Origin of the sequence: Neorhizobium sp. BETTINA12A, assembly GCF_023006485.1 — a bacterium.
GTDB lineage: Bacteria > Pseudomonadota > Alphaproteobacteria > Rhizobiales > Rhizobiaceae > Neorhizobium.
The window spans coordinates 1-46,202 of the sequence record NZ_JALBGW010000032.1 but is presented as its reverse complement, the minus strand read 5'-3'; the positions used below and the strand labels follow the sequence as shown (position 1 = coordinate 46,202).

The following is a 46,202-nucleotide window of genomic DNA, read 5'->3' as shown; positions in this document are numbered from 1 at the left end:
CGCCGTGCCGTCCGTCTGGCTGCGCGTGGTTGCTCCCCCGGCCCGGCCAGCGAGACGGCCGCGAGCGAGCGGGCTCCAAGGAACAACACCGACGCCTTCGCTTAAGCAGAGTGGCAACATTTCGCGCTCCTCCTCCCTGTAGATGAGGTTGTAATGAGGCTGCATCGATACGAACCGCGCCCAGCCATTTTGCCGTTGCAACCCGATTGCCTTCATGAATTGCCAGGCATGCATGGAAGACGCGCCGAGATATCGCACCTTGCCGGCCCGCACCACATCGTTCAGCGCGTCCAGTGTTTCTTCGATCGGTGTGCCGTAGTCGAAGCGATGCAGTTGATAGAGGTCGATATAGTCAGTCCCAAGACGCCTGAGGCTGCCGTCGACTGCATCGAGGATATGCTTGCGCGACAGGCTGCGGTCGTTGATGTCGCTGCTCATAGGATGGAAGAGTTTTGTCGCGATCACCAGCTTGTGGCGCGGAACAAGGCCTAGCAGCACCTTGCCGGTAATTTCCTCGCTCTTGCCGAGCGAATACATGTCGGCCGTGTCGAAGAAGTTGATGCCGAGCTCAACCGCTTGCTTCAGAATCTTGGCACTGTCCTCAAAATCCAGGACCCATGGCGTCCATTCGCTCGAACCGAAGGTCATGCAGCCGAGGGCAAGGCGAGAGACTTTGAGGCCGGTTCGACCTAGGTTGATATATTCCATTGATACACCTCGTGCAGTTTAAGCGGCGACACACTGCATTTTCTGCGTCTGCGAATGATATAATTGGAAATTATCGAGGCACTCAATGGGCTTGCTGCTAAATTATGCAAAAAATTGCAGAAGGGATTGTCAAATTGGAATCTCCTGTTACGGTCAGTGTATCAATCGAGAAATACACGCATGTTCACTATCGACGCGTCCAGCATTGACCGCTCCCTGCCCGTTCCGGTGGGCAAGCAGCTTTACGGACTACTGAGCTACGTGCTGTCCTTCGGCGACATGCCGAAGGGTGTGAAGCTGCAGTCCGTGCGCCAGCTCGCTGCCGAGCTCGACATCGCGCCGATGACGGTGGCGGAAGTCTACAAGCGGCTTCGCGCGGACGGCCTTGTCGAAATCCGCCCCGGCCTCGGCGCCTTCACAGTTTACGAACCGCGCCGCCGGGATGGCGTGATCGCGCCGGCGAGCGTGCTTGGCCCCGATATCGACAGCCTGTTGGAGAAAGCCGAAGCGCTCGGCATTTCACCGATCACTCTCGCCTCAATGGTGCAGGCGCAGGCGAGGCTGCGCAAACCGCGCGTCCATCTCGACATCGTCTTCGTCGGCATATTCGAGGCGCCGGCACGCGACTATGTCGAACAGATCCGTCCGACACTTGCTGCCAACGACCTGATATCGCTCCTAACCTTTGACCATATCCGCGACAACGAGGAAGCGCGCGAAAAATGTCGCAACGCCGACCTGGTGCTGACCTTTGTGCATCGCGAAGTCGAAATGCGCAGCCTCGTACCGGATGCCAATATCCTGTCGCTCCGGTTCATTCCGTCGGAACGCACACGGCAGGCGCTGGCGCTGCTCGACCCGCGCACCCGCGTCGCAGCCGTCACGCAGCTCAAGGATTACATCGCCATCATGCGTCCCAGCGTGCGCGAATTCGCGCCGCATATTTCCGATATCACGGTCGCATGGTCCTATGCGGATGATCTTGCGGACATCGTCGCCCGCTGCGACGTCGTGATCTACGCTTCCGGCGCCGACCATGTCGCGGATCTGGCCGGCCCGAACAAGCGCTGTTTCGAATACCGCCACTCGCCGGATCCCGGCGTGCTCGAAAACCTCCTCGCGCCGGCGCTCGCCGAGCTGCGCCACAATAAGATCGCCGATGCCGAAGCTCCGGCAAAGGTCGCCGACATTACGTCGCGGAGGACCAAGACCCGCTGACGACCCATGCCAAGCTTTGAATGAACCAAAACCAATAAGGGAACAGACATGAGCAAAGCACTCTCGATCACAGCAGCCGCCCTTCTCGCAGGGCTTTCCTTCACCGCTCTGAACTCGGCGCAGGCCGCGACCATCACGATCGGCACCGACGTCGATGCCGGTACTCTCGATCCGCGGCTCGCGCGGGACACGACCGCCTATCGCGTTGCCGACCTCATCTATTCCGGCCTGGTTCATCTGACGCCGAGCCTCGAATCCAAGCCCGATCTCGCCGAAAGCTGGGAAAACCCGAACCCTACCACCTGGGTCTTCAAGCTTCGGCCCAACCTGAAATTCTCCGACGGAAGCCCGCTGACGTCGGCCGACGTGGTCTTTACCTTCAGCACCATTCTCAACAAGGATTTCAATGCGCCGCAGCGGGCGCTCTACACACCAATCTCGGCCGTGGAAGCGATCGACGCGCAGACGGTGAAGTTCACGCTTTCGGCTCCCTATGCACCGTTGCTCAGCTATCTCGACATCGGCATCGTGCCTAAAGCGCTGGTGGAAGGCGGCACTGACATCGCGCTGAAGCCGGTCGGCGCCGGACCGATGAAGTTCACCTCCTGGACGCGCGGCAGTGCCATCGAACTTGCGCCGAACCCCGGTTACTGGGGGGAAAAGTCAAAGGCCGACAAGGTGGTCGTGAAGATTATCGGCGACGGTTCAGCCCGTGCTCAGGCATTCGAAGCGGGTGACCTGGACGTCATCCAATCGCCGCTCGCGCCACAGGACATCAAGCGCCTACAGGCGGACAAGCGCTTCGGCGCGGTGGTCCAGCCCGGCCTCGGCGTAACCTACATCAACTTCAACACCAAGGACCCGCTGCTTTCGAGCCCGAAGATGCGTCAGGCCTTCTCGATGCTGATCGATCAGAAGACCATCGTCAACGATATCTTCCAGGGCGTCGATGCTGTCGCCTCCTCGATCATCCTGCCCTCCTCCTGGGCCTATTCGAAGGATATCAAACAGCCCAGCTTCGATATCGACGGCGCCAAGAAACTGTTCAAGGAGGAAGGCTGGGCGGACACCAATGGCGACGGCATCCTCGACAAGGGCGGCAAGCCGCTGACGATTGTTTTGTCCACCCATAGCGAAGACAGCAACCGCGTCCAGACGATCGAATTCATGCAGGCGAATTTCCAGGCCGCCGGCGTCGAGGCCAAAACGCAGATCAGCGACTGGCCGTCCTTCTCCACCAACTACGTGCAAAAGAGCCAGCACCAGATCGCTTTGCTTGGCTGGCTGAACATCGTCGATCCGGATCGCCTCCTGTTCGCACAGTTGACCACCGGCGGTTCGACCAACTGGGGTGGCTATTCCAACCCGGCGGTTGACGATCTGCTGAAGCAGGGTCGTTCAGCGACCAGCCAGCCCGACCGTGCCGCCGCCTATCAGAAGGCCGCGACGATCCTCGCAAGTGACCTGCCCTACTACATCGTCTCCTATCAGGGTTATCAGCTCTTCTATTCCAAGAAGCTGCCCTTCCAGGTGCAGGCGACCTCGCGCGGCAACATGCGCGGCCTGATCGGTCTCAAGGACTGAGACAGCTCGCGCGGGCCGGCTCATCCGGTCCGCGCCTGAAGACCCAATTGCAGTTCCAGGATAGATCGATGGCTTTCTCACAGCGTCTCGGCGCGGGCTTCTATGCGAAAATTCAGGCCGAAATCCGCAAACGGATGGCGATTGAGGGCATCGATCTGTTGCTTCTCGATTCCAATGACGACGTCATCTATACGACCGGCTTTTCGCATTATACGACAGAGCGGCCGGTGGTTTTCGCGATCACCGCGACCGATGCCTTCCTTCTGCTTCCCGAGTTGGAACGTACCCATGCGGAACACCAGCATATTGCGGCTGAGCCGATCATTTATTTCGAGTTTCCTGGCATCAATCCATGGAATGCAGTGCTCGGCCGCAAGTTTGCTGACTTCAAGGGAACGGTCGCTTATGGCCATGCGATCTCGCTTGCCCGGATAAAGCCGATCGAGGGCGCCTTTCCGAATGCGGAACGGGTGATCCCGAGCAACATCGTCCAGCAGATGCGGCTTCGTAAACATCCGGAAGAGATCGTACTGCATCGCGAGGCCGCCAGGCTTTCCGACCGCATGGTCGAGGTCGGCGTCGAGATGATCCGCGATGCGATGCGCAAGGGCGGCACGCTTCCGAGCGAGGTCGAGATCGAATCCTACGTGTCGCGCCACGCCATGCGCACCATGCACGAAGAGCATGAGGACGTGATGCTCGTTCAGGGGCTTGCGAGCGGGCTCGTCTATTCCGGGCCGAGATCCGCCTTCCCGCACGGCATGCCGACCGGCCATCCGGTGAAGATCGGCGAAAGCATCATCCTGTCGCTCGGCTGCCGGGTTGGTGCCCGCGCTTCGGAAAGCGAGCGCACCTTCTTCATCGGCGAGCCGTCCAAGGTGCAGGAGCAGCATTATGCCGTCGCCTACGAGGCGCAGCGAATGGCAACCGCAGCGCTGATCGCCGGGCATACCTGCGCTTCTGCCGACAATCTGGCGCTTGCCTATATCCGCGACAGCGGCATGGGCGAATACCTGCTGCATCGTGTCGGCCACGGCATGGGCATCATGTTCCATGAAGCGCCGTGGGTGGAAGGCGGCGACCAGACCATTCTGGAACCCGGCATGATCACCTCCAGCGAACCGGCGATCTTCGTGCCGGGCTTTGCCGGCTATCGCATCGCAGACACCGTGCTGATCGCCGCCGAAGCGCCCGATAGCATGACTGTCTATCCCCGCAAACTTGACGACATCGTCATCTCCTGAGGTCGGAAAGATGGGTTTCAGCCTCGCCGAAACAGTTCTCGTGACCGAGCAGGGTCCGGATTCGCTGACCAAATTCCCCCGCCGCTTCGAGGAGATCGTGCTGTCATGACCTTTGCTTCGGCACATATCAGGGGAGCAGCCTCGTGTTAGCCTATATCGTCCGTCGAATCCTGCTGTTGATCCCGATGGCCGCAGGCATGGTCATCGTCACTTTCGGCCTGCTGTTGCTGATCCCCGGCGACCCTGCCTCAGTGCTGCTCGGCCAAGAGGCCTCGGCGGAAGCGATCAACAACCTGCGCAACGCGCTCGGCCTCAATGATCCCTGGTATATCCGTCTCGGCGTCTATTTCGCGCAATTGCTGCGCGGCGACATGGGCCGTTCGATCTTCCAGAACCAGGCCGTGTCGGAGATCATAGCCGGCAGGCTCGGTGCGACTATCGAGTTGGCCGTCCTGGCGCTGATCCTTGCCTGTCTCGTCGGCATCTCGCTCGGGGTGCTGGCTGCCACGCGACAGGGTTCGATCGTCGATACCGTATCGATGATTTTCGCCCAGCTTGGCGTTTCGATGCCGGTCTACTGGCTCGGCCTGCTATTGATGTTGCTGTTTGCCGTGACTCTCGGCTGGCTTCCGGCGATCGGCCGCGGGGCCCCCTTCCCCGAAGCGGTCTGGGCGGCGCTGACCGGTCGTCCGCAGGTGCTGCTCGACAGCTTAGCCCACATCCTCCTGCCGGCGCTGGCGCTCGCCGCGAACTCGGCGGCGATCATCTCCCGCCTGGTGCGCACCGCCATGCTCGAAGTGCTGCGGGAGGATTTCGTCCGCACCGCTTATTCCAAGGGGCTGCGCCGCAATCGCGTCATCATCCGCCACGCATTGCGCAATGCGCTGCTGCCGGTGCTAAGTGTGATCGGACTGCGCTTCGGCGCCCTGCTCGGCGGCGCGGTGCTGACCGAGACCATCTTCGCCTGGCCGGGCCTCGGCCAACTGACCATCACGGCGATCTCGCAGCGCGACTTGCCGCTCATCCAGGGCATCGTGCTCACCTTCGCGATCATCTTTGCACTGGTGAACCTGGTCGTCGACCTTCTCTATGCGGTCGTCGACCCGCGCATCCGTTTGGGCTGAGGCTCATGAGATTATCCAGGCGTTTCCGCAATATTTCACTCATCCTCGGCTCGATCATCGTGCTGGCGATCGTCGTCTGTGCTGTCTTCGCTCCCTATCTATCTACGCATGGCGTCGAGCAGATGGACATGCGCAACCGCTTCTCCGGCCCGACGCTCACCCACTGGCTCGGCACCGACAATTTCGGACGGGACCTCTGGTCGCGGCTTATATACGGCGCACGCATCTCGCTGACGATCGCCTGCATCTCCGTTTCGGTCTCCACCGTCATCGGCACGGCGGTCGGACTCGCGGCTGGCTATTTCGGCGGCTGGACGGATCTGATCCTGATGCGGATCACGGACATATTCCTGGGCTTCCCGGCGATCGTACTGGCGCTTGCGATCGTCGCGGTGCTTGGCCCCGGCATGATCAACGTGGCAATCGCCATCATCGTCGTCGCCTGGACGGAATATGCCCGCGTGGTTCGGGCGACTACCTTGATGCTGCGCGAGCAGAATTACGTACAGGCCGCGAGGGCGCTCGGCGCTCATCCGGTCCGCATCCTGGTCAAGGAAATCCTGCCGAATGCGATGGGGCCGATCATCGTGCTCGCCTCGCTCGGCTTCGGCACCGCGATCATCTCGGAATCGGCGCTCAGCTTTCTCGGTTTCGGCCTGCCACCGCCGACGCCGACCTGGGGCTGGACGCTTGCCTACGGCACCCGCTTCATGCGCGACGAACCGTGGCTGGCAATCATTGCCGGCGCCACGATCATGGTGACCGTGCTCGGCTTCAATCTGCTCGGTGACGGCCTGCGCGATGCGTTCGACCCCCGCCATCTCTCCCGCTCGGCGGGCAAGAAGAAATAGGCAACTCCTCGGATCAATACGACAAGACGCTGAAAGGAAACGTCCATGGTCAAGTCGATCAACAAGCTCCGTCGCAAATTCACCACCCATGCGGACGGTAGCGATGCCGTGATCTTCATGCACGAACTGGTGGGTGAACAGGATGGCCCGACGGTCGGGATTTCCGCCTCGATCCACGGCAACGAAAATACCGGTTCGCAGGCGATCCTGGACCTGTTCCGCATCATCAAGGATATGCCGCTTAAGGGCCGCATCATCCTGCTTCCGGTCGCAAACCCGCGCTCCTTTGCGGTCAACCATCGTCACAATCCGCTCGATCAGATGAACCTCAACCGCGAGTTCCCCGGCGATCCTCGCGGCACTTATAGTCAGCAGCTTGCCGATGCGCTGGCGCACGAATTCTTCGCGAAGATCGACTATAATCTCGACCTGCATTCCGGCACGGATCGGCCGACGGTCGACTATGTTTACATCTGGAACGACGAGCCACTATCGCGCGCTTTCGGTTCGAAAATCCTCTATCGCCCAACGACGGGTAAGGCCGGCACGGTCTATTCCGGCACCAGCAAGTCCGTCTCGATGGACCGCCACGGCACCAAGGTGGTGACGATCGAGCTCGGCGGCGGTATCGTCGACCAGACGCCCTATGCGAAGCGCACCGTCGATGGACTGCTGAACCAGCTCCGCCTGATCGGCTCGATCGAAGGCGAAGTGATCCCCAATCCGAAGCAGGTCATCATCACCGAGCTCGTCGGTATCCGTCCGAAACATGGCGGTTGGCTGGAGCCGCTCTCGCCGGCAAACGGCGAGATCATCAAGGGCGGTTCGCTGCTGGGCCGCGTCGTCAGTCCCTACGACTTCGAGACGATCGAGGAAATCCCGACGCCCTTCGAAACCGGCATCATGGTCATGCAGCACCTGACCCGCAATCTCGTGGAAGCCGGCGATTACGGCTTCATGGTCGGCAATATCGAAGGGTCTACCGACTGATCGGATCCCTCCGGCAGATGGAATGAACGGATGCAAGATCGCGCAATGGAAAAGACGATGGAACCGGCGCTTGCCGTCAGCGACCTGAATGTCGAAATCCTCGGGGAGAACGGGGCCTTCCCCGTCGTCTCGGAGATGAGCCTTTCGGTGCGCCCCGGCGAGACGGTCTGCATCGTCGGCGAAAGCGGCTGCGGCAAATCGATGACCGCGCTGTCGCTGCTTCGCCTCCTGCCCGACAGCGCCCGTGTCGCCTCCGGCTCGATCAGGATCCATGGCGAGGATTTTCTCGGCATGGATCGGCGCCAGGTCGAGAACTTCCGCGGCGACAAGATCGCCATGATCTTCCAGGAACCGCTCTCGGCGCTGAACCCGGTGCTGACGATCGGCGAACAGATCGCCGAATCCGTTCGCCAGCATCGAAGGCTTGGGCGGCGCGAGGCCTTTGCGCGCGCCGTCAAATGCCTGGAACTGGTCCAGATGCCGGACCCCGAACGCCGCGCCCGGCAATACCCACATGAACTTTCAGGCGGCATGCGGCAGCGCGCGATGATTGCTCTGGCACTGGCCTGCGAGCCGAAAATCATCATCGCCGACGAGCCAACGACGGCCCTCGATGTCACCGTGCAGGCGCAGATTCTCGGACTGATTTCCGACCTGCAGAAGCGGCTCGGCACGGCGCAGATCCTGATCACCCACGATCTCGGCGTGGTTGCCGAAATCGCCGACCGCGTCATCGTCATGTATGCCGGCCGGCGGGTGGAGGAATGCAGCGTCTACGAACTCTTCGACAACCCGATCCATCCCTATACGATCGGCCTGATGGGCGCCGTGCCCCATCGCGACAGAACGGAAGCCGCCCCGGAACGGCTGACGGATATTCCCGGCACCGTGCCACCGCTCTGGGACCTGCCGAAGGGCTGCGCGTTTGCGCCCCGCTGTCCCGGCGCCTCGGCTCGCTGCCTGGAGGAACGCCCACCCTTCATCGAAAAGAAGCCCGGTCATTTTGCCGCCTGCTGGGAGCATGACAATGCCTGATGCCGCGGCCCCTCTCCTTTCGGTCGAAAACCTCAAGGTTCATTTTGCCATCCGCTCTGGCGTCTTCCAGCGGCAGGTCGGCGAGGTGAAGGCCGTCGACGGCGTTTCCTTCTCGATCGGTTCGGGCGAGACGCTCGGCCTTGTCGGCGAAAGCGGCTGCGGCAAGTCGACCACCGGGCTCGCTCTCATGGGCCTCGTGAAGGCCACCGAGGGATACATCGCCATGCAGGGGGCCGAGGATGTCACGCAAATGCGGAGCATCCCGCGCTCCTACCGCCGCCGTATGCAGATCATCTTCCAGGACCCGTTCTCCTCGCTCAATCCTCGTCAGAAAGTGCGCGACATCATCCGCGCGCCGCTCGATATCCACGGCATCGGCACTGTGGAGGAACGAAGGACAGAAGTGGCGAAACTCATGTCGCTGGTGGGCCTCAGGCCCGATCAGGCAGACAACTTCCCGCACCAGTTTTCCGGTGGCCAGCGCCAGAGGATCGGCATTGCGCGGGCACTGGCGCTGAGACCGAATATCATCGTTTGCGACGAACCCGTCTCGGCGCTCGACGTCTCGGTGCAGGCGCAGATCCTTAATCTGCTCGCCGATTTGCAGAAGGAACTCGGCCTCTCCTATCTGTTCATCTCGCACGACCTCGGCGTGGTCGAACACGTCTCGCACAGGGTCGCCGTGATGTATCTCGGCAAGATCGTCGAGACCGGGTCGAAAGAGGCGATCTTCACGAACCCCCTTCATCCCTATTCGGAACTGCTGTTGCGCTCGGCGCCGGCACATGATCCGCGCAAGCGTCACAAGTTCAGCGCCGTCAGCGACGACATTCCGAGCGCCACGCGAAAACCCTTGGGCTGCGCTTTCCACACCCGTTGCCCCCTCGCGACCGATATCTGCCGGCAAGCCGAACCGCAGCTCGAGCTGAAGGCCGATGACCAGTCCGTCGCCTGCCATCACCGATAAGGAGTTTAGGATGACCGAAGACCTGATCGAGCTTCTCGCAGAACCGGGCCAGCCGAACTTTTTCTTCGACGCATTGGATACCGCACTCGCCACCCGGGTCGGGCACCGGCTGCTGACGCTGCTCTATAAGGACGGCGACGAGGTGGCGCGCGTCTATTCCAACATGCCGGACGTCTATCCCGTCTTCGGCCGCAAACCGATGGGCATGACGCCCTGGGGCGACCTGGTGCTGCGCCGACAGCAACCATTCCTCGGACGCGACCGGGAGGCGGTCAGGTGGGCTTTCTTCGATCACGAGCTGATCGCGAGCCTCGGCCTCAATTCGGCGATCAATATTCCGGTCGTCTACAACGGCGAGACGATCGGCACGATCAACCTGCTGCACGAGGAATTCTTCTACGCGGAAAAGCATGTGCAGCTCGCCAGACAATTCGCGCCGCTGCTGATCCCCGCCTTTCTCGAAGCCCGCCGCGCTGGCACTTCAAAAGCCTGAACAGGATAAAATCCCGTGACCACCATTCTTTTTGAAAACGCCCGTATCGTCGATGGAACGAGCCAGGAGCCGAGCGAGCCAATGTCGGTTCTCGTTGAGGGCGATATGGTTCGTGAGGTCTCGCCCTCCATCAACAGTGCCAGCGCGCAGCGGATCAACCTTGCCGGCAAGGTGCTGATGCCGGGCCTGATCGACGCCCATGTGCATGTCATCGCCGGCATGGCGAACCTCGGCCAGAACGCAAAACTTCCCGATCCGATCGTCACCGTGCGCGCCTTCAGGATCATGGGCGAGATGCTGATGCGCGGCTTCACCACGGTCCGTGATTTGGGCGGCGCGACCTCCGGCCTGCTGGCCGCCACGCAGGAAGCGCCCTGGCCGACACCGCGGCTCAATATCTGCGGCAAGGCGCTGTCGCAATCCGGCGGCCATACCGATTATCGTGGCCCCTATGACGACACGCCGACGCCGAAGACCGGCCATACGCTCGGCAATCTCGGGCGCATCTGTGACGGGGTGCCGGAAGTCCGCAAGGCCGCCCGCGAAGAATTGAAATCCGGTGCACATTTCATCAAGGTCATGGCAAATGGCGGCATCGCCTCGCCGACCGACCCAATCCATTTTCTCGGCTTTTCGCGCGACGAACTGATCGCCTCCGTCGAAGAGGCCGAAAACGCCGGCACCTATGTCGCGGCGCATCTCTATACCGACAAGGCGATCCGCCGGGCGATCGAATGCGGGATCCATTCGCTGGAACACTGCAACCTGATCACATCCGAAACCGCGAAATTCGCTGTCGAAAACGGCTGCATCTCGGTGCCGACGCTCGTCACCTACGAAAAGCTCGGCGTCGAAGGCCCGGCGCTCGGCTTGCCGCCCGCCTCCGTCGCCAAGGTGGATTCGGTACGGCTCGCCGGCATGGAATCGTTGACGATCATGCGCGAGGCCGGGCTGCCAATGGCCTATGGCACCGACCTTCTGGGCGAAATGCACCGCCACCAGTCCGAGGAATTCGTAATCCGCTCCCGCGTCCTTCCCGCCCACGAGGTGATCGCCTCGGCAACCCACGTCGCGGCAAAGCTGCTCCGGATGGAGGGCAAGATCGGCTGCATCGCCCCCGGCGCCTTCGCCGACCTGATCGTGATCGACGGCAATCCGCTCGACGACATGTCGTTGCTCACCGACCAAGGCGCCCATATGCCAATCATCATTCGCGGCGGTCATTTCGTAAAGAACCGGAGATAAGTGGATGAAGCTGGGAGGAGAATTGGCGGCGATAACGGCGGGCCTTGACCTGCTCTATCGCAGCCGCAATCGCAATGCCGGCATTCTGGACGCCGAAGGGCTCGTACCCGTCGCCGTCGCCGAGATATCGCCGCGGCGATTTGACAGCTACGACGAAGCTGAAGCCGCGCTCCTGTCCTTTCGTGATCGTCTCGGGCAAGCCGAAACCGCGCTGCGCGGGGATTGGCTCGACGAGATGTCCGACTCGCTGCTCGCCCTGATTGCCACTTTCCGGGGCGATTCCATCAGTTTTGGTGAGAGGCTGGAGCGGCAGATCCGTGTCGGCGCCCGCGATATACCCGAAGAGATAATCACGGGATATCACAGAGGAATTCGTGAGGTGTTGGATGAACTCGGCTTCCGCGACGGCAGCCTTTTTGAGGATTTTGCGCGCTGGGAGCAGCATGCCCGGATACCATCGGACAAGGTGCTCGCCGTGCTTGCGGAGTTTCAGCGTCAAGCACGAACGCGCTGCGGCATACTGGCAACCGCGTTAAGGGCCGATTGGGTGAATGACGAATGGATCAAACCTATCGCCCAGCGGGACGTGCCTTACTCGGCCTATTGCGATTTCCCCGGCAGACGACTGCTGCTCAATGTCGACTTTCCTTACACTGCTTTTGGACTTAAGCACCTGGCAGTACACGAGGCTTTTCCGGGCCATCTCGTTCACCTGAAACTGCGCGAGAGGCGCGTGGCGGAAGGCCTGATGCCGCTTGATGCCGCTCAGGTGGTCACGAGTTCGGCAAGTTCGGCGATTTTCGAAGGCATCGCCGACAATGGCATGCAATTTCTCGATTGGATCGAAACGCCGGAGGATCATCTTGGCCACCTTCTGCAGCGCCTTCGTTCCGCGCTCAGGTGTCGCGCCGCCTGGCAACTGCTTGGCGAGGGGCAATCCTTTGATGAAGTCGTGCTAAGTATCGCTACTGCTTCCCTACAATCTCCTGACGTTACTCGATCCCGCCTCGCCTTCCTTCGTCATGATCTGCGCGCACCTTTTGTCTACGCATATTGGTGCGGAGAGATGGCGGTTCACTCGGTCTGGTCCCAGATACGTATTGAAGAAAAAGGTGAGTTTTGGAACTATCTCTATAACAACATGCACACGCCGAATACGGTGGCGGAACATTGGTTTAGTCGCGGTTCCTGAACGGATCCGAACACCAAACCCTTGCGGTATTGCACGTTATCTTGCCCACTTGATGGGACAAAGTTTTTATATAGAAATCCAGAAAGAACGCTATTTTTCTATGCGAGAACTATTCCCATGAGCCTTAGCATCAAGGATCCGGAAGCCCATCGTCTGGCAAAAGCGATCTCCCACGCTACGGGAGAAAGCATGACCCGCGTCGTCACCGAGGCGTTGCGTGAGCGTTTTGCCAAGATCGAACGCCGAAAAGGCCGGGCCAGCGTCGAGGAGCTTCTCGCGATCGCCGATCGCGCTGCGGCGAACCTCAAACGCCCTTATGTCGATCACGCGGATTTCCTTTATGACGAGAACGGCCTGCCAAAATGATCGTCGATACTTCGTAGAGACCGCAAGCTCCGCCAATACCCGTAAGGCCTACGCCTCGGACTGAAAGCATCCGCCGCCTGGTGTCGGCCCATCAGCGGGTTCACCGTCAGGCGATCAGCCTCGAAATCACTGCTTCCGCCCTTCCGAGGCGGGCGTGAGATAGGCACAGGCATAGGCGGACGCGGTGGCTCCGATGTCGCACCGCTTGGCGTCCAGGATCAGACCAAGGCCAGCGGCCCCCTTCATTCCGAGGGATAGGCGCTGCCAGACCGGATTCGAAAATGAGCAAAACTATTCGCTGCGAATACCACCACTTCTTCGACCTGTGGCGGGAAATGCCCATCCTCACAGCATGATCACCGCATGTTCCAATAAATCGGGCAGATATCCACCACCGTCATGTTGTGGCGCGCTTAACTTCTCAAATTCTCGACGTGCTCGACCCCCATCGCCTTGGATGATCGACATCCGCGTCACCATCGAAGACTGCCAAGCAATTCGGCCGGCGTCTCGATCAAGCGGTCCGCCCCGGCGATCTCCAGTTCCTCGCGGCTGCCATATCCCCAGAGGACGCCAATCGCCCGCATGCGATTGGCATGAGCGCCGGCGACGTCGAATTTGCGATCGCCGACCATGATGCACTGATCCGCGGTCAGACCGTTCTCCGCCAGAATGTGGGAGATCAATTCCGGCTTGTGGTCGATATCCTGGCCGGGTACCGAACCGTAGATGCCGTCGAAAAGCGGAGCCAGATTTTTGTTCTCAAGAATCTTCCGAGCAAACACCGCCCGTTTCGACGTTGCCAGATATAAGCTCACACCCGTTTCCCGCATCGCAAAAAGAGCGTCTGCAATTCCGTCGTAGAGCTCGCTGAGCAGCAGGCCCCGCGTCCCATAGTCTTCACGATATGCCTCGACCGCTTCCGACACGCGACTGTCGCCGAATGGCTGGAGAAGATAGCGCATGACGTCTTCGATCGGCGGGCCGATGATCGAGGCGATATCCATTGCCGGATCTGTCGTATGGCCGAGAGCCCGCAAGGCCGCGCGGCAGCTGGACAGGATGCCCGGCTCTGAGTCGATCAAGGTTCCATCGAGGTCGAGAAGAATGGCTGAAGGCGAAGACATAAGGAAACTCACTTTCCGATCATATAAAGGCTCAATAACTGACGTATCGATGGCGCCCGGTTCTGCAAACATCGGTCCTATGCAACATTTCAATGTCGCGTTTCAGCCATCATGCTGGTGATGAGATCGATCGCATCCTCGCCCTTCAGTGCGCTCTCCCACATCCTGCGGGCAATTTCTTCATGCAGTTTCACGCCTTCGAGCGATGCGGTGATGATCCCGACCCCGACCCTGACGTTTGGCTGTTCTCCAAGGCGAAACGGACTGATCGCGAGAACAGAGCGCCCCGCCTGCCTAAAGATCTGAAAATTCGTCGCCGGAACAAGGCCGGGCACAACCGCTATCTGAACGCCGATCGACGGCTTTTTGACGAGCTCGACAATGTGTTTGACCTCGGACCTGGCCATGGACTGTCGATTTCGCCGGTCCGAAGCTGAGAGATCATCGCGCCCAATCAGCCCATTCGACAGAAACCGCCGTAGCTCGGAGGCTGCTATCAGGTTGACCAAGAGCGGGCGGCGGCGTTGATAGGCTTCCTTACGCTCCCGGAGGACCAACAGAAGCCTGTCGATGGCCGTCGCGGTCTCGTCGTCCTTGGATCTCAGGTCATCCATCGCAAGCGCGAGCATCTCGTCATATGCGGGTGAGGTCAGGAGATACGAAAGAGGACCGAAGAAGCCGATGATCTGCTCGCTCTCGGCCTCAATCTGACGCATTCGCTCGAAGAAACCCAAGGCGGTATCCACATATTCGATACCTACCCCCAGGAGATTGGGCAGAGAGACGTCCAGCACACGGCTGATGCGAACGAGGGTTTCAATCTTGAGGATCTCTCCTTTTTCCGCCCGGTAAAGCGCGGCACGGGAAACGCCGAGCTTCTCGGCAAGCGTTTCAGGAGACAGGCCGTGCCCCAGGCGATACGCATTCAGCCGCTGGCCGATATCCTTCAGTATGCCGGCCTCCTCCGCCGGCATCGTTCGCCTTTCCGACATCAGCAATTCTCCTCATTGAGAACGAGGGATACTTCATTTTATATGCCTTGTCTAAATATTATGGACATCGTCTAAATTTTGAGATAGCCCGTTTACAACATCAAAAAAGGGGACGTGATAATGATGAAAGCAATTGCAGCAATCCTGCTTGCCGCAGGGACACTGGTCAGCTCCGCCGTTTCCGGTATCGCGCAGAACCTGACGCCGGTGAAGTTCTCGCTGGATTGGACCCTGCAGGGGAACCATGCCATCTGGGGTCTTGCCCTTAAAAACAAAGATTTCGCGGCCAATGGGCTGAACGTCACCATGGACCGGGGATACGGCTCGGGCGATACCATCGTTAAAGTCGCAGCGGGCGCCTACGACATCGGGTTCACCGACATCAATTCGCTCATCAAGTTCAATGCCGAAAATCCCGATCGGTATCTGATTGCTTTCTATCAGGTGTTCGACAGGACCCCCAACTCGATCATTGCTTTGGCCAAAAGCGGCATCAAGTCGCCTGCAGACCTTGCCGGCAAGAAGATCGGCGCTCCGGAAGCCGATTCAAGCCGCCTGATGTTCAGCGCGTTTGCCCAGGCAAACAAGATTGACCCCGCCTCGATCAACTGGGTCACCATCGCGCCGAACCTGCGTGAGACGATGCTGGTGCAGGGCCAGGTGGATGCCATCTCCGGCTTCTCCTCGACGTCTGTCTTCAACCTCATTTCGGCTGGCGTACCGGAAAAAGACATCACTGTGCTCGGTTATGCCGACAATGGGCTCGACCTTTATGGCAGCGCGCTGGTTGCAACCCCGAATTATATCGCCAAGCACCCGGACGTCATCAAGGGCTTCGTCAAGGCCTCGATCGCCGGCACCATCGCTCTCCTGAAAAACCCGGAGGCCGGCATGCAGGCGATGAAGGAAATCGAACCACTTTATGACGTCAAACTCGAGGCGGCACGCCTGAAATTCCTGTTGGACAAGGGTGTTCTGAAATCCCCTTCGTTCGAAGCGAATGGTCTCGGCTACGTGGACCCTGCCCGCATGGCGCTGACGATCAAAACGAACAGCGACGCCTACAAAATCGCGGCACCCGCTGCCGATAAGGTCTACACGACCGAATACCTCCCGCCGTCAGCCGAACGGATGCCGCCCAAGTAAAAATTCCTGGCAAGCATCTCGTCATCGTTCCGAAACGACATTTCTGGCGGCCCGGATGAAGAACCTCGTCGAATTGATTGACGTCAGCCTCTCTTACGGCAAGACGCCGGCGGTATCAGGCCTCAATATGAAGGTCGAAGAAGGGTCCTTCGCGGCGGTGGTCGGACCGTCCGGCTGCGGGAAATCTTCGCTGATGAAATTGGTGACGGGCTTGATGCCCGCCACCACCGGCGCCGTTGTGGTCGACCAGCACGAAATCTCAGGCCCGGTCAGCATCGTCGGAATGGCGTTTCAGAATCCCAATCTTTTGCCCTGGCGGACGACATTGGAAAACGTCCTGCTCCCTCTCGAAGTCGTTCGTCCCGAGCGCCATCAGTTCCGTGCGAAGAAACAGGAATTCGTCGACCGGGCCATGGATCTTCTGCGGATCGTGGGACTGGAGAGTTTCGCAAGTCATTATCCGTGGCAGCTTTCCGGCGGCATGCAGCAACGCGTGTCTCTCTGCCGATCGTTGATCCACCAGCCGCGACTGCTGATGCTCGACGAGCCCTTCGGTGCACTCGATGCATTTACGCGCGAGGAATTGTGGGATGTGCTGCAGGCGATCTGGCTGGAACGACACTTCACGGCCATTCTGGTGACCCACGACCTCAGAGAGGCGCTTTATCTCGCGGACAGCGTCCATGTGATGTCCAACAGGCCGGGCCGGGTTGTTCGGACGGTCGACACGTCGGCGTTCAGCCGGCCGAGAGGCGAGCAGACCTTCCTGGATCCCGCGTTCAACGCAAACGTCATGGACCTGCGCTCGGATATCCGCTCGCAAAGAATGCCGATTGAAATCGCACCCGCAAAACCAGCCGGAAAGGCATGATGAGCATGTTGGAACGTGTCGGCCCCTTGGCTTTGCCGGTTATACTGCTTGTCCTGTGGGAGCTCGCCTGCAAGGCCTTTGATATCCCGCCTTTCGTCCTGCCATCACCCACGATGATCGCGGCGGCCCTTTACGAAAACGCCTATATCATCTGGTTTCATTCGAGCCAGACGCTGCTGACGACGGTCATCGGCTTCGCCGTCGCGGTGGGATTCGGTGCGGTTCTCGGTGTGATGGTGGGATCGTCCAGGCTCGCCTACACGAGCCTTTACCCGCTGCTCGTCGGCTTCAATTCCGTGCCGAAGGTGGCGATCGTACCCATCCTTGTCGTATGGTTCGGCATAGGCACCATACCCGCCGTGATCACCGCGTTCATGCTGAGCTTCTTCCCGATTGCGGTAAACGTCGCGACAGGTCTCGCGACCATCGAGACCGACCTGCGCGACGTCTTGCGCTCGCTGGGCGCAAGTCAACTCGATATCGTCCGCAAGGTCGGCATTCCACGTTCCATGCCCTACCTGTTCGCGTCGCTGAAGATCTCGATCACGCTTGCATTTGTCGGATCCGTCATCTCGGAAACGCTTGCTTCCAACCGGGGCATCGGAACGCTGATGACCCAGGCATCCGCCAATTTCCGGATCCCGCTTGTGTTTGCAGGCCTTGTCGTCATCGCCCTTATGGGCGTCCTCATGTATATGATCTTCGCCTTCATAGAACGCCGCATGACCGGCTGGGCGACGCGGGGAGCCACCTTCGGCATCGGCGGCTAGTCAGCCCCTTTGGGCAGTGCTAGATGCGCCGCGATCATCTCCGCCACATGACCAAACCGGCGGATACCCAGTTCTGCAGGTTTTATGCCTGGCCCAGTCGCCAGCACCGGCACTCGCTCGCGGGTGTGATCGGTGCCCGTCCAGGTCGGGTCGTTGCCATGGTCCGCGGTGATGATCAGGAGATCATTGCGGCGCAGGCGCCGTGTCAGTTCCGGCAGGCGGACATCGAAGGTTTCGAGCGCGCGGGCATAGCCCGAAACGTCGCGGCGATGGCCCCAGAGACTGTCGAATTCGATGAAATTGGCAAAGACCAGATCGCCCGGTTCGGCTCGGCAGCACCAGCCAAGAACATGGTCGAACAGCGCCATGTCGTCGCTGCCCTTGGAGACGTCGGTAATGCCCTTGTAAGCAAAGATGTCGCCGATCTTGCCGATCGCATGGACCGCACCGCCTGCAGTAACCACCCGGTCGCAGATCGTTCCGTCCGGAGGGGCGATGGCAAAATCCTTGCGGTTTGCGGTGCGGACAAAGGCGCCTGGCGCCTCGCCGACGAACGGCCTGGCAATGATCCTTCCGACATTCAGCGGATGAAAGATTTCGGCGGCGATACGGCAAAGATCGAGCAGACGCTCAAGACCGAAATGGGCTTCATGGGCCGCAATCTGCACGACGCTGTCGGCGGAGGTGTAGACGATCGGCTTGCCGGTTGCGATGTGTTCGGCACCGAACCGGTCGAGCACCTCGGTGCCCGAAGCATGGCAATTCGCAAGCGTTCCGGGAATGCCGGATCGTGCTGCGAGTTCGGCCATCAGCTCGTCCGGAAATGCCGGTATTGTGCGCGGGAAATAATGCCAGTCACGGGCGACCGCCACGCCGGCGAGCTCCCAATGACCGCTCTGGGTATCCTTGCCGGCAGAGATTTCCTCCGCCGCCCCCCAACGACCGATCGGTGCCGCGCCGAGACCGGGCGCCGTCCTGCCCGATGCAAGCTGGATAGCGGCACCCAATCCCAATGCGTCGAGGTTCGGAACTCTCAGCGGTCCGCTGCGCCCCTCTTCCGCGCGCCCAGCGGCACAGGCCTCGGCAATATGAAGCAACGTATTCGAGCTTTCATCCCCATAACGGGCCGCATCCGGCGCGCCGCCGCAGCCGACGGAATCGAGGACACAGAGGAAAACGCGCGCCATGACCTAACCCGTCAGCTCATTTGAAACCGGCCGAGCGAACGGCGGCGGATCAGTTCGATGACCTCGTAGAAGGCCCAGCCGATCAGCGACAGCAGGAGCACCATGCCGATGACGACGGCAGTATCGCTGTTTTCCTGGCCGGAGGACAGCAGGTAGCCGATGCCCTCGTTGGCGCCCATCAATTCGCCGATCACGGCGGCGGTCATCGCGAGCGTCGTTGCAACCGCCATGCCGGCAAGCACCGCCGGCAGGGCCGATGGCAGCTCGATATGCCAGAAACTCTGCCAGGGACTGAGCTTCAGCACGGCGGCGAGATCGCGAAAACTGCCTTCCCCGTAACGCAGACCGGTCACCATGCCGGACATGACGGGGAAGAAGGTGACGATCGCGATCAGCACGATCTTGGGTGTTGGTCCTATCCCCAGCCACAACAGCAGCAGGGGCGCAATCGCGATCTTCGGTGCTGTCTGCAGCAGCAGGATGAGCGGCGTGGCAAAACGTTCGACCCGGGGAAGCCGCGCGAAGACGACTCCGGCAAGAATACCGACCCCCGTCCCGATCACGAAACCTGCGACGATCTCCGTGAGCGTAACGCCGATGTGCCGGAAAAGCTTGGCGTTTTCGAACAGGAAGAGCAGACGGGCGAACACCTCCAGCGGTCCCGGTAGAAGAAATGCCGGAACCCTGAAGATGACGACGATCGCCGTCCACAGGACGAGGGTTGCGATCAAACCCGCTATGCCACGCAGGATCATGTCTACTTACCGATCGTCGACGGATCGACGACGAAGTCGGCCGCCTTGGGGGCACTGTCGATGACCTTGTACTGCGCCAGGATATCGGCGTTTTTCTGCCACGCGGCCAGATCGGCGGCACCCAGGCCCTTCTGCTTGGTCAGCGCGCTCTGCCAGACGGACGGCACGAAGGTCTGTTCGAAGGCGGTCGTCAGAATGGCCTTCTGGTCTTTCGGCCAGGTCGGCGTGTATTTGGCAAGCGAGATGTCGAGCGCATCACCGATATGACCATCGATGACCCATTCATAGGACTGGGTCACGGCGGTCGTGAAGCGCTTCACCAGATCCGGGTTTGCCGAAAGCTTCTTCGCGCTGGTGACGACGACGTTGCCGAAGGACGGCAGGAAATCGTTCGACAGGATCATCGTGACCTTGGTGCCGTCGGCTTCGAGATTGTACTTGCGAAGCTCGGAGAAGACGATCGCATCGACCTGGCCGGCCTGAAGCGACTGCACGATGGCGCCGGTCGCGACAACTTCGACGCTGACGTCGTCGAGGCTGAGGCCGGCCTGCTTGAGACCCACCTGGAGCTGAAGATAGTTGGGGCTTGCAAGGCTGGTAACGGCGATCTTCTTGCCCTTCAGGTCCTTGTAGGTCTTGATGCCACTGGATTCCTTGGCCAGAAGCGCGCCGATGCCGCGCTGATAGGTCGTGTGGACCACCTTGACCGGCAGGCCGTTGGCGGCCGCAGCAACCACCGCATCACCGTTCGGGAACCCGAAATCGACATTGCCGGCGGCGATGTTCGTCAGGATGTCGGCGGCAGCAGCATAGATGAATTCGACTTCGATGCCGTTCTTCTCGAAGATGCCCTTGTCGACGCCGGCATAAAGCGGCGCGTAAAAAGGCGCGGCTGCGCCATCGATCTGCAGCACGACCTTGTCGGCCGCTGCAGCGGCCGAAGCAAAGAAGGGCGAGGTAAGAAGAGCGAGCAGGCTTGCTGCGGTTGTCACGCGAAACTGGATCATGGTTGGCTCCTAAGTTCCCATTTTTGTGGAAGAAAATGCCCTTCCCGCAATGCGCAGAAGGTTTCGCTGGGTGGCCTCATAGTCGTCGAGCCAATCATCACTGGCGCGATTTCCATGGACACCAAGTAGGCAGCCGGTTTCGAGGCCGATCGCCCCGCCGACCGTCAGCGTGATCTCGCTCTCCATCTCGACGCCGACGGCACCTTGAGCCTGGAAGCGGTCGATGAAATTGGCGGAGATATCGGCGCCACCGTCGAGCGGACGATAACGGCGGTCCTGGCCGAAATAGTAGCTGTCGGTCGAAGCGACCATGCCCGGCCGGCAGGTCAGGCCTAGCTCGGCCGCGGCGGCGACGAGGCCTTGGGTTATCTGCGGTGAAGCCTTTGCTTCGCCTCCGGCTGCTCGGTATGTCATGGCAGTGCCGGTATCGCCGATCGCCCTGTCGACAGCGATGAAGGAGCCGACGGTGTATTCTGCGACGAGCGCAGACATGCCGCCGATCCGGATGACGCGCCTGGCGCCGAGCATGGCGAGTTCCACAAGGGCGATTTCGGTCGAAGGGCCACCGATGCCTGTCGAACAGATGGTCAGCCGCTTTCCTTCATAACTGCCGGTGATGACGGCGAATTCGCGCTTGCGACCGAAGTCCTGCACGTCTTCCAACATGTCGGCGAGCAGCGCCACGCGATCCGGATCACCAGGCGTCAGCACGTTTTCGGCAATGTCGCCGGGACCGCAAGGCAGATGCGGCGGGCGGCCGTTTTTCCAGGGAAAGGCGGCGCTGGTTCTAGCCATTCTTCGCCCCTTTCCAGGAGAGAAGTCGGCGTTCGAGAATAGTCAGCGCGACATGCAGGACCAGGCCGAGTACAACGGTCATCAGGACGGCTGCGAACAGAAGCGGCGTCTTGTAAGTGGCCGATGCGAAGGTCATCAGATAACCGAGCCCGACCTTTCCGGACATCCATTCCGCCAGAACCGCACCGACCAGCGCCTGCACCGCGCCGATCTTCAGACCGACGAAGATCTCCGGCATTGCCGCCGGCAGTTCGATCTGGCGAAAGCGTTGCACGGCGCTGAGACCGAGCAGCTTCGAAAGATCCTTCATCTTCGGATCGAGCGTGCGGAAGCCGGCGACCGCACCGACGAAGACGGGAAAGAAGACCAGCGAAAAGATCAGGATGATCTTGGAGAGCACGCCGAAGCCGAACCAGACGACGAAGAGCGGCGCAAGCGCGATCTTCGGCGCCGTCTGCAGGATGACCAGCGGCCCGTCGAGCCAGACAGCGAGCTTCGGAAAGCGGGTCATGACATAGGCAATCGCAATGCCGGCAACGCAGCCGAGGATCAGGCCAAGGACGATGTTCTGGAGCGTGAAGCCGAGATGCAGCCAGAGTTCACCGGTGAGCGCAATGGTGACCAGCGCGTTCCAGGTACGCAGCGGCGACGGCAGAAGAAAGGTCGGCAGGGCCATCGGCCCCGTTGCAAACCACCAGACAAACAGGAGCGCGGCAAGCGCCAGCGTGTAGTCGACCGCCGCGGAAAAGCGCCTGTTCATCAATGCGCCTCCCCGGCCGGCGTCCGCAGATCGCGGCGAAGCTGGGCGACCAGCGCATGATAGGCCGGATCGAGCTTGGTCTGTTCGCCACGAGGACGAGCAAGCTCGACATTATGGACGCATTTGAGCTTGCCCGGACGGGCCGTCATGACCATCACCCGATCCGCCAGATAGGCGGCTTCGTCGACGCTGTGAGTGACCAGCAGGATCGTCTTGCCGGTCGACTGCCAGATGCGCAGCAGTTCGTCGTTGAGATTGTCGCGGGTCATCAGATCGACGGCCGAAAAGGGCTCGTCCATCAGCAGGATCGGCGGATCGTCGGAAAGCGCGCGGGCGATCGCCGCACGCTGGCGCATGCCGCCAGACAGCTGGCGCGGCAACGCCTTTTCGAAACCGGCAAGCCCCACCATCTTGATCAGGTCGAGGGCCGTCTTGTCGCCCTGAGCCCTGGCAACGCCGGCTGTATCGAGCGGGAAACGGACGTTGTCGACAATGGTCTTCCACGGCAGCAGCACTGGCTCCTGGAAGACAAACCCGACGGGGCGCTTGCGGCCGGAGACATCGAGCGTGATCGAACCGCCGGTCGCCTGGTCGAGGCCGGAAATCAGCCGCAGCAGCGTGGACTTGCCGCAGCCGGACGGCCCGACGATCGAGATGAACTCGCCTTCCCTGATGGCGATGCTGACAGGCTCCAGCGCCGTCACCGTCCCATGGTCAGCCACGAATGTCTTGTGAACACCCGCGATATCGATCATCCGCTCCGATTGCGCCACCCAAAAACTCCCTGCCTTGCTGGGGAAACAATTGATCCGCGAGGAGATAAATCCCCTTGGACCGCCCGCCTGCCCCGGAAAGACGTCAAGCTTTCACAAAACTTTCAGGCGCGCAACAAAAATCTCAAAGATGAGATTTGTATCAAAATTGCGTCCGCAATTGTGTTTCGCGTCCTGATAGAACTCAGGCGGCAGCCTGTCTCTTGAGGACGGTTTTCTCGATGAAATCGGCGGCCTGATCGCCCTTGAGGCTACGCCGCCAGAGCTGGTCGGTAATGCCGCCATAGAGCTGAACCGCCTCCGCGGCCGCAGTAATGGTGGCGACGCCAACGCGGATATTGGCGAACGAACCAAGCCGGAAGGGGCTGACCGCCACCTGTGCCCTGTCGGCCCGCTTGAAGATCTGGAAGCTTGCGCCCGGCATGGAATCGATCACGACGCCGATCTGAACGCCGATCGGCTGCTCCCGCAGCATATGCACGATATGCTCGATTTCGGCGCGGGCGGCAGCCTGCCGTTCCGACAGCCTGACACCCGGATGATCATGGGCGCCGACGAACCCGACACGACCGAACTCCTCCAGTTCAGCGGCAGAAACCAAGCTGACAATGCTCGGGCTGCGCCTGCGGAACGTCTCCTTGCGAGCTTTCAGGATGTGCATCAAAGCTGCGATTTCCCGGATCGCCGTCTTTCGGTCACTGACGTCCTGAGGAATGCTTTCATCGAGTACGGTCGGCAGAAGCTCGTCATAGCGGTCGGTCGTCAGCAGATACGAGATCGGCCCGAACATCACGGTGATCTGGTCCACATCCTCCTCAAGCTGGCGCATCCGCTCGAAAAAACTGACAGCAGAAGCAATATACTCGACGCCGACGCCGAGCAGAGTCGGCAGCGAGACGCCAAGCAGATCGGCGATCTTGCCAAGCGTGTCGACCTTCGGCGGCTTGCCGGACTCGTAGCGATAGATCGCAGCCCGTGAAACGCCGGCCTTGGCGGCGAGCTCCTCCGGGGTAAACCCCGCCCCCATCCGGAACGCGCGAAGGCGACGACCGACATCCTCTGTGGAACTCACGAAGTCCAAGGCGATTCCTCCCGTCATCCTGTTGCCAAACCTTCGACTCCTTAAACAAAAACTGGAATAATCGCAATGTAGTTAATCTTCATGCGATAATTCTCATTTTTGAGAATCGTCTTGACAGCTTTCGCATTTCCACAATAGGCTCTGTTTTTGGACCCCGAATGCAGGGAGCACCCTATGACGTCCGACCGCCACCTTCTACGACGCTGATCTAAAGCGAACGACCCCGTGCGACGGTCAGGCCATGTGCTGAAGCCCGACGTCGCCCACCCACCGACATTCCGATCCGATAGGCGGTCCATCCGCCAAGGGCATTATTTTCTTGATTCCGGACACCGTCATGCCAACAAGCCTTTGCGTCGTCTCCGATTCCGCTCCCGCGCGTCACTCCATTCATGAAGTGGACTGCCGGGTCACGGCGCATGAATGGGTGAACGGCCAATATCGCCTTCTTACGCTTTCCGCGCCGCGTTCAGTGCTGGATTGCCAACCGGGGCAATTCTTTCACCTGCTCTGCCCGCAGACGGATCGGTTTCATCCTTATCTTCGCCGGCCGATGAGCATCTATTCCTACGATCGCGAAAAGGGCGAACTCGCGTTCCTCTACAAGTTCGCAGGCGAAGGCACCGGCGCTCTGGCCTGCCTCGAAATCGGCGATGTCCTGAATATCGTCGGTCCGCTCGGCAAAGGGTTCGAGATTCGGTTAGAATGGCGTCGCCCGCTGCTCATCGCCCGCGGCGTCGGACTTGCGACGCTCGCCCCGCTGGCGCAGGAATGCGCTCGCCTCAAACTGCCGCTGACGGCAATCTGCAGCGCCCGCGCGCCCGATCTGCTGATGTCGACCGACCTCTTCCGCTCCTTCGGCGCGGAAGTCATCACGGTGACGGATGCCGAGGGCAATTCGGATGCCGAAAGCCTGATGCCCCTGATCGAGGGCCTGATCCGCAGCCGCGGCATCGACGCTTTCTTCACTTGTGGCTCGGCGCGACTGATGCGCATGCTGCAGGAGATCGGCGCCCGCCACGGCATTGGCGGTCAAGTGGCGCTCGAACAGCACATGGCCTGCGGCATCGGCATGTGCCAGGCCTGCGTGCGACCTTTTCGGCACGAGGACGGCGCCGTGAATCTCCGGGTTTGCCGCGAGGGACCGGTCTTCGATCTTCAGGAGGTGCTGTAATGGCCGACCTCACCACCCGGATCGGCGCGCTGACGCTCAAGAACCCGATCATGCCGGCCTCCGGCACCTTCTCCGAGGAACTGGCCGAAGTCTTCGATCTCGATTGCCTGGGGGCACATGTGACGAAGACCATTACCCGAGGCAAGCGGGCCGGCAATCCGGTGCCGCGGGTCTGCGAGGTGCAGGCAGCCATGCTGAATTCGATCGGCATCCCCAGCAAGGGCGCGGAATGGTTTCTGCACAACACCGTGCCGTTTTATGCTGACTACGATGCGCCACTGGTGATCAGCATATCCGCCAATTCCGCCGACGAATTCGCACGCTTCGCCGAAGAGATCAGCGTGCCGGGTGTCGCGGCGATCGAAGTCAACATTTCCTGCCCCAACGTCGAGGATCACGGCAAAGCCTTCGCAATGCGGCCGGGCCCGACCGGCGACGTCATCCGCAAGATGCGCTCCGCCACCGGCCTTCCCCTCTGGGCAAAACTTTCGCCCAATACCGGCGAGGTGGTGGAAGTCGCGCAGGCGGCCGAGGCAGCCGGGGCCGATGCACTCGTCACCGCCAACACAATGCTTGCCATGGCGATCGACAGCGCCACCGGCCGCGTGCGCCTCGGCAACGTCATGGGCGGACTTTCCGGTCCCGCTCTGAAGCCCATCACGTTGCGCATGACTTACCAATGTGCCCGGGCGGTCTCCATCCCGGTCATCGGCTGCGGCGGCATCTCGACGGTGGACGACGTGCTGGAATACCTGATCGCCGGCGCCCGCGCGGTACAGGTGGGCACCGCCACGTTCATCAGTCCCACGACCATGCCCCGCCTCATCGGCGAACTCGAACAGGAACTTGAAGAACGCGGCCTCACCTCCGTCGACGCCCTGATCGGTTCGGTCGACATCGCCGACGAAGCCATTACCCTTGCGGAGTATGCGTGATGAATGCCGCCGTTCTCGAAAGACCCGCATGCTTTGACCTTGCCGGTGTCGCCGCCCAGCTGTTTGCCGAGATCGCCGAGCGTACCGCAGATGTCGAGGGCGTGAGCCGTCCGGCTTTTTCCAGGGCGGAGACTGAAACGCTGGATTTCCTGGTCGACTTCGCCCATTCGGAAGGCCTCGTGACGGAATGGGATGCCGGTCGCAACCTCGTCTTCTCGCTGCCCCAACATGCCGGGGCCGGGCACTATGTCCTCGTCGGCTCGCATGTCGACAGCGTCCCCAGCGGCGGCAATTTCGACGGGCTTGCCGGCGTGCTGGCCGGGCTGCTTTGTCTCGTCCGGGCGAAGCGCGAAGGCGCTCGTTTCCCCGAACCGGTAAAGGTCATCGCCATGCGCGGCGAGGAGAGCGCCTGGTTCGGCCCATGTTACATCGGCTCGAAGGCGCTGCTCGGCGTGCTCTCGCAGGATGAACTTTCCGCTCGCCACAAAAGCGACGGCCGCACACTCGATGAACACATGGAAGCGGTCGGCATCGACATGGCGCCGATCCGGGCCGGCAAACCCCTCCTGGATCGCTCGGCGGTCAGAGCCTATGTCGAGGTGCATATCGAACAGGGGCCTGTGCTTATCGAGCGTAATGTGCCGGCGGCGATCGTTTCTGGCATTCGCGGCAACTTCCGCTTCAAGAAAATTTCCTGTTTCGGCGAAGCCGGCCATTCCGGCGCGGTTCCCCTTGCCTATCGGCACGATCCGGTGCTCGCAATGGCGGAGTTCCTGAACGTGCTTGACGCCGCCTGGCATGATTTCGTCGCCAAGGGCCGCGACCTCGTCGTTACCAGCGGCATGGTCTCAACCGATCAGCAGAAGCATGCCCTCTCCCGCATTCCGGACAGTGTCGAATTCAGCCTCGACGTTCGCAGCCAGGACCGCGATATGCTGGAGGCAATGCACGCACTCGTCCTCCAGCACGTGACGCGTATCGAGAACGAACGCGCCGTCCGTTTCGATCTTGGCCAGGCGCTATGGACCAGTCCGGCGCTCTGCAGCCAGTCGCTGATCGCCCGACTGACCGAGGCGGCGGAAACCGTCGGCGTGCAGCCGACGTTGATCCCGTCCGGCGGTGGGCATGACGCCGCGGTCTTTTCCGCGGCCGGCATTCCGTCGGGCATGATCTTCATCCGCAACCGCAACGGATCGCATAATCCGCAGGAGGCGATGGAGATCGGCGATTTCGAAATCGCCACAGCCATCCTCTATGAGTTCCTCGGCAATCCCCATGAAACGTCAGTCGGCGGCCAATCAGCGAAGGAAACTGGTCCCATGTTCTCCAACATCACAGACATCATCCGCCAGAAGGGCAATGCGGTGCGCGCTTATCGCGCCGCGGCGGTGGCCGCCGGGCAGGCCGCCATCGACGATCCGGATCGCGTGGTCGGCTATTTCATGCTCGGTCTCGCGGCGCAGGAAGTCGCCGAAACATATTATGCCGAACCGGTCGAGGCCGCTGTTTTCGACCAGGAACTGTCCAGGTTTGATGGATATGCCAACACGCTCGATGCTGCATTCGCAAGCCCGGATGCCGGGATTCGGCTTGATGCCCTATCGAGGGTAGCCCGCAGCCTGGCAATTGATCGCCAGCGGTCGACAATTCGCGCTGCCGGCTTGTAGTGCAGCGACGATTTCGGTTGCCTGCTATTGTTGGCCGTGCCCCGTGGGGAAAACATTTTGCTCACGACCAGCCGGCAATGCTCTGCAGGAACAGGCCGGCGGCCCGTGACAGCGGATGTTTTTCGCCGCTGAGCAGGCAATATGTGACCGGCAGCTCCGGTTCAAGCACGACGAACCGCAAGGGCAGTGCCGCGTATTCGCGGGCGATCAGTTCGCTGACCAGCGCGATGCCAAGACCCTCGGCGGCCAGTGCGCAGGCGCTTGCGACGGAATGCGCCTCCAGCAACGGCCGCTGTCGCAAGCCGTGCTGGTAGAACAGCGCCTCAAGCTGATGGCGGACGGGCCGTTCGCGATTGAGAACGATGAGATCGTGGCCCTTCAGCTCGGCGATCGTCAGCGATGACCGGTCGGCGAGCGGATGATCCCGATGCAATACGCAGACGATCCGCGACGGCAGCAGCTTTTCCTGCCGCAGTCCGGGAGTTGCCAGCGGCAGGCGCGCGAAACCGATATCGGCTTCGCCATCGGCAACCATGCGTTCGAGCGCCAGATAATTGCCGGAGGCCAGTTCCACCCGCATCGGGCCGTTGGCCGCAAGAAAATCTCGGATCATTTTAGGTATCCGGTTCGACGACAGACTGGCCGGAAAAGCAAGCCTCAGTAGCATGTCGCGGGAGCGCCCGTTCTCTAATTCGATGGCCGCCGTTTTAAGCACACGCAGGCGATCGGCAATGGCGCGTATTTCCGGCCCGAGTTGCAGGCCTTCGCGCGTCGGCGCCAGACGGTTCTTGTCGCGCTCGAACAGGCGAACGCCGAGATAATCCTCCAGCTGCTGCAGCAGCCGGCTTGCATTCGATTGCGAAATGCCAAGCTCCAATGCGGCGGCAACCGTCGAGCCGGTGGCGGCGATCGCGTCATAGGCCTCGATATGCTTCAGGCTGATCGCCGCCTTCATCATGGAGAACCCCTTCCTTCGATAGACTTATTCGAAAACCGCATAAGATTGCGGCCCTCGTCGAAGTCGAACACTTTTGCCTGTGTACCAAGCGCAGCGAAAGACATTCGTCAATGACCACGATCCTCCTCGATATCGCCCGGCAGCTTTCAGCGCGGACGGAGTTTTCATCTCTTGCCATGGAGCGCGCCCGCGATGCGGTCATCGACACGCTCGGATGCATGATCGCGGGCACCAAGGATCCAAGTGCAGCGGCGGTTACCACGGCATTCGGCAGTGAGATATCCGGCGGCGGTTCCGGATGGCTTGTCACAGGCGGATACGCATCGCCGTCGGTGGCGGCACTTGTGAACGGCACGGCGGCCCATGCCCTCGATTTCGATGATAATTTTCATCCCGCCCGGGCTCATGCGTCCGCAGTTCTGGTGCCGGCCCTGCTCGCCACCCTACGTCCGCAGCGCCCGATCAGCGGCAAGCAGTTTCTGGAAGCCTATCTGACCGGGCTCGAGGCCCAGGCGGCGGTCGGTTTTGGCGTCAATCCCTCCCATTACAACAGAGGCTGGCATGGCACCTCCACGGTCGGCGCGATCGGAACGGCCGCCGGCGTCGCGCGCCTGCTCGGCGCCAACATCGAGGAGACGGCGCAGGCCATGAGCCTGGCCACCTCGATGGCATCAGGTCCCAAAGGCCAGTTCGGCACCCTCGCCAAACCGCTGCATGCCGGAATTGCAGCGCGCAACGCAGTCGAAGCCGCCTTGCTGGCGATGTCAGGCAGCGGCGGCCGGCTCGACATCCTCGAGCGACCGCAGGGTTTTTTGGATCTCCTTGGCGGCGGCGAAGCCCGCGGCTGGGCGGACTGGCGGCTGGATGAAGCGCATGTCATCGAAACCCGCGGTCTCGTCACCAAGCGCCATCCCTGCTGCGCCTCGACGCATCGAGCAATCGACGCGCTTTTCGACCTGAAACAGGAACACCGGCTGAGCGCCGGTGATATCGACCGTATCGACGTCAAAGTCGGGATTTCGGCCGCCCGCAATCTTGCTTATCCGCGGCCGGAGAACGAGATGCAGGCCCGCTTCTCGATGCCGTATTGCCTTGCAAGGGCGATGCTGCAGGACACGCTCAGCCTGTCGGACTTCGCGCCCGCCGCCCTTCGACAGGCAGACGTCCTTGCGCTGATGCCGCGGATCGAGATGCATTCCTACACCTCAAGCGAGGAGTACGGTCATGATCGTCTTCCGCATGTGCTGACTGTGACACTGCGGGACGGTACGGGCCTCTCCAGCCAACGGCTTCATGCCAAGGGATCGATCGAGGTTCCTCTCGACGCCGACCAGCGGCGAAGCAAATTCTTCGATTGCGTTCATTGGGGCTCCGGACAGGCGACCGATGATCTCTATGACAATCTCCTGGATCTCTCTCAGTCGACCTCGGTATTAAATCTCCTGAACCTGTTTGTGGCATCCTCCTGAGCGACGCATTCTGAAGACGAAACTTCAGCACCAAATCGGGGTCGGCTTTAAACGGGTGGTATTCCTTTGAGCCTGCGAAAATGCGGCACGTCCATTGCCCGGCGCTCGATCGAGGAGATCAGCCGCTCAACAGTCGCAGGCAGCGGTACGCCGGTTGCCGTGATGACGCCCCAGTAGAACGGAATGTGGAAGGCGAGCGGCAGGATGACGACATCCTTGACCGGGAGGCCCGTGAGGGTAACGGACTCGACGATCGCCACGCCAAGTCCCGATCGAGCCAGCGCGAGCGAGACGTAGGTCGCATTGCTGTCGATAATTCCACCCGTTTCGATCGACTGCTCCGCAAGCGCCTTGTCGATCCTCATCCTCAGCCGATAGGGGTTGGCGGAAGCGATCAGCCGGCGGCCCTTCAGGTTCTCCGCGGAAAGCAGATCGAGGCCGGCCAAGGGATCGTTTGCGGCGACCACGGCAACACAGGGCACTTCGCCCACCCAATGCACATCCACCCCCGGATTATCCAACGGAAGACTTGCGATGCCGATATCAGCGGTTCGCGCCACGACCGCCTGCACGACATTTTCAGCCGACGTGCTTCGAAGATGGACATGATCCGGAAACTGGTCCGCGGGTAAGTCGCTGAGCGCGAGCGGGACGATGCTCGCGGCGATGGCCGGGATCGACGCCACTTCGATGGGCGTCGCCCGCGCTGTTGCGATCGTCCGGGCACGTTCGCTGATCGTGCGCAATCCGCTCAAGAACAGCTCCGCCTGAGCGAAGAAGGCCACTCCATGCTCTGTCGGCGCTATCCGCGGACCGTTGCGATGCAGGATCGGAAATCCGAGTTCCTGCTCAAGATCCTGTATGAGCCGGGTAATCACCGGCTGCGACTTGCCCAGCGCCTTGGCAGCTCCGGTCATGCTGCCGATCGAGATCACGGCAACGAACGCCTCGAGCTGTTTCGTATCCAGATAGTCAGGGGGCATCCAAAATCCTGAATTCGGCAAGACCGCAGAGCGCAGCAATTGTTGCAAGCCGGCTGGATGTCTTCTCAGACTGGCTCGGATTGCCCGATAATACCCATAGGTTAATTTGCTCAGCGGAAGCTAGAGGTGGATTGGACAAGATCAGCAATCTCCATCATCAAAATGAAAGTCCATAAAGGGGCAGGCTCGTCCCAGGGAAACCTGGTCAGGAGGGCGGCCTTTCCCAAAGCGCCGTTCTGCTGTCGAAGGGATCGATCGAGAGGCGGAATACGCTCTTCTCCATGTGCAGGACCTGTGGATTGGCGCCGGAATAACGCGGCCACCTGCCTGCAGGCGTCTCAGGCGCCGCGTCGCGAATAAACGAAACCCAGACGTCGTGAACCGCTGTCGCGAAGGTCCTGTCCCTGACGGACTGGCGGGCCGGCAGATGGCTGACGTCCATTCCCTGGCGATACCAGACCTCGCCGACCTCCGCACCGTGCGGCGCGCCAAGTTCGTCCGGCTCGACGGGACCATAGAGATATTTGTAGACCGACTGATGCCCGGCATGGAGGCGCGCGAACCGGGTGGCGGGGTTCTGGAATACCAGATCACCGCCGACGGCCCTCCAAATGCCGCGTGCCGTATGCTGCGGAAGAGCTTGACGATATCGCCGGACGACCTCGACGCCGGTCAGCCCAAAAGGCAGCACGCGCTGATGCAGCAGCCGGGCTGCGAGTTCGAAATCCATTTCCGGCTGCGCTGTCGCGTGCGTGACGTATTCGCCCGTCGTACAACCGATCATCATCGGGACGCCGGCCGTCTTTCCGCGCGCGGCTGCGTCTTCCGGATGGTCGGGAAGCGAGACTCCATCGACAACCGGAACGAAAGGCACTCCCAGCATCGAGGCAGAGCCGTCCCGCTCGAAATCGTGCATCTCGTAGGACTGATTGCAGAGGTCGCGCTGGGCAATGAGCAGTCTCTCGAAGGGCACGTTTGCAAGTTCCGCTTCGGTCACCTTTAGATAGTCCAGCATGCGCCTGTTGAGCTTCTGGGCATCGTCCATCGTCGAGACGCCGGTGCTTGCGCCGCTCTGCAACATTGCCTTGCAAAACAGCCCGTCGGCAGCCGGCATCGCCATGACAGCCGCGATCGAAAAGCCCCCCGCCGAACGACCCGCAAACGTGACCTGCTTCGGATCCCCTCCGAAGGCGGAGATGTTGTCGCGGACCCATTCCAGTGCCGCGATCTGATCCAGAAGCCCGCGATTGTCCGGCGAGCCGTCGTTCAGATGCAGAAAGCCGAGCGCCCCAAGCCGATAGTTGACGGTCACCTCAACGAGACCGCTCGCGGCAAACGCGCCACTTTGCAGCACTGCCTCATTGGCCGAACCGACCGCGTAACCGCCTCCGTGAATCCACACCAGCACTGCTGCCGATCCGGTGACGGACGGCGTGCGGATGTTGACCGTCAGGAAGTCGGTGCCGAACTCGAGCGTCGATGCAGCCGCCTTTCCCACGGGACCGTAGGTCGGGATCTGCGGGCACACTTCGCTGAGCGCTTTGGCGGACCGGATCCCGGACCAGCGTGGAACCGGCTGCGGCGCGGCGAAACGCCGTTCGGGAGTGATCGGCGCCGCATAGGGAACGCCGAGAAAGACGGCGTAGCCGTTCTCATTAAAACCCTCGATGGTGCCGGCAGTTGTCTCAACGAGCATGTCAGAGTGCCTTGCGCAGGCCAATCAGCTTTTCCACTACCATCACGACCCCGACCGAGATCAGGATCAGGACGACGGAGAGGGCGGCGATCTGCGGATCGGTGGAATATTCGAGATAATGGTAGATTTCCGTCGGCAGCGTCGAAGCCTTGACCGACACGATGAAGAGCGAGATCGTCGCCTCGTCGAAGGAGATGAGGAAGGCAATCACGCCGCCCGCAATGAGGCCGGGCCGCACCAGCGGCAGGGTTATGCGCCAGAACACCATGCGCGGCGATGCGCCATGGACGAGGGCCGCTTCCTCGATACGGGTATCCACTGCCATCAGGCTCATGGTGATCGTTCTGACGGTGTAGGGGATCGTGATGCCGAGATGGGCAAGCACGATACCCGGATAGCTATCCAGCAGGCCGAGCGGCGCGATCACCAGCATGATGCCGACCGCAAGAACGATATGCGGCACGAGAAATGGTGCGAGGATGAGGAAGTTCACCGCCGCCTTGCCACGGAAGTGGTGCCGCACCAGCGACAAGGACAGCAGCATTCCGGCAGAAACCGCGACCAAACCGACAATCGCGCCGATGATGAGGCTGCGCCAGAAGGCCGAGATGAACTTGACGTTCTGGAAGACCTTCACATAGGAGCCGAAGGAGAAGCTCTCCGGCGGGAAGGCGAGATACTGGCGTGTATCGAAGGAGATGATGAAGACAACGATGATCGGTGCCAGCAGGAACAGGTAAAGCAGCGCGATCAGCGTATTCCAGGCGAACCGGCCGAGGAGTGGATTGCTCTGCATGGCTCCTCACGTCTCCAATGCGCGCAGCGCGCGCTGGTAAAGCAGAATGATGCTGCTGAACAGGATCAGCAGCATGACCGACAGGGCTGCCGCCAACGGCCAGTTGAGCGTGACCGTTGCCTCGTTGAAGACTTCGGTGCCGAGCACGAAGACGCGCCCGCCGCCCATCAGCCGCGGCGTGACGAAAGAGGAGATCGCCAGCACGAAGACCAGAAGCGCTGCAGTGAGCACGCCGGGGGCGCTGAGCGGCAGGATGATGCGCGTGAAGACCCTCAAGCGGTTCGCCCCGAGCATGGCGGCGGCCTCCTCGAGTTGTGTGTTCAACCGCCCGAAACCGCTGAGCATCGCGAGGATGGCATAGGGCATCAGGATTTCAATTAGCGCAACAGTGGCACCGAAGCTGTTGTTGGTGAGGCGGACGACCCCGCCCGTCAGTGAAAGGGACTGGAGCGTGCTGTTGATCACGCCGCGGTCTCCGAGGATGACCATCCAGCCATAGGTTCTGACGACCGACGATGTCAGCAGCGGCGCGACGGCAAGTGCCGTCAGGATACCGCGAAAGCGGCTTTCCGTGCGCGCCAGGAACAGCGCGATCGGATAGGACAGGATCACCGCAAAAATCGCCACGTTAAACCCGAGCACCAGCGTATTCCAGGCCACCCGCCAGTAAAACGGGTCGAACAGCACCGTCGAATAGGATTGTACCGTCCAGTCTCCGCCACTGAGCGCACCCATCGTCGAGGACGCGAAGGAGGCCCGGAGAAGCCATATCAGCGGCAGCAGAAAGGTGATCACTAGAGCAATGAGCCCTGGCAACAGCAACATCAGCAATATCCCGCGCGGCGCATTTGCCGGTGATGTCCCGGCAGCCGAAAGGGTTGCGGCGCTCATGGTGCCACCTGCCCGACCAGGGTAACGTCTTGCGTGGCGACGGCGAGCGTCACCTCGTCGCCTTTCTCGGGCAATACGCCGGCGTGGGTGGGAAGATCCGCCTGCAGCAGCCTGCCCCCGCAGCGAATGTTCAGCGTCAGGATCTGGCCGCGATAGACGATGTGCTCCACGGTCCCGGTAAAACTGTTCGGCTGGCCGGCACTGTCGGCAAGGACCAGCCTGTGCGGCCGGATCATCAGCTTGACCGCTGATCCCACCGGCGCTTCACCGACGAAACGCAGCGACTTCAGCCCTTCGACCACGGCAAGGCCGGGTTCGGCTACCCGGCCCTCGAAGAAGGTCCCCGCCCCGATGAAGGACGCGACGAACTCGGTCTGAGGCCGGTCGAAAATCTCGCGCGGCGTACCGACCTGTTCCAGGCGCCCGGCGGACATGACCGCCAGGCGGTCTGCCATGGACAAGGCCTCGTCCTGATCATGGGTGACGAAGATCGCCGTGACGCCCGTACGCGCCTGGATATCGCGGATCTCATCACGCATCTCGTCGCGAAGCTTGGCATCAAGATTGGAAAGCGGTTCGTCCAGCAGCAGAAGTTCCGGCTCGATCACCAGCGAGCGGGCGATCGCCGCGCGCTGCTGCTGACCGCCGGATAGCTGGCCGACCTTGCGGTCGCCAAGCCCGGTCAGCTTGACGAGATCGAGCGCCTTGCGGACACGCTCCTCCCGCTCGGCGCGGCCGACCTTGCGCATTTCAAGGCCGAACGAGATGTTCTGGGCGACCGTCATATGAGGAAACAGGGCATAGGCCTGGAAGACCATGCCCATGTTGCGCTTATAGACGGCAATCGACGACACATCCTTGCCCTCCAGCTTGATCGCCCCCGAAGTCGGGGCGATCAAGCCTGCGATCATGCGCAGGATCGTTGTCTTGCCGCAGCCCGAGGGGCCCAGCAGGGCCAGCATCTCGCCGCGCGGCAGCGAGAAGCTGACGTGATCCACGGAAGGCTTCTGGGCGCCCGGATAGGTCTTCACGAGATTGTCGATGACGACGTGATGATCAGCCATGGCGGCCAGATTCTCCAAGTTGGATCAGTTGAGCGCGATGACTTCGCGGTTGATGCGCTGGATCCAGGCCGAATATTTATCGGCAACGAAGTTCCAGTCGAGCGACATCTGCGCAGCTTGGGCTTCCTTGGAACCATAGATGCGGGCAGCAACGGCGTCTGGCAGGTTTACCTTGGTATTGACCGGACCGTAGAAGCTCTTCTCGGCGAACGCCGCCTGCGCTTCGGTGCCGAGCGCATAGCTGATGAAGAGCTGGGCCGCGGCGGCGTTCTTGGAATTTTCGACAAGGCCGATCGTGTTGGTCTGGCCGATCGAACCTTCCTTCGGGGCTGCGACGCCGATCTTGCCGCCCTGGGTGTCGTGCAGGTATTGCGCACGGCCGTTCCAGCAGATCGACAGATCGACTTCGCCACTCTGGATCACCGCATAGCAGTCCGGAGCCGGCTCCCAGGTCGAGACGTTCGGCGCAACCTTCTTCAGGAGGTCGAGTGCAGGGTCGATGCTCTGCTTGTAGTCGGCACCTGCCAGCTTGTCGAGAATCGGGAGCAGGATGACACCGCGGGTATCGCCAAGCTTTGCGGCTATCTTGCCCTTGTATTTGGGGTCGGTCAGGTCGTTCCAGCTGGTCGGCGGCTGCTTGACGGTATCGGTATTGTAGAGGATCGCCAGGTTGTCCTGCGAAAACGCGACGGCCTTGTCACCGTCGAGACGAGCCCAGGCGGGCATCTCATCGAGCACCTTGACCTTGGCGGGGTCGAGCTTGGCAAAAATGCCATCCTTGCTGGCCTTGATAGCGACAGCAACGTCGATCAGCGCGATGTCGATCTTCGGATCGGCGCGCTGCAGGGTCAGCAGCGCCAAGGTCTCGGCGGAGTTCTTGCTCTGCTGATAGGTGACGTCGATGCCGGGATATTTGGCCTTGAACGGTTCGACGATGAACTTTTGGTAGTTGTCTGCGAACACGCCGGAAAAGCCGACGATGTTGACGGTGCCTTTGGTCGAGGCGTCCTGTGCCTGAGCCGTGCCCAGAAGCGCTAGCATCCCGGCGACAGCCGCGCCAGTGCGGAGCAAGATCCGCGAAACCCCGTTCCCTGAAATCCTATTCTCCATGCATGTTGTCATGTCCGTCTCTCCAGTTTTAGCCAAGGCTTGCCATCTATCGGCTTGCAATTCATTGGGCGCGCCTGACGCGAACCACTCTCCGTGCGCTGCAGTTTTCTTCCTTCCGACGGCTTCGTCACGCGGTTGGCGTCCAGGCCTTGCCGAGGACACGCAGCCAGTTCTTTCCAAGCAACTTCAGCACCAGATCCTCGCTCCAGCCGCGGGCCAGCATGCGGGCGGTCAGGTTCGGCAACTCGGTCATGCGCTCGATCCCCTTCGGTTTGGAAATCTTGACCGAGCCGAACTCGGTGAGCGTGCGGGCCGTGCCCTTGTCCTTGTTGGCCCAGAGCAGCCAAGGGCCTGGACGTGGGCGATCGAGTGAAAAGTCGGTGCCGATGCCGACATGGTCTTCGCCGACCAGATCGATGATATAGGCCATGGCATCGAGGTAGTCCTCGACAGTGGCGTCATTGCCGGCGGCAAGGCCGGGTGCAAACAGGCTGACACCGATAATGCCACCCTTTTGCGCGCAAGCAACGAAGAGTTCGTCCGGCTTGTTGCGCTTCACGTCCTTCAGCGCCCTCGGCAGGATATGGGAGATGCAGACCGGGCTCTTCGAGTGGGCGATAACGTCCGCGGTCGTCTTGTCGCCTACGTGGCTGAGGTCGCAGAGGACGCCGACGCGGTTCATCTCCGCCAGAACTTCCTTGCCGAACCCGGTGAGGCCGCTGTCCACCTCCTCCAGATAACCGGCACCCGAATAGTTCTGGGTATTGTAGGTGAGCTGCATGATCCCGACGCCGAGATCCTTGAAGATTTCCACGTGGTCGAGCTTGTCCTCGAGCGGCGACGTGTTCTGCCAGCCGATGATGATGCCGGTCTTGTTTTCCGCCTTGGCGGCATGGATGTCGGCGACGCTGCGAACCGGACGGAGAATGTCATCGTTCTCGCGCAGGAAGCGTTTCCATTCGGAAACATAGGCGATGCCTTCGCGAAAATTCTCCCAGAGCAGCGACGAGACGTTGACGGCCGTCAGGCCCCCTGCCCGCATTTCCTCGAAGATCGACCGGCTCCACTGGCAGGTCTGCAGACCATCGACGATGATCGCATCTTCGTGCAGCTTCTTCGCGCTCAGGTTTTCGGTGTCGGGCATCACGCAGGCTCCTTCAGTGCTTCAGTCGTTTTTCGGCCGGCTTTCAGAGCCCGGTCGACGAAATCGAGGCGGTCCTGGCCCCAGAACAATTCGGTGCCGACGACATAGGTCGGCGTTCCGAAAATGCCGAGCCGCTCGGCCTCGGCAAGGTTTTCCTGCCACTCATCGACGATCGTTTCCGGCTGTGGATCAACCACCAATGCGGAGGCTTCTTCGCCGGCCGTCGCACGAGCGATAGCGCGCAATGTGTCGGTATCGGCGATATCGCGCTCTTCGGCCCACAGCGCCCGCTGGACAGCGAAGGAAAACGAGGTGGCGTCGAGGCCGGCTTTTTGGAGCGCGATCACCGCTTGCGCCGCCGGTTCGATCGTGCGGCAGGGATAAAATTTCGGTTTCAGATTGAGCGGAATGCCGAGATATTCCCGCCAGCGGCGCAATTCGACCTCGTGATAGAGCTGACGCGCGTCCGGCCGCCTGCGCAACGGTATGCCGCCATTGGCCTCGATGATGCGGATCGGGCGCAGACGCACGTGAGCGCCGTTGTCGCCGGCGACGGCAATCGCCTTCTGTGCCCCGAAATATGCCCAGGGCGACGAGATGCCGTAGAAAATCTGCAACTGCGGGACTTGGTCATCCATTGGCACGGTTCATTTCCTCTTCGAGGTCTGCGTCTGTCCATTCGTCGCCAAGAAGCTCCGGCGTATCGAACCCGAGAAAGCGATCGAGATGGTAGGCCCGGTCTTCGACAAACAACGAGCGGGCAAGTCCTGTCGCAAGTCGCGTTGCCCCCTCGCTGATGGAAGGAATGCCGCTCGTGATCTTGCCGTGTGACGGGACTGCGGGATAGGCGAAGCAGGAGATCCGGGAGACCGCATCCGCTGTCGCGGTGTCGAGATCGGGTCTGGGCCGGAACTCGAAAGCCGGGCCGAGATAGGGGGTGGCGCCGATGCCGGCATGTTCCCAGCCGGCAGGAGGGGTGTAGACGTCCTTCCAGAGCAGGATCCTGTCCCGCAGCGCCGCAAATTCCGGACGCTTGCCGAAATCGACCGAAAAGCCGGTGGCGAAAATCACCAGGTCGGCGGCGTAACGGCCCTTCGGTGTCACGACCTCGACGCCATCGCCTGTCTCGACGAGATCGTCCACGGGGCTTGCGATGTGAAAAAAGGCGTTCGGGTGCCGCGAGACCCGTTGCACGCTGTGACGCGGCGGCGGAATCTGCGCCCGCTCGCCGGCCACCATATAGGTCCATTTGTCCGCATCGTGCAGGCCGAGATAACCATGTGTCATTCCCTGGCTGCCGACACCGGTGAACTTGTCGATGCGCGGGATATCCGCACGGCGGACGAAGATATCGACACGTAGCGCGCCGGCCTCCAGAGCGGCGGCGGCATTGTCCATGGCCGAGGCACCGGCCCCGACTATCGCAACCCGCTTGCCCTTCAGCGAGCCCATGTCGATGAGGTCGGCCCCGTGCTTCACGAAGCGCGGGGATACCCGGCCAGCGACCTCCGGCTGGGTGGGTGCGCCCAAGCCGTCGAGACCGGTCGCCAGCACGACGCGGCGGGCGAGCACCTTCTGCGTCTGCCCGCCGGTCTCCAACTGCAGTGCCAGAATTCCGTCCTCGCGAAATTCCAGACCGGCAAACGCCGTCTCGTTGGCCACATCAAGATCGAGCACGCGGCGATACCAGATAAGGTATTCCATCCACATCGGACGTGGGATGAGCCCCATGTCGAGATAGGCCTGAGCGCCGTATTGCGCCTCGAACCAGGCCCGGAACGTCAGCGACGGAATGCCAAGGGCCGGACCGACGGCATCCTTGCGCGTCCGCAGGGTTTCCATGCGCGCATAGGTCACCCACGGCCCTTCGAACCCTTGCGGACTACGGTCAAAGGCCCGCGCATTCGATATCCCGACCTTTTTCAGTGCCGCCAGAGTGACCAATCCGCACAGACCCGCCCCGACCACCGCAACATCGAGAACCCGCGAGCCTTCGACGTCCCGGGGCGGCACCCAGGCCTTCGGCGGCTGGTTCAACCAAAGCAGATCCAGGGCCAGACGCGCTTCAAGCGCCTCAAGATCGGCGGGTCGATTTCGATCCTGCATTCTCGTGCCCCAAGTCAATTATGCAAAAAGAACATAGAAGCGCATTAAGGATGCGCTTTCTGAAAAATTACTCCAACCGTGGAAGATTGCAAGAGCGTCATGATTGTGTGTCGGGCGCGCAATAGATTTCCTTTTCAAGAATTCCATCGAATTGAGTATCGCCTCTGTTGAGCCCAAGACCCGCACGCCATGCGCCGAGGCCGAGCACGTCGATTTTATCCAGTCCGCGGTATTTTTCGGCAGACGCCCGGCATTCCCGCCACAGAATTCGGCACGAGCGGCCTGCATTCCGAAATTGATCTCGCCTGTTTTGCGCTATTCACTTGGCGCAAAGCATGAAATTTCAGTTTCACAGCAATTGGCATGAAATCTGCTTCTCCTTTGCCGACTGGGTGAAAATCCGGCGACTTCAATAAAAAGAGGGAACTGCATGACCAGAACTTCATCAACTCGCCGGCACGGCATCGGCATTTTCCAGAACCTGCGGATGACGACGATATTCGGCGCGACCGCGGCAGCACTCCTTGCAGCCGCCGCGACCCCCGCATTGGCGGCTGGAACGCTGCGCATCGGCATGACCGCTTCCGACATCCCGCTCACCACCGGCCAGACCGACCAGGGCGGTGAAGGTCAGCGCTTCATGGGTTATACGGTCTACAATTCGTTGATCGAGTGGGACCTTTCAAAGGCCGACAAACCATCCTCCCTCATTCCGAGCCTTGCAACGTCCTGGCAGGTCGATCCGACCGACAAGACCAAATGGGTCTTCAAGCTGCGCGACGGCGTCAAATTCCATGATGGCAGCGCCTTCGATGCGGACGCCGTCGTCTGGAACCTCGACAAGCTTCTGAAGACGGACGCCCCGCAGTTCGACAAACGCCAGGCGGCTCAGGGCAAGTCGCGTATTCCGGCGGTTGTTTCCTATAAGGCAATCGATCCGCAGACCGTCGAGATCGTCACCAACACGCCGGACGCGACACTTCCATACCAGATCAGCTGGATTCTGATCTCTTCACCGATGAATTGGGAAAAGCAGGGCAAGAGCTGGGATGCGGTTGCCCAGAAGCCGTCGGGCACCGGCCCATGGAAGATGGAAAGCGGCTTTACGCCGCGCGAACGGGCCGAGCTAACGCCCAACAAGGACTACTGGGACAAGGCGCGTGTTCCGAAGCTCGACAAGCTCGTCCTGATCCCGCTACCCGAGCCGAACACCCGCGTAGCTGCAATTCGCTCCGGCCAGGTCGACTGGATCGAGGCGCCCGCTCCGGATTCGGTGAAATCGCTGAAGGAAGCCGGCTTCAAGATCATCACCAATTCCTATCCGCATAACTGGACCTGGCATCTGTCGCGTATCGAAGGCTCGCCGTGGAACGATATCCGCGTCCGCAAGGCCGCAAACCTTGCCGTTGACCGCGCTGGCCTCAACGAGCTTCTCGGCGGCCTTTCCGTTCCCGCGCAAGGCTACATGCCGCCTGGCCACCAGTGGTTCGGCAAGCCGACCTTCAAGGTGGAATACAATGTCGAGGAAGCCAAGAAGCTGATGAAGGAAGCGGGTTACGGTCCCGACAAACCGCTGAAGACCAAGGTCATCATCTCCTCCTCCGGTTCCGGCCAGATGCTGCCCCTGCAGATGAACGAATATATCCAGCAGACGCTCGCCGAAGTCGGCATCAATGTCGAATACGAGGTGATGGACTGGAACACAGTCATCAACGTCTGGCGCGCCGGCGCCAAGGATCCGAGCGCCAAAGGCGCCACTGCGATCAATTACAGCTACTTCATCCAGGATCCCTTCACCGCCATGATCCGTCAGTCGCAGTGCAAGCTCGCCCCGCCGACCGGCACCAACTGGGGTTATTATTGCGACAAGGATATGGATGCGCTGTTCGACAAGGTGCGCAACACCTTCGATCCCGTGGAACAGGACAAGGTGATGCAGCAGGTGCATGAGAAATACGTGAACGACGCGCTGTTCCTGATGGTGACGCATGACGTCAACCCGCGCGCCATGACCACCAAGGTCAAGGGCTTCGTCCAGGCACAGAACTGGTTCCAGGACTTCTCGACGATCACCCTGGATCCCTGATCCCGAGCCAGCGGCGTGCCGGTCGATCGGCGCGCCGCCTTTCATGATGCCCGATCAACCTCTTCCGGTGAGGACACCATGCTGCTCTACGCCCTGAAACGGCTTCTGCACGTCATTCCCGTCGCGATCGGCGTGAGCGTCGTATGCTTCATGCTGATCCATATCGCGCCGGGCGATCCGCTCGCCGCCATCCTGCCTTCGGATGCCTCCGCCGAACTGCAGACGCAGATGCGCAGCTTCTACGGTCTCGACCAGCCGCTTCCCGTGCAATATGCCCTTTGGGCATGGCATGCGCTGCAGGGCGATCTCGGCAACTCGATCGCCAGCGGTCGGCCGGTGCTGCGCGAGATCCTGGATGCATCCGTCAATTCCATCATCCTCGCACTCGCTGCCGCCATGATCGGTTTCGTGGCGGGTTCTTCCCTGGGTTTCCTCGCCGGTGTCTTCCGCGGAAGCTGGGTGGATCGCCTCGCTTCGACGGTTTCGATGCTCGGCGTCAGCGTGCCCCACTATTGGCTCGGCATGGTGCTGGTCATTGCCTTCTCTGTCACGCTTGGCTGGCTGCCGGCCATGGGCGGCGGACCGGAGGGATCGGCGGGCCGAACCTTAAGCTGGGCTTATCTGCAGTTCCTCATCTTGCCTGCGGTCACCATGTCAGTCATCCCGATGGGCATCATCGCCCGTACCATCCGCTCGCTGGTCGCCGATATCCTCTCCCAGGACTTCACCCAGGCGCTGGCCGCCAAGGGGCTGATGACGCAGCAGATTCTGCGCCACGTGGTGCGCAACGCCGCGCCGACCGCGCTCTCGGTCATGGGACTGCAGCTCGGTTACCTGCTCGGCGGTTCGATCCTGATCGAAACGGTTTTCTCCTGGCCCGGAACCGGCTTCCTGCTGAACGGCGCGATCTTCACTCGCGACCTGCCCATACTGCAGGGGACGATCCTGGTGCTCGCCATGTTCTTCGTTTTCCTCAACCTCGTAGTCGACGTGCTGCAGAGCGCGATCGATCCCCGCATTCAGAGGAGCTGACACATGGCTGTCGTCACCGCAGACATCGCGGCCCCGTCTCCTGCCGCTATTGCCAAGTCCCCTGGCTTCTGGAGCGGGGTGCTGCGCCGCATCTCCCGTGACCCGGTCGCCATGTCGGCCCTCGCTATTCTGCTGATCCTGGTGCTGATCGCGATTTTCGCGCCCTATATCGCCCCTTACGATCCTTCCAAGGGCAGCGTCATCCGCCGCCTCAAGCCGATCGGCACGCAAGGCTATATCTTCGGCACCGACGAACTCGGCCGCGACATGCTCTCCCGGCTGATCTATGGGGCGCGGCTTTCGCTTATCATGGGCGTCATCCCGGTGCCGGTCGCCTTCATCATCGGCTCGACCATCGGTATCGTTGCCGGTTATGCAGGCGGCATTATCAACACGCTGATCATGCGCACGGTCGACGTCTTCTACGCTTTTCCGTCGGTCCTTCTGGCCGTGGCGCTGTCGGGCGCACTCGGCTCCGGGCTCACCAACGCGCTCGTCTCGCTGACCGTCGTCTTCATCCCGCAGATCGCCCGCGTCGCCGAAAGCGTCACAACCCAGGTCCGCAAGCTCGACTACGTGGACGCGGCGCGGGCGTCCGGCGCCCCGCCGATGACGATCATCCGCGTCCATATCCTCGGCAACGTGCTCAGCCCGATCTTCGTCTTTGCGACGAGCCTGATATCCGTCTCGATGATCCTCGCCTCGGGCCTCTCCTTCCTTGGCCTCGGCGTGCGGCCGCCGGATGCCGAATGGGGGCTGATGCTGAACACGCTTCGCACGGCGATCTACAACAATCCGTTCGTGGCAGCCCTGCCCGGCCTGATGATCTTCATCACCTCGATCTGCTTCAACCTTTTCTCAGACGGGCTGCGCACAGCCATGGACGTGAAGTCATGATCAGCATCGTCGAAGAACCCGCCTACGATCTTCCCGTCGGCGAAAGGGGCGGGCCTGCGCAACCGCTGATCTCCGCGCGCGGTCTGATCAAGCATTTCCCGGTCAAGGGCAGCGGCTTCATGAAGCCGAAGAAGGTCGTCCGCGCCGTCGATGGCGTCGATTTCGATATCCTCAAGGGCGAGACACTGGGCGTCGTCGGAGAAAGCGGCTGCGGCAAGTCCACCACGGCGCGGCTGCTGATGCAGCTCATCTTGCCTGACCGAGGCGATATCCTGTTCGACGGTGAGACGGTCGGCGGCGCGCTGCCGCTTTCCGACTACCGCCGCCAGGTCCAGATGGTCTTCCAGGACAGCTACGCCTCCCTCAATCCCAGGCTGACGATTGAAGAATCCATCGCCTTTGCGCCCCGCGTGCATGGCATTGCCGCGAGCAGGGCGATCGCCCGAGCCCATGACCTGCTGTACCGGGTCGGGCTGGAGCCGTCGCGTTTTGCCGGCCGTTACCCGCATGAACTGTCGGGTGGACAGCGGCAGCGCGTCAACATCGCCCGGGCGCTCGCGCTCGAACCGCGGCTCGTCATCCTCGACGAAGCTGTTTCGGCGCTCGACAAGTCGGTGGAAGCGCAGGTCCTGAACCTGCTCCTCGACCTGAAGCGGGATTTCGGTCTGACTTACCTGTTCATCTCCCACGACCTCAACGTCGTGCGCTTCATGTGCGACCGGGTGATGGTCATGTATCTCGGCAAGGTGGCCGAGATCGGCAGCCGCGATGCGATCTTCGAAAACACCCGCCATCCCTATTCCGCGGCGCTTCTCGCCTCGATGCCGAAGATGGACCCGTCCGAACGAACCTCGGAGCCGCCGCTCTCGGGCGACCCGCCGAACCCGATCGATCCGCCGTCAGGCTGTCGGTTCCATACCCGCTGTTCGTTTGCCGAGAGCGTCTGCAGCGAGAGTTTGCCGCCGCTTGCCAGCGTCTCCGAAAGCCAGTCCGCAGCCTGCCTGATGTCGGTACCTGGCTCACGCCACAGCCGTGCACCGGCATTGATGGAGGCATGACCATGCAAACCGACGCGATGATCGACATTCGCAATCTTTCGGTGACGTTCAACCGCGGCCGAAAGCCCGTGAAAGCCGTCAACGGCGTCAGCCTTTCGGTACAGCCGGGTGAGGTTGTCGCGCTGCTCGGCGAATCCGGGTCCGGCAAGAGCGTCACCATGCGCTCGCTGCTGCGCCTGCACCCCAAAGGCACGACGATCGAAGGCTCGATGACGGTCGCCGGCCGCGATGTGACCGGATTGACGGCCAAGGATCTCGGTGCCTTTCGCGGTGCCGTCGCCTCGATGGTCTTCCAGGAGCCGCGGCTGGCACTCGACCCGGTCTACACGCTTGGCCGCCAGATAGAAGAAACCATCATGCGGCATGAGGGCATCTCGCGCTCGCAAGCGTCGGCGCGCGCGCTTGCGCTCTTCCAGAAGGTCAAGATCCCCTCCCCGGAGCGCCGGCTGCAAAACTATCCGCATGAAATGTCGGGCGGCATGCTGCAGCGGTCGATGATCGCCATGGCGCTTGCCTGCAATCCGAAGGTCCTGCTCGCCGACGAACCGACCACGGCCCTTGATGCAACGGTCCAGATTCAGATCCTCCTGCTGATCCGCGATCTGCAGAAGGAATACGGGCTCTCCGTCATCTTCGTCACCCATGATATCGGCGTTGCGGCGGAAGTCGCGGACCGGATCGCGGTGATGTATGCCGGGCGGATCGTCGAAGAAGGCAGGGTCGCCGACATCATCCGCGAACCGAAGCACCCCTATACCAAAGGGCTGCTCGGCGCCCGCGTCGAACTGGCCCACGGACGTGACCGGCTGGTCACCATTCCCGGCGCACCGCCGGACCTGGCCGCCATGCCGCCCG

General features: G+C 61.2%; 43 protein-coding genes and 1 pseudogene. 24 read left to right on the top strand and 20 right to left on the bottom strand.

Annotated features, from left to right (window positions below):
* A partial coding sequence (locus MOV61_RS11595; protein WP_247136678.1) for an aldo/keto reductase occupies positions 1-708 on the bottom strand: 708 nt, incomplete at its 3' end.
* 180 nt (positions 709-888) lie between these two features.
* Here MOV61_RS11595 and MOV61_RS11590 point away from each other — a divergent pair.
* From MOV61_RS11590 to MOV61_RS11535, 12 genes are all read left to right on the top strand, one after another.
* On the top strand, positions 889-1,926 hold the full coding sequence (locus MOV61_RS11590; RefSeq protein ID WP_247136677.1) for a GntR family transcriptional regulator: 1,038 nt from the start codon (positions 889-891) through the stop codon (positions 1,924-1,926).
* A gap of 48 nt (positions 1,927-1,974) precedes the next feature.
* The gene (locus MOV61_RS11585) at positions 1,975-3,510 is read left to right on the top strand and encodes an ABC transporter substrate-binding protein (RefSeq protein WP_247136676.1); all 1,536 of its coding nucleotides are present in this window, start codon (positions 1,975-1,977) and stop codon (positions 3,508-3,510) included.
* A gap of 68 nt (positions 3,511-3,578) precedes the next feature.
* Positions 3,579-4,754, top strand: coding sequence for a Xaa-Pro peptidase family protein (locus MOV61_RS11580; protein ID WP_247136675.1), 1,176 nt, complete (start codon positions 3,579-3,581; stop codon positions 4,752-4,754).
* 143 nt (positions 4,755-4,897) lie between these two features.
* Positions 4,898-5,878: an ABC transporter permease gene (locus MOV61_RS11575; protein ID WP_247136674.1), complete on the top strand. Its 981-nt coding sequence runs from the start codon at positions 4,898-4,900 to the stop codon at positions 5,876-5,878.
* Between the two features lie 5 nt (positions 5,879-5,883).
* Positions 5,884-6,729, top strand: a complete 846-nt coding sequence (locus MOV61_RS11570; protein WP_247136673.1) for an ABC transporter permease — start codon at positions 5,884-5,886, stop codon at positions 6,727-6,729.
* A 45-nt stretch (positions 6,730-6,774) separates the two neighbouring features.
* The gene (locus tag MOV61_RS11565) at positions 6,775-7,719 is read left to right on the top strand and encodes a succinylglutamate desuccinylase/aspartoacylase family protein (protein WP_247136672.1); all 945 of its coding nucleotides are present in this window, start codon (positions 6,775-6,777) and stop codon (positions 7,717-7,719) included.
* Between the two features lie 30 nt (positions 7,720-7,749).
* Positions 7,750-8,754, top strand: a complete 1,005-nt coding sequence (locus MOV61_RS11560; RefSeq protein WP_408962372.1) for an ABC transporter ATP-binding protein — start codon at positions 7,750-7,752, stop codon at positions 8,752-8,754.
* Entirely contained in the window at positions 8,747-9,721 is a 975-nt protein-coding gene (locus tag MOV61_RS11555; protein ID WP_247136671.1) for an ABC transporter ATP-binding protein, read from the top strand. The genes MOV61_RS11560 and MOV61_RS11555 overlap by 8 nt, the downstream gene beginning before the upstream one ends.
* Before the next feature lie 10 nt (positions 9,722-9,731).
* On the top strand, positions 9,732-10,214 hold the full coding sequence (locus MOV61_RS11550; RefSeq protein ID WP_247136670.1) for a GAF domain-containing protein: 483 nt from the start codon (positions 9,732-9,734) through the stop codon (positions 10,212-10,214).
* A 15-nt stretch (positions 10,215-10,229) separates the two neighbouring features.
* Positions 10,230-11,459, top strand: a complete 1,230-nt coding sequence (locus MOV61_RS11545) for an amidohydrolase family protein (RefSeq protein ID WP_247136669.1) — start codon at positions 10,230-10,232, stop codon at positions 11,457-11,459.
* A 4-nt stretch (positions 11,460-11,463) separates the two neighbouring features.
* Positions 11,464-12,651 (top strand): hypothetical protein, encoded by a 1,188-nt coding sequence (locus MOV61_RS11540; RefSeq protein WP_247136668.1) that lies wholly within the window; start codon positions 11,464-11,466, stop codon positions 12,649-12,651.
* 117 nt (positions 12,652-12,768) lie between these two features.
* Positions 12,769-13,017 carry a type II toxin-antitoxin system VapB family antitoxin gene (locus tag MOV61_RS11535; protein WP_247136667.1) on the top strand — a complete coding sequence of 83 codons (249 nt, stop codon included), beginning with the start codon at positions 12,769-12,771 and terminating at the stop codon, positions 13,015-13,017.
* A gap of 473 nt (positions 13,018-13,490) precedes the next feature.
* Here MOV61_RS11535 and MOV61_RS11530 read toward each other — a convergent pair whose 3' ends face one another.
* Together MOV61_RS11530 and MOV61_RS11525 are read right to left on the bottom strand one after the other, a co-directional pair.
* Positions 13,491-14,144: an HAD hydrolase-like protein gene (locus MOV61_RS11530; protein WP_247136666.1), complete on the bottom strand. Its 654-nt coding sequence runs from the start codon at positions 14,142-14,144 to the stop codon at positions 13,491-13,493.
* Positions 14,145-14,233: 89 nt separating this feature from the next.
* On the bottom strand, positions 14,234-15,136 hold the full coding sequence (locus tag MOV61_RS11525; RefSeq protein ID WP_247136665.1) for a helix-turn-helix domain-containing protein: 903 nt from the start codon (positions 15,134-15,136) through the stop codon (positions 14,234-14,236).
* A gap of 120 nt (positions 15,137-15,256) precedes the next feature.
* Here MOV61_RS11525 and MOV61_RS11520 point away from each other — a divergent pair, with 120 nt between their 5' ends.
* The 3 genes from MOV61_RS11520 to MOV61_RS11510 are packed head-to-tail and all read left to right on the top strand — an operon-like array spanning position 15,257 to position 17,923.
* A complete protein-coding gene (locus MOV61_RS11520; RefSeq protein WP_247136664.1) occupies positions 15,257-16,282 on the top strand; it encodes an ABC transporter substrate-binding protein in 1,026 nt (341 codons plus the stop codon).
* 55 nt (positions 16,283-16,337) lie between these two features.
* A complete protein-coding gene (locus MOV61_RS11515) occupies positions 16,338-17,153 on the top strand; it encodes an ABC transporter ATP-binding protein (RefSeq protein WP_046600622.1) in 816 nt (271 codons plus the stop codon).
* Entirely contained in the window at positions 17,150-17,923 is a 774-nt protein-coding gene (locus MOV61_RS11510; RefSeq protein WP_247136663.1) for an ABC transporter permease, read from the top strand. The genes MOV61_RS11515 and MOV61_RS11510 overlap by 4 nt, the downstream gene beginning before the upstream one ends.
* On the opposite strand, the gene MOV61_RS11505 is transcribed toward MOV61_RS11510, so the two are convergent.
* The 7 genes from MOV61_RS11505 to MOV61_RS11475 form a co-directional block, all read right to left on the bottom strand.
* Positions 17,920-19,110: a phosphopentomutase gene (locus tag MOV61_RS11505; protein WP_247136662.1), complete on the bottom strand. Its 1,191-nt coding sequence runs from the start codon at positions 19,108-19,110 to the stop codon at positions 17,920-17,922. The genes MOV61_RS11510 and MOV61_RS11505 overlap by 4 nt on opposite strands.
* An 11-nt stretch (positions 19,111-19,121) precedes the next feature.
* The gene (locus tag MOV61_RS11500; RefSeq protein ID WP_247136661.1) at positions 19,122-19,865 is read right to left on the bottom strand and encodes an ABC transporter permease; all 744 of its coding nucleotides are present in this window, start codon (positions 19,863-19,865) and stop codon (positions 19,122-19,124) included.
* Positions 19,866-19,867: 2 nt separating this feature from the next.
* Positions 19,868-20,872, bottom strand: a complete 1,005-nt coding sequence (locus tag MOV61_RS11495; RefSeq protein WP_247136660.1) for an ABC transporter substrate-binding protein — start codon at positions 20,870-20,872, stop codon at positions 19,868-19,870.
* A gap of 9 nt (positions 20,873-20,881) precedes the next feature.
* Complete coding sequence (locus MOV61_RS11490) at positions 20,882-21,667, bottom strand: nucleoside phosphorylase (protein ID WP_247136659.1); 786 nt, start codon at positions 21,665-21,667, stop codon at positions 20,882-20,884.
* Positions 21,660-22,427 (bottom strand): ABC transporter permease, encoded by a 768-nt coding sequence (locus tag MOV61_RS11485; protein WP_046600617.1) that lies wholly within the window; start codon positions 22,425-22,427, stop codon positions 21,660-21,662. Before MOV61_RS11485 ends, MOV61_RS11490 begins: the two co-directional genes overlap by 8 nt.
* On the bottom strand, positions 22,427-23,200 hold the full coding sequence (locus MOV61_RS11480; RefSeq protein ID WP_247136658.1) for an ABC transporter ATP-binding protein: 774 nt from the start codon (positions 23,198-23,200) through the stop codon (positions 22,427-22,429). Before MOV61_RS11480 ends, MOV61_RS11485 begins: the two co-directional genes overlap by 1 nt.
* 184 nt (positions 23,201-23,384) lie before the next feature.
* Positions 23,385-24,272: a helix-turn-helix domain-containing protein gene (locus MOV61_RS11475; RefSeq protein ID WP_247136657.1), complete on the bottom strand. Its 888-nt coding sequence runs from the start codon at positions 24,270-24,272 to the stop codon at positions 23,385-23,387.
* Between the two features lie 346 nt (positions 24,273-24,618).
* On the opposite strand from MOV61_RS11475, the gene MOV61_RS11470 reads away from it, so the two are divergent.
* From MOV61_RS11470 to MOV61_RS11460, 3 genes are read left to right on the top strand one after another with little or no spacing between them, the layout of a single operon-like run.
* Complete coding sequence (locus MOV61_RS11470; RefSeq protein WP_247136656.1) at positions 24,619-25,455, top strand: dihydroorotate dehydrogenase electron transfer subunit; 837 nt, start codon at positions 24,619-24,621, stop codon at positions 25,453-25,455.
* Positions 25,455-26,390: a dihydroorotate dehydrogenase gene (locus MOV61_RS11465; protein ID WP_247136655.1), complete on the top strand. Its 936-nt coding sequence runs from the start codon at positions 25,455-25,457 to the stop codon at positions 26,388-26,390. The genes MOV61_RS11470 and MOV61_RS11465 overlap by 1 nt, the downstream gene beginning before the upstream one ends.
* A complete protein-coding gene (locus MOV61_RS11460; protein WP_247136654.1) occupies positions 26,390-28,057 on the top strand; it encodes a hydantoinase/carbamoylase family amidase in 1,668 nt (555 codons plus the stop codon). Before MOV61_RS11465 ends, MOV61_RS11460 begins: the two co-directional genes overlap by 1 nt.
* A 61-nt stretch (positions 28,058-28,118) precedes the next feature.
* Here the strand turns inward: MOV61_RS11460 and MOV61_RS11455 are convergent.
* Positions 28,119-29,056, bottom strand: a pseudogene (locus MOV61_RS11455) (LysR family transcriptional regulator).
* A gap of 69 nt (positions 29,057-29,125) precedes the next feature.
* Here MOV61_RS11455 and MOV61_RS11450 point away from each other — a divergent pair.
* Positions 29,126-30,484 (top strand): MmgE/PrpD family protein, encoded by a 1,359-nt coding sequence (locus MOV61_RS11450; protein WP_247136652.1) that lies wholly within the window; start codon positions 29,126-29,128, stop codon positions 30,482-30,484.
* 47 nt (positions 30,485-30,531) lie between these two features.
* Here MOV61_RS11450 and MOV61_RS11445 read toward each other — a convergent pair whose 3' ends face one another.
* The 9 genes from MOV61_RS11445 to MOV61_RS11405 form a co-directional block, all read right to left on the bottom strand.
* Positions 30,532-31,467 (bottom strand): LysR family transcriptional regulator, encoded by a 936-nt coding sequence (locus MOV61_RS11445; RefSeq protein WP_247136651.1) that lies wholly within the window; start codon positions 31,465-31,467, stop codon positions 30,532-30,534.
* 205 nt (positions 31,468-31,672) lie between these two features.
* Entirely contained in the window at positions 31,673-33,163 is a 1,491-nt protein-coding gene (locus MOV61_RS11440) for a carboxylesterase/lipase family protein (RefSeq protein WP_247136650.1), read from the bottom strand.
* A gap of 1 nt (position 33,164) precedes the next feature.
* Positions 33,165-33,959: an ABC transporter permease gene (locus tag MOV61_RS11435; protein WP_040124602.1), complete on the bottom strand. Its 795-nt coding sequence runs from the start codon at positions 33,957-33,959 to the stop codon at positions 33,165-33,167.
* A 6-nt stretch (positions 33,960-33,965) separates the two neighbouring features.
* On the bottom strand, positions 33,966-34,850 hold the full coding sequence (locus MOV61_RS11430; protein ID WP_247136649.1) for an ABC transporter permease: 885 nt from the start codon (positions 34,848-34,850) through the stop codon (positions 33,966-33,968).
* Positions 34,847-35,914, bottom strand: a complete 1,068-nt coding sequence (locus tag MOV61_RS11425) for an ABC transporter ATP-binding protein (RefSeq protein ID WP_247136648.1) — start codon at positions 35,912-35,914, stop codon at positions 34,847-34,849. Before MOV61_RS11425 ends, MOV61_RS11430 begins: the two co-directional genes overlap by 4 nt.
* Before the next feature lie 24 nt (positions 35,915-35,938).
* Complete coding sequence (locus MOV61_RS11420; RefSeq protein ID WP_247136647.1) at positions 35,939-36,955, bottom strand: ABC transporter substrate-binding protein; 1,017 nt, start codon at positions 36,953-36,955, stop codon at positions 35,939-35,941.
* Positions 36,956-37,151: 196 nt separating this feature from the next.
* The gene (locus MOV61_RS11415) at positions 37,152-38,150 is read right to left on the bottom strand and encodes a dipeptidase (RefSeq protein ID WP_408962374.1); all 999 of its coding nucleotides are present in this window, start codon (positions 38,148-38,150) and stop codon (positions 37,152-37,154) included.
* A 17-nt stretch (positions 38,151-38,167) separates the two neighbouring features.
* Positions 38,168-38,806 carry a 2-hydroxychromene-2-carboxylate isomerase gene (locus tag MOV61_RS11410; RefSeq protein ID WP_247136645.1) on the bottom strand — a complete coding sequence of 213 codons (639 nt, stop codon included), beginning with the start codon at positions 38,804-38,806 and terminating at the stop codon, positions 38,168-38,170.
* Entirely contained in the window at positions 38,799-40,274 is a 1,476-nt protein-coding gene (locus MOV61_RS11405; RefSeq protein ID WP_247136644.1) for an NAD(P)-binding domain-containing protein, read from the bottom strand. The genes MOV61_RS11410 and MOV61_RS11405 overlap by 8 nt, the downstream gene beginning before the upstream one ends.
* Positions 40,275-40,761: 487 nt before the next feature.
* On the opposite strand from MOV61_RS11405, the gene MOV61_RS11400 reads away from it, so the two are divergent.
* The 5 genes from MOV61_RS11400 to MOV61_RS11380 all read left to right on the top strand — a co-directional run.
* Positions 40,762-42,360: an ABC transporter substrate-binding protein gene (locus MOV61_RS11400; protein WP_247136679.1), complete on the top strand. Its 1,599-nt coding sequence runs from the start codon at positions 40,762-40,764 to the stop codon at positions 42,358-42,360.
* Positions 42,361-42,438: 78 nt separating this feature from the next.
* Complete coding sequence (locus tag MOV61_RS11395) at positions 42,439-43,392, top strand: ABC transporter permease (RefSeq protein WP_247136643.1); 954 nt, start codon at positions 42,439-42,441, stop codon at positions 43,390-43,392.
* A gap of 3 nt (positions 43,393-43,395) precedes the next feature.
* On the top strand, positions 43,396-44,289 hold the full coding sequence (locus MOV61_RS11390) for an ABC transporter permease (protein ID WP_247136642.1): 894 nt from the start codon (positions 43,396-43,398) through the stop codon (positions 44,287-44,289).
* The gene (locus MOV61_RS11385; RefSeq protein ID WP_247136641.1) at positions 44,286-45,347 is read left to right on the top strand and encodes an ABC transporter ATP-binding protein; all 1,062 of its coding nucleotides are present in this window, start codon (positions 44,286-44,288) and stop codon (positions 45,345-45,347) included. The genes MOV61_RS11390 and MOV61_RS11385 overlap by 4 nt, the downstream gene beginning before the upstream one ends.
* Positions 45,348-45,349: 2 nt before the next feature.
* A partial coding sequence (locus MOV61_RS11380) for an ABC transporter ATP-binding protein (protein WP_408962373.1) occupies positions 45,350-46,202 on the top strand: 853 nt, incomplete at its 3' end.

What these genes read in the sequence shown, in the direction of transcription:
- MOV61_RS11590 (WP_247136677.1), top strand. Translation starts at nt 889, where the DNA reads ATGTTCACTATCGACGCGTCCAGCATTGACCGCTCCCTGCCCGTTCCG.
- MOV61_RS11585 (WP_247136676.1), top strand. Translation starts at nt 1,975, where the DNA reads ATGAGCAAAGCACTCTCGATCACAGCAGCCGCCCTTCTCGCAGGGCTT.
- MOV61_RS11580 (WP_247136675.1), top strand. Translation starts at nt 3,579, where the DNA reads ATGGCTTTCTCACAGCGTCTCGGCGCGGGCTTCTATGCGAAAATTCAG.
- MOV61_RS11570 (WP_247136673.1), top strand. Translation starts at nt 5,884, where the DNA reads ATGAGATTATCCAGGCGTTTCCGCAATATTTCACTCATCCTCGGCTCG.
- MOV61_RS11565 (WP_247136672.1), top strand. Translation starts at nt 6,775, where the DNA reads ATGGTCAAGTCGATCAACAAGCTCCGTCGCAAATTCACCACCCATGCG.
- MOV61_RS11560 (WP_408962372.1), top strand. Translation starts at nt 7,750, where the DNA reads ATGCAAGATCGCGCAATGGAAAAGACGATGGAACCGGCGCTTGCCGTC.
- MOV61_RS11555 (WP_247136671.1), top strand. Translation starts at nt 8,747, where the DNA reads ATGCCTGATGCCGCGGCCCCTCTCCTTTCGGTCGAAAACCTCAAGGTT.
- MOV61_RS11550 (WP_247136670.1), top strand. Translation starts at nt 9,732, where the DNA reads ATGACCGAAGACCTGATCGAGCTTCTCGCAGAACCGGGCCAGCCGAAC.
- MOV61_RS11540 (WP_247136668.1), top strand. Translation starts at nt 11,464, where the DNA reads ATGAAGCTGGGAGGAGAATTGGCGGCGATAACGGCGGGCCTTGACCTG.
- MOV61_RS11535 (WP_247136667.1), top strand. Translation starts at nt 12,769, where the DNA reads ATGAGCCTTAGCATCAAGGATCCGGAAGCCCATCGTCTGGCAAAAGCG.
- MOV61_RS11530 (WP_247136666.1), bottom strand. Translation starts at nt 14,144, where the DNA reads ATGTCTTCGCCTTCAGCCATTCTTCTCGACCTCGATGGAACCTTGATC.
- MOV61_RS11525 (WP_247136665.1), bottom strand. Translation starts at nt 15,136, where the DNA reads ATGTCGGAAAGGCGAACGATGCCGGCGGAGGAGGCCGGCATACTGAAG.
- MOV61_RS11520 (WP_247136664.1), top strand. Translation starts at nt 15,257, where the DNA reads ATGATGAAAGCAATTGCAGCAATCCTGCTTGCCGCAGGGACACTGGTC.
- MOV61_RS11515 (WP_046600622.1), top strand. Translation starts at nt 16,338, where the DNA reads ATGAAGAACCTCGTCGAATTGATTGACGTCAGCCTCTCTTACGGCAAG.
- MOV61_RS11510 (WP_247136663.1), top strand. Translation starts at nt 17,150, where the DNA reads ATGATGAGCATGTTGGAACGTGTCGGCCCCTTGGCTTTGCCGGTTATA.
- MOV61_RS11505 (WP_247136662.1), bottom strand. Translation starts at nt 19,110, where the DNA reads ATGGCGCGCGTTTTCCTCTGTGTCCTCGATTCCGTCGGCTGCGGCGGC.
- MOV61_RS11500 (WP_247136661.1), bottom strand. Translation starts at nt 19,865, where the DNA reads ATGATCCTGCGTGGCATAGCGGGTTTGATCGCAACCCTCGTCCTGTGG.
- MOV61_RS11495 (WP_247136660.1), bottom strand. Translation starts at nt 20,872, where the DNA reads ATGATCCAGTTTCGCGTGACAACCGCAGCAAGCCTGCTCGCTCTTCTT.
- MOV61_RS11490 (WP_247136659.1), bottom strand. Translation starts at nt 21,667, where the DNA reads ATGGCTAGAACCAGCGCCGCCTTTCCCTGGAAAAACGGCCGCCCGCCG.
- MOV61_RS11485 (WP_046600617.1), bottom strand. Translation starts at nt 22,427, where the DNA reads ATGAACAGGCGCTTTTCCGCGGCGGTCGACTACACGCTGGCGCTTGCC.
- MOV61_RS11470 (WP_247136656.1), top strand. Translation starts at nt 24,619, where the DNA reads ATGCCAACAAGCCTTTGCGTCGTCTCCGATTCCGCTCCCGCGCGTCAC.
- MOV61_RS11465 (WP_247136655.1), top strand. Translation starts at nt 25,455, where the DNA reads ATGGCCGACCTCACCACCCGGATCGGCGCGCTGACGCTCAAGAACCCG.
- MOV61_RS11460 (WP_247136654.1), top strand. Translation starts at nt 26,390, where the DNA reads ATGAATGCCGCCGTTCTCGAAAGACCCGCATGCTTTGACCTTGCCGGT.
- MOV61_RS11450 (WP_247136652.1), top strand. Translation starts at nt 29,126, where the DNA reads ATGACCACGATCCTCCTCGATATCGCCCGGCAGCTTTCAGCGCGGACG.
- MOV61_RS11445 (WP_247136651.1), bottom strand. Translation starts at nt 31,467, where the DNA reads ATGCCCCCTGACTATCTGGATACGAAACAGCTCGAGGCGTTCGTTGCC.
- MOV61_RS11440 (WP_247136650.1), bottom strand. Translation starts at nt 33,163, where the DNA reads ATGCTCGTTGAGACAACTGCCGGCACCATCGAGGGTTTTAATGAGAAC.
- MOV61_RS11435 (WP_040124602.1), bottom strand. Translation starts at nt 33,959, where the DNA reads ATGCAGAGCAATCCACTCCTCGGCCGGTTCGCCTGGAATACGCTGATC.
- MOV61_RS11430 (WP_247136649.1), bottom strand. Translation starts at nt 34,850, where the DNA reads ATGAGCGCCGCAACCCTTTCGGCTGCCGGGACATCACCGGCAAATGCG.
- MOV61_RS11425 (WP_247136648.1), bottom strand. Translation starts at nt 35,914, where the DNA reads ATGGCTGATCATCACGTCGTCATCGACAATCTCGTGAAGACCTATCCG.
- MOV61_RS11420 (WP_247136647.1), bottom strand. Translation starts at nt 36,955, where the DNA reads ATGCTAGCGCTTCTGGGCACGGCTCAGGCACAGGACGCCTCGACCAAA.
- MOV61_RS11410 (WP_247136645.1), bottom strand. Translation starts at nt 38,806, where the DNA reads ATGGATGACCAAGTCCCGCAGTTGCAGATTTTCTACGGCATCTCGTCG.
- MOV61_RS11405 (WP_247136644.1), bottom strand. Translation starts at nt 40,274, where the DNA reads ATGCAGGATCGAAATCGACCCGCCGATCTTGAGGCGCTTGAAGCGCGT.
- MOV61_RS11400 (WP_247136679.1), top strand. Translation starts at nt 40,762, where the DNA reads ATGACGACGATATTCGGCGCGACCGCGGCAGCACTCCTTGCAGCCGCC.
- MOV61_RS11395 (WP_247136643.1), top strand. Translation starts at nt 42,439, where the DNA reads ATGCTGCTCTACGCCCTGAAACGGCTTCTGCACGTCATTCCCGTCGCG.
- MOV61_RS11390 (WP_247136642.1), top strand. Translation starts at nt 43,396, where the DNA reads ATGGCTGTCGTCACCGCAGACATCGCGGCCCCGTCTCCTGCCGCTATT.
- MOV61_RS11385 (WP_247136641.1), top strand. Translation starts at nt 44,286, where the DNA reads ATGATCAGCATCGTCGAAGAACCCGCCTACGATCTTCCCGTCGGCGAA.